This is a genomic window from Bacillota bacterium, from assembly GCA_012518215.1.
GTDB lineage: Bacteria > Bacillota > Dethiobacteria > DTU022 > PWGO01 > JAAYSV01.
Genome location: JAAYSV010000041.1, coordinates 1 through 57,671, shown reverse-complemented (window position 1 = coordinate 57,671; position 57,671 = coordinate 1). Strand labels below are relative to the sequence as shown.

General features: G+C 51.2%; 54 protein-coding genes, 1 tRNA gene and 1 pseudogene (1 of these 56 running past the window's edge). 30 read left to right on the top strand and 26 right to left on the bottom strand.

Annotation, left to right across the window (positions count from 1 at the left end; all coding sequences use genetic code 11):
* From spoIID to GX364_06265, 5 genes are all read left to right on the top strand, one after another.
* Positions 1-326 carry the end of a stage II sporulation protein D gene (gene spoIID / locus GX364_06285; GenBank protein NLI70450.1) on the top strand. 751 nt of this gene lie to the left of the window's left edge, so 326 of the gene's 1,077 nt are visible here — the last part of the coding sequence; the start codon falls outside the window, past its left edge; the stop codon is at positions 324-326.
* Positions 327-370: 44 nt separating this feature from the next.
* Entirely contained in the window at positions 371-1,165 is a 795-nt protein-coding gene (locus GX364_06280; GenBank protein ID NLI70449.1) for a M23 family metallopeptidase, read from the top strand.
* A gap of 77 nt (positions 1,166-1,242) precedes the next feature.
* Complete coding sequence (gene spoIIID / locus GX364_06275; protein ID NLI70448.1) at positions 1,243-1,491, top strand: sporulation transcriptional regulator SpoIIID; 249 nt, start codon at positions 1,243-1,245, stop codon at positions 1,489-1,491.
* A gap of 240 nt (positions 1,492-1,731) precedes the next feature.
* Positions 1,732-2,778, top strand: a complete 1,047-nt coding sequence (locus tag GX364_06270; protein ID NLI70447.1) for a CehA/McbA family metallohydrolase — start codon at positions 1,732-1,734, stop codon at positions 2,776-2,778.
* Positions 2,779-2,822: 44 nt separating this feature from the next.
* Positions 2,823-3,713, top strand: a complete 891-nt coding sequence (locus GX364_06265; protein ID NLI70446.1) for an LCP family protein — start codon at positions 2,823-2,825, stop codon at positions 3,711-3,713.
* A gap of 5 nt (positions 3,714-3,718) precedes the next feature.
* Here GX364_06265 and GX364_06260 read toward each other — a convergent pair whose 3' ends face one another.
* Complete coding sequence (locus GX364_06260) at positions 3,719-4,168, bottom strand: DMT family transporter (protein NLI70445.1); 450 nt, start codon at positions 4,166-4,168, stop codon at positions 3,719-3,721.
* A gap of 195 nt (positions 4,169-4,363) precedes the next feature.
* Here GX364_06260 and GX364_06255 point away from each other — a divergent pair, with 195 nt between their 5' ends.
* Positions 4,364-5,146 carry an alpha/beta fold hydrolase gene (locus GX364_06255; protein ID NLI70444.1) on the top strand — a complete coding sequence of 261 codons (783 nt, stop codon included), beginning with the start codon at positions 4,364-4,366 and terminating at the stop codon, positions 5,144-5,146.
* 298 nt (positions 5,147-5,444) lie between these two features.
* Here the strand turns inward: GX364_06255 and GX364_06250 are convergent, their stop codons facing one another.
* From GX364_06250 to GX364_06235, 4 genes are all read right to left on the bottom strand, one after another.
* Positions 5,445-6,179 (bottom strand): DUF3784 domain-containing protein, encoded by a 735-nt coding sequence (locus tag GX364_06250; GenBank protein ID NLI70443.1) that lies wholly within the window; start codon positions 6,177-6,179, stop codon positions 5,445-5,447.
* 133 nt (positions 6,180-6,312) lie between these two features.
* Positions 6,313-6,522, bottom strand: a complete 210-nt coding sequence (locus GX364_06245) for a glutaredoxin family protein (GenBank protein ID NLI70442.1) — start codon at positions 6,520-6,522, stop codon at positions 6,313-6,315.
* Between the two features lie 153 nt (positions 6,523-6,675).
* Complete coding sequence (locus tag GX364_06240; GenBank protein ID NLI70441.1) at positions 6,676-9,090, bottom strand: copper-translocating P-type ATPase; 2,415 nt, start codon at positions 9,088-9,090, stop codon at positions 6,676-6,678.
* A 39-nt stretch (positions 9,091-9,129) separates the two neighbouring features.
* Complete coding sequence (locus GX364_06235) at positions 9,130-9,450, bottom strand: metal-sensing transcriptional repressor (protein ID NLI70440.1); 321 nt, start codon at positions 9,448-9,450, stop codon at positions 9,130-9,132.
* Positions 9,451-9,817: 367 nt separating this feature from the next.
* On the opposite strand from GX364_06235, the gene GX364_06230 reads away from it, so the two are divergent.
* Positions 9,818-11,185 carry a hypothetical protein gene (locus GX364_06230; protein ID NLI70439.1) on the top strand — a complete coding sequence of 456 codons (1,368 nt, stop codon included), beginning with the start codon at positions 9,818-9,820 and terminating at the stop codon, positions 11,183-11,185.
* Between the two features lie 42 nt (positions 11,186-11,227).
* Here the strand turns inward: GX364_06230 and GX364_06225 are convergent, their stop codons facing one another.
* The 3 genes from GX364_06225 to GX364_06215 all read right to left on the bottom strand — a co-directional run bounded on the left by GX364_06225 (position 11,228) and on the right by GX364_06215 (position 13,604).
* Positions 11,228-12,310, bottom strand: a complete 1,083-nt coding sequence (locus GX364_06225; GenBank protein ID NLI70438.1) for an ABC transporter permease — start codon at positions 12,308-12,310, stop codon at positions 11,228-11,230.
* Positions 12,307-13,266, bottom strand: coding sequence for an ABC transporter ATP-binding protein (locus GX364_06220; GenBank protein ID NLI70437.1), 960 nt, complete (start codon positions 13,264-13,266; stop codon positions 12,307-12,309). Before GX364_06220 ends, GX364_06225 begins: the two co-directional genes overlap by 4 nt.
* Positions 13,267-13,466: 200 nt before the next feature.
* Positions 13,467-13,604 carry a hypothetical protein gene (locus tag GX364_06215; protein NLI70436.1) on the bottom strand — a complete coding sequence of 46 codons (138 nt, stop codon included), beginning with the start codon at positions 13,602-13,604 and terminating at the stop codon, positions 13,467-13,469.
* 251 nt (positions 13,605-13,855) lie between these two features.
* On the opposite strand from GX364_06215, the gene GX364_06210 reads away from it, so the two are divergent.
* From GX364_06210 to GX364_06150, 13 genes and pseudogenes are all read left to right on the top strand, one after another.
* Positions 13,856-15,316, top strand: a complete 1,461-nt coding sequence (locus GX364_06210; protein ID NLI70435.1) for an NAD(P)/FAD-dependent oxidoreductase — start codon at positions 13,856-13,858, stop codon at positions 15,314-15,316.
* Positions 15,313-16,584, top strand: coding sequence for an FAD-dependent oxidoreductase (locus GX364_06205; protein NLI70434.1), 1,272 nt, complete (start codon positions 15,313-15,315; stop codon positions 16,582-16,584). The genes GX364_06210 and GX364_06205 overlap by 4 nt, the downstream gene beginning before the upstream one ends.
* Complete coding sequence (locus GX364_06200) at positions 16,581-16,955, top strand: DUF1667 domain-containing protein (GenBank protein NLI70433.1); 375 nt, start codon at positions 16,581-16,583, stop codon at positions 16,953-16,955. Before GX364_06205 ends, GX364_06200 begins: the two co-directional genes overlap by 4 nt.
* Before the next feature lie 331 nt (positions 16,956-17,286).
* Entirely contained in the window at positions 17,287-18,669 is a 1,383-nt protein-coding gene (locus GX364_06195; protein ID NLI70432.1) for a glucose-6-phosphate isomerase, read from the top strand.
* 433 nt (positions 18,670-19,102) lie between these two features.
* Positions 19,103-20,542 carry an MFS transporter gene (locus GX364_06190; GenBank protein NLI70431.1) on the top strand — a complete coding sequence of 480 codons (1,440 nt, stop codon included), beginning with the start codon at positions 19,103-19,105 and terminating at the stop codon, positions 20,540-20,542.
* Positions 20,539-21,369, top strand: a complete 831-nt coding sequence (locus tag GX364_06185; protein NLI70430.1) for a glycerophosphodiester phosphodiesterase — start codon at positions 20,539-20,541, stop codon at positions 21,367-21,369. The genes GX364_06190 and GX364_06185 overlap by 4 nt, the downstream gene beginning before the upstream one ends.
* Positions 21,351-22,160, top strand: a complete 810-nt coding sequence (locus GX364_06180) for an HAD-IIA family hydrolase (protein ID NLI70429.1) — start codon at positions 21,351-21,353, stop codon at positions 22,158-22,160. Before GX364_06185 ends, GX364_06180 begins: the two co-directional genes overlap by 19 nt.
* A gap of 119 nt (positions 22,161-22,279) precedes the next feature.
* Positions 22,280-22,355 (top strand) — tRNA-Ala (locus tag GX364_06175).
* A 438-nt stretch (positions 22,356-22,793) separates the two neighbouring features.
* Positions 22,794-24,617 carry a DUF262 domain-containing protein gene (locus GX364_06170; protein ID NLI70428.1) on the top strand — a complete coding sequence of 608 codons (1,824 nt, stop codon included), beginning with the start codon at positions 22,794-22,796 and terminating at the stop codon, positions 24,615-24,617.
* 491 nt (positions 24,618-25,108) lie between these two features.
* Positions 25,109-25,420 carry a hypothetical protein gene (locus tag GX364_06165; GenBank protein ID NLI70427.1) on the top strand — a complete coding sequence of 104 codons (312 nt, stop codon included), beginning with the start codon at positions 25,109-25,111 and terminating at the stop codon, positions 25,418-25,420.
* A 340-nt stretch (positions 25,421-25,760) separates the two neighbouring features.
* Positions 25,761-26,681: pseudogene (locus GX364_06160) on the top strand (recombinase).
* Positions 26,682-26,921: 240 nt separating this feature from the next.
* Entirely contained in the window at positions 26,922-27,533 is a 612-nt protein-coding gene (locus GX364_06155) for a hypothetical protein (GenBank protein NLI70426.1), read from the top strand.
* 166 nt (positions 27,534-27,699) lie between these two features.
* Positions 27,700-28,776 (top strand): hypothetical protein, encoded by a 1,077-nt coding sequence (locus tag GX364_06150; protein NLI70425.1) that lies wholly within the window; start codon positions 27,700-27,702, stop codon positions 28,774-28,776.
* 714 nt (positions 28,777-29,490) lie between these two features.
* Here GX364_06150 and GX364_06145 read toward each other — a convergent pair.
* The 3 genes from GX364_06145 to GX364_06135 form a co-directional block, all read right to left on the bottom strand.
* Complete coding sequence (locus GX364_06145) at positions 29,491-30,942, bottom strand: hypothetical protein (protein ID NLI70424.1); 1,452 nt, start codon at positions 30,940-30,942, stop codon at positions 29,491-29,493.
* The gene (locus tag GX364_06140) at positions 30,935-31,543 is read right to left on the bottom strand and encodes a sigma-70 family RNA polymerase sigma factor (GenBank protein NLI70423.1); all 609 of its coding nucleotides are present in this window, start codon (positions 31,541-31,543) and stop codon (positions 30,935-30,937) included. The genes GX364_06145 and GX364_06140 overlap by 8 nt, the downstream gene beginning before the upstream one ends.
* Positions 31,544-31,872: 329 nt before the next feature.
* Positions 31,873-32,199 (bottom strand): hypothetical protein, encoded by a 327-nt coding sequence (locus tag GX364_06135; protein NLI70422.1) that lies wholly within the window; start codon positions 32,197-32,199, stop codon positions 31,873-31,875.
* A gap of 442 nt (positions 32,200-32,641) precedes the next feature.
* On the opposite strand from GX364_06135, the gene GX364_06130 reads away from it, so the two are divergent.
* The 3 genes from GX364_06130 (at position 32,642) to GX364_06120 (ending at position 35,324) form a co-directional block, all read left to right on the top strand.
* Positions 32,642-33,853, top strand: a complete 1,212-nt coding sequence (locus tag GX364_06130) for an iron-containing alcohol dehydrogenase (GenBank protein NLI70421.1) — start codon at positions 32,642-32,644, stop codon at positions 33,851-33,853.
* 404 nt (positions 33,854-34,257) lie between these two features.
* Positions 34,258-34,674 carry a gamma-glutamylcyclotransferase gene (locus tag GX364_06125; protein ID NLI70420.1) on the top strand — a complete coding sequence of 139 codons (417 nt, stop codon included), beginning with the start codon at positions 34,258-34,260 and terminating at the stop codon, positions 34,672-34,674.
* A gap of 68 nt (positions 34,675-34,742) precedes the next feature.
* On the top strand, positions 34,743-35,324 hold the full coding sequence (locus tag GX364_06120) for an MGMT family protein (protein NLI70419.1): 582 nt from the start codon (positions 34,743-34,745) through the stop codon (positions 35,322-35,324).
* A gap of 139 nt (positions 35,325-35,463) precedes the next feature.
* On the opposite strand, the gene GX364_06115 is transcribed toward GX364_06120, so the two are convergent.
* From GX364_06115 to GX364_06075, 9 genes are all read right to left on the bottom strand, one after another.
* A complete protein-coding gene (locus GX364_06115) occupies positions 35,464-35,664 on the bottom strand; it encodes a hypothetical protein (protein NLI70418.1) in 201 nt (66 codons plus the stop codon).
* A gap of 94 nt (positions 35,665-35,758) precedes the next feature.
* Positions 35,759-36,232: a hypothetical protein gene (locus GX364_06110; GenBank protein NLI70417.1), complete on the bottom strand. Its 474-nt coding sequence runs from the start codon at positions 36,230-36,232 to the stop codon at positions 35,759-35,761.
* 176 nt (positions 36,233-36,408) lie between these two features.
* Positions 36,409-37,161 (bottom strand): zinc ribbon domain-containing protein, encoded by a 753-nt coding sequence (locus GX364_06105; GenBank protein NLI70416.1) that lies wholly within the window; start codon positions 37,159-37,161, stop codon positions 36,409-36,411.
* Between the two features lie 53 nt (positions 37,162-37,214).
* Complete coding sequence (locus GX364_06100; GenBank protein NLI70415.1) at positions 37,215-37,781, bottom strand: RHS repeat protein; 567 nt, start codon at positions 37,779-37,781, stop codon at positions 37,215-37,217.
* Positions 37,782-37,811: 30 nt separating this feature from the next.
* Positions 37,812-41,831, bottom strand: coding sequence for a hypothetical protein (locus tag GX364_06095; GenBank protein NLI70414.1), 4,020 nt, complete (start codon positions 41,829-41,831; stop codon positions 37,812-37,814).
* Entirely contained in the window at positions 41,828-42,742 is a 915-nt protein-coding gene (locus GX364_06090; GenBank protein NLI70413.1) for a zinc ribbon domain-containing protein, read from the bottom strand. The genes GX364_06095 and GX364_06090 overlap by 4 nt, the downstream gene beginning before the upstream one ends.
* Before the next feature lie 176 nt (positions 42,743-42,918).
* Complete coding sequence (locus GX364_06085) at positions 42,919-43,602, bottom strand: zinc ribbon domain-containing protein (protein NLI70412.1); 684 nt, start codon at positions 43,600-43,602, stop codon at positions 42,919-42,921.
* Positions 43,603-43,966: 364 nt separating this feature from the next.
* Positions 43,967-44,509: a hypothetical protein gene (locus GX364_06080; GenBank protein NLI70411.1), complete on the bottom strand. Its 543-nt coding sequence runs from the start codon at positions 44,507-44,509 to the stop codon at positions 43,967-43,969.
* Positions 44,510-44,530: 21 nt separating this feature from the next.
* Positions 44,531-45,112, bottom strand: a complete 582-nt coding sequence (locus GX364_06075) for a zinc ribbon domain-containing protein (protein NLI70410.1) — start codon at positions 45,110-45,112, stop codon at positions 44,531-44,533.
* A 572-nt stretch (positions 45,113-45,684) separates the two neighbouring features.
* Between GX364_06075 and GX364_06070 the strand changes: the two genes are divergently transcribed.
* Complete coding sequence (locus GX364_06070) at positions 45,685-46,677, top strand: NAD-dependent epimerase/dehydratase family protein (protein NLI70409.1); 993 nt, start codon at positions 45,685-45,687, stop codon at positions 46,675-46,677.
* Positions 46,678-46,840: 163 nt separating this feature from the next.
* Here GX364_06070 and GX364_06065 read toward each other — a convergent pair whose 3' ends face one another.
* From GX364_06065 to GX364_06055, 3 genes are all read right to left on the bottom strand, one after another.
* Entirely contained in the window at positions 46,841-47,278 is a 438-nt protein-coding gene (locus GX364_06065; GenBank protein NLI70408.1) for a redoxin domain-containing protein, read from the bottom strand.
* Between the two features lie 18 nt (positions 47,279-47,296).
* A complete protein-coding gene (locus GX364_06060; GenBank protein NLI70407.1) occupies positions 47,297-47,434 on the bottom strand; it encodes a redoxin domain-containing protein in 138 nt (45 codons plus the stop codon).
* Positions 47,435-47,543: 109 nt separating this feature from the next.
* Complete coding sequence (locus tag GX364_06055; GenBank protein ID NLI70406.1) at positions 47,544-48,176, bottom strand: class I SAM-dependent methyltransferase; 633 nt, start codon at positions 48,174-48,176, stop codon at positions 47,544-47,546.
* Positions 48,177-48,355: 179 nt separating this feature from the next.
* Here GX364_06055 and GX364_06050 point away from each other — a divergent pair, with 179 nt between their 5' ends.
* From GX364_06050 to GX364_06030, 5 genes are all read left to right on the top strand, one after another.
* A complete protein-coding gene (locus GX364_06050; GenBank protein ID NLI70405.1) occupies positions 48,356-48,829 on the top strand; it encodes a methylated-DNA--[protein]-cysteine S-methyltransferase in 474 nt (157 codons plus the stop codon).
* A 167-nt stretch (positions 48,830-48,996) separates the two neighbouring features.
* Positions 48,997-49,194, top strand: coding sequence for a cold shock domain-containing protein (locus GX364_06045; protein NLI70404.1), 198 nt, complete (start codon positions 48,997-48,999; stop codon positions 49,192-49,194).
* Positions 49,195-49,413: 219 nt separating this feature from the next.
* Complete coding sequence (locus tag GX364_06040; GenBank protein ID NLI70403.1) at positions 49,414-49,995, top strand: lytic transglycosylase domain-containing protein; 582 nt, start codon at positions 49,414-49,416, stop codon at positions 49,993-49,995.
* Between the two features lie 164 nt (positions 49,996-50,159).
* Positions 50,160-50,621 (top strand): hypothetical protein, encoded by a 462-nt coding sequence (locus tag GX364_06035; protein NLI70402.1) that lies wholly within the window; start codon positions 50,160-50,162, stop codon positions 50,619-50,621.
* A gap of 173 nt (positions 50,622-50,794) precedes the next feature.
* Positions 50,795-52,555 carry a B12-binding domain-containing radical SAM protein gene (locus GX364_06030; GenBank protein ID NLI70401.1) on the top strand — a complete coding sequence of 587 codons (1,761 nt, stop codon included), beginning with the start codon at positions 50,795-50,797 and terminating at the stop codon, positions 52,553-52,555.
* 9 nt (positions 52,556-52,564) lie between these two features.
* Here the strand turns inward: GX364_06030 and GX364_06025 are convergent, their stop codons facing one another.
* The 3 genes from GX364_06025 to GX364_06015 are packed head-to-tail and all read right to left on the bottom strand — an operon-like array spanning position 52,565 to position 56,708.
* Entirely contained in the window at positions 52,565-54,358 is a 1,794-nt protein-coding gene (locus GX364_06025; GenBank protein ID NLI70400.1) for a 2Fe-2S iron-sulfur cluster binding domain-containing protein, read from the bottom strand.
* The gene (locus GX364_06020; protein NLI70399.1) at positions 54,355-56,193 is read right to left on the bottom strand and encodes an NADH-quinone oxidoreductase subunit NuoF; all 1,839 of its coding nucleotides are present in this window, start codon (positions 56,191-56,193) and stop codon (positions 54,355-54,357) included. The genes GX364_06025 and GX364_06020 overlap by 4 nt, the downstream gene beginning before the upstream one ends.
* A gap of 5 nt (positions 56,194-56,198) precedes the next feature.
* Positions 56,199-56,708 carry an NAD(P)H-dependent oxidoreductase subunit E gene (locus tag GX364_06015; GenBank protein ID NLI70398.1) on the bottom strand — a complete coding sequence of 170 codons (510 nt, stop codon included), beginning with the start codon at positions 56,706-56,708 and terminating at the stop codon, positions 56,199-56,201.
* A gap of 171 nt (positions 56,709-56,879) precedes the next feature.
* Between GX364_06015 and GX364_06010 the strand changes: the two genes are divergently transcribed.
* Positions 56,880-57,410, top strand: a complete 531-nt coding sequence (locus tag GX364_06010; GenBank protein NLI70397.1) for an ECF transporter S component — start codon at positions 56,880-56,882, stop codon at positions 57,408-57,410.
* Positions 57,411-57,671: the final 261 nt, after the last annotated feature.

Below are 57,671 nucleotides of genomic sequence, written 5' to 3'. Positions count from 1 at the left end.
CCGTGCAGGTGGAAGAACTTACCCGCGGAAACCGGGTTTCGATTTTACGTATCGGGGATTGCAGGCTCAGCGGGTCTGAAGCCCGTGAACTTTTCAGTCTTCCCTCCGCTGCTTTCGACGTACAGGTGCATGAAGAGGGCCTGTTGTTTGAAAACAGGGGTTTTGGCCATGGGGTCGGTCTTTGCCAGTACGGGGCCGATGGGATGGCCAGAACCGGGTTCGGTTACGAGCAGATCATCCTTCATTATTACCCGGGCATCAAGATCAAGACAGTGTATCCCGACGGGAAAAAGGAACTTCCCCTGGTGGTTCCGCCCGGGGAATAAATTGGATCCTGGCGGGAGATACTATCTTTTTGAGGTGATGTCCGGTGAAAGAAAAAGTAGACAGAATAATCAATAATATGACCACGGTGTGGAAAAAGAACACCGCGAAGTTGGCCAGAGTCTTGAAAAGGTGGGGGCAGAGGGTAAAAAAAGCACCCCTTTATTTCAAGATCGCTGCAGTTTATATCGTGGCAACACTGGTGTTGACCGGGATATTTTTGTGGAAGGCCAGGACCTACTATCCCGAGATCCAGCTGGGCAGGGAAGGGATCGTCAGGAATGCTGATCATGGGGATGAAAAGGAGAGGCATTCCGGTTCGGTAGGCAGTGGACCCGCTTCGGAAGCGGTAATCGACTTGCAACCCGATGAGGCAGGTGGTGCAACGGACATGACCGTGGCCGATGGCGAGAGAACGGTCAATCCGGGGTTGCTCTGGCCCGTTGAGGGTGGCGCAAAAAATGTGGAAGTAGGATTTGGAGAAACGATAAGTTTCACTTCCAGGGGCAGTACCAGCACGCGCATACACAGAGGTATTGACATCTGTGTTCCCGAAGGCTCTGCCGTCATAGCTTCGGCGGAAGGGGAGGTGGTCGAGGTCAAAGAATTCGATGCCCTGTACGGCTCTTCCATCCTCATAAAACATGTTGATGATATACATACGTTTTATGGCAATCTTGCGGAAATAAACGTTCAGGCCGGGGATGGCGTCGAAGGGGGACGGATTATCGGCAAGGTGGGACGGAAGGCTATTCTTGATAGCGGGCTGGAGCGACCCTACCTGCACTATGAAATCCGGTTGGGGCAGAAAAGCGTGGACCCCATAAAATATTTGCCCTGAATGAACGTGTATTGATTCATTAAATCACCCTGCTGAACATAATTATAGCTAAGGATAATGTTAAAGGGGGCCGCCCGGTGCGGGGTTACATCGAGCAAAGGGTAATGGAAATTTCTCATTATATTCTGGAAACTGGGGCGACCGTAAGAAAAGTAGCAGCCGAATTTGGCGTGAGCAAGAGCACGGTACACAAGGATATAACCGAAAGACTTTCGTACCTGGATCGTGATCTGGCCAGGGAAGTGAAAAAAATACTGGAGAACAACAAAGCCGAACGCCATATCAGGGGAGGGGAAGCCACGAGACGAAAATATCTGGGAATCTGAACTGCGGGGGGTGATGGGCGGCAGGCCATCGTGGATGGTATGGGCCGGGGGATTGATTGTTAATCTGTTACAATATAAATTTGAAGGCCACAGGGCAGGTACGTGTACCCGCATCGAACTGCAATTGTTATTTTATTTTAATTGCAGTTATTTTTTATATGTAGAAGGATTTGAGGACAAAGTATCATATCTAGGAAATGGATGCTCCTTTTCCACTATATCTATATCTCGAGGGCTAAAATGTACAATTATCTGGGCAACGTCCATATCCATTCTACCTATTCGGATGGAACAGGAACGATAGAAGAGATCATCGGTGCAGCAAACAGGGCGGGGCTGGATTTCATCATCATCACCGATCATCGTACCCGGGGAGGAGCTGCCGAGGAAGGCAAATACGGGCACCTGATGGTCATCGTGGGCGTGGAGCTGCACGAGAAAGCCAACCATCTGCTGGCCTTCGGTACCCGTGATCCGATCGATGATTATACGGATACCCCGCAAAAATCGATTGATGCCATCAATCGGCAGGGGGGGCTCAGCTTTCTTGCTCATCCGGCGGAAACGGGATCTCCGCTGGTAACCGATGGGGCTGCCTTTCCCTGGAAAGATTGGTCAGTGAAGGATTACACGGGAATAGAGCTGTGGAACTACTGCTCGCAGTGGAAGGCGGGGGCACTCTCAGTCCCGAAAATTTTGTTCTGGTATTTTTTTGACCGTGATGGCCCCATCAAGAAGGGCCCTCCCGGGGAATTGATCGAGAGGTGGGATAAACTGACCCGGGAACGGAAGGTTGTGGCCATAGGGGGTACCGATGCCCATGCCATCAATCTCCGCCTGGGGATTTTCAAGGTGGTCATCTTTCCCTATTTCGATCTTTTTCGCACGATCAACACCTATGTGATGCTCGAGGAGAAAATGAGCACCAATTTCGAGAGAGCCAGGGATCAGATTTTCGATGCCTTGCGTGAAGGGCGTTGCTACATCAGCATGGACCGTTACGGCCGGAGCCGCCTTTTTTATTTCGGAGCTTTCAACCCTGAAAAAAAAGCCCACATGGGGTCCGAACTTGAATTCAGGGAGGGTACCTCCTTGATGATCCGAGCCCCGGGGCGCAAGCCGTTGATAAAAATAATAAAGGATGGCGAACAGGTGGGCGATAGAATCGGAAACAATCTGATCTTCAAGGTGCTGGAAAGGGGCACCTATCGCGTGGAAGTGTATCATCGCCCCAGGTGGGGGAAACCCCGCCCCTGGATTTACAGCAATCCGATCTATATCGTATAAAATTCATTTGATTATTTCAATCGATACGAGGAAGGAGCGGAAAGATGGCTTCCCGAAAAAAACCAACTTCGCGGGCAACCAAAATCCTGTATTCTGTCTTTATCGTCTTGTTTATCATCGTCCTCATTGCCAGTTTTTATTTTTACTCCTTGATGCAGAACATATTCTGTTCCGCACAGGATGAAAAACATTACGTTTCGCCCCGGCCCCCGCAAAAAAACAAAAACATAAACGTGCTCCTGCTGGGGATAGATGCCGATATCACCGACGGAAGCCGTACAGACACGATCATGGTCGTCTCTTTCGATCCGGAGGGGGAAGGGGCATCGATGCTTTCCATTCCACGGGATACCTACGTGAACATAAAGGGCTACGGCTATGACAAGATCAACCACGCTCATTCATACGGGGGGATCCCGCTGACCCTGGAAACTGTGGAGAAATTGCTGGGCCTGGAAATGAACTATTATGCCCGCATCAACCTGCAGGGTTTTGAAGCGATCGTCGATCTGCTGGGAGGAGTCGTTATCGACGTGGAACCGGAAATCGCCCGGGTTGAACCTATCCTGCGCAGCGGATCTCAACGGTTGTCCGGCAGGGAGGCGCTTTCCTATGTGCGGGTAAGGAAAGTAGGATCCGATTTCGGAAGGATCCAGAGGCAGCAGGAGTTCCTTCTGGCCGTTGCCAGGCAATCATTGAATGCTTCGAATGTGACCAAGATGCCCCGGTTTGTAAATTTGCTGGGTGACAACCTCATCACCAATATCCCCCCGCTTAAAATGCCGCAGCTCGGCCAGAAGTTGCTGCGCATCAATCTGGATTCGGTAAAAAGCGGTTACCTCCCCGGGGAGGATGCCTATATAAACGGGGTTTATTACTATATATTGGATGAGGCGGGCAAACAGCAGATGCTCAAAGATCTTGACATGCGTTGACCGGACTATTTTCCCTGCCCCAACACCAGATAGCCTCCCAGGGCCAGCGACAGAAGCCCCACCAGCTTGTACCAGTTGAAAGGAATGGACTGCAGGCCGAACAGGCCAGAATGATCGATGAGCATGGCGGTGGAAACCTGGAAGATAATGATGGCGGTGGTGGCACTGGCAACCCCGATCCGGGGGATGGCCACGACTACCCCGTAGATGATGGCCACACCGAGAATACCGCCCAGAAAACTGTACCACGGGGCCCGGCCCACATCGAACAGATTTCCGTCATTGAGTTTCAGGGCAAAGAGGATGCCCAGGAAGGCCAGGCCGATGACGTGGACGAGCAGGGTAGCCTCCAGCAGGCCTGTCTCCTTGCTTAAAACGGAATTTAATGAACCCTGGAGTGCCATTGCTGCTCCGGCCAGGGCGGCGATCAACAGGGCTGACCAATATGAATTCATCATTGTCTCCATGTTTGTAGCGGCCGACAGCAGCAGAGCGGCCGTTTACTTCAAGAAAGTCGGATCTAAACTTATTGTGGCATAATATGTTTGAAATATGCGCGCTGCCGGGAGATGAAAGGGTCGGTATTTCCCGGGAAATATCCATGAGAGTCGGGATAGGCAAAAAAAAGTCGCAAATCGGGAGAAATAATTATGAACGAAACAGGCCGTTTTTTTACGCTCACGATCGACGGGGCAGAGATCAAGGGTCAGGCTTTTGTCCCGGCCGGGGGGATGGATCGAGGGGCCGGGCTGATCATCTGCCATGGTATACCCTCCGGCAGCACCCATCGGAGCCCCAAACGGCAGGGCTATGAGCATCTGGGACGCTTCTTCTCCCGTCGGGGCCTGGCCACGTTGATCTTCAATTTTCGCGGCACCGGGTCAAGCGGAGGCAACCTCGATCTGGTCGATTGGACTGCAGATCTCCGGGAAGTTATCGACTATTATTTCCGCACCTGCGGGCCTCACCCTGCAGGCCTGATCCTGCTGGGCTTCAGCGCCGGCGCCGCCGTCTCGGTGGAGGTTGCCGCTCATGATCGGCGGGTTGCGGCCCTCGCCCTAGGTGCTTGCCCGCAGGACTTCAGGTTTTTTACCGAGCGGCTACCGGGGGTGGATCTGTGGGGCTGGTTCAAAGCGGCGGGGATGTTCCGGCAACCAGAGAGCCTGTCTTCCCCCGAGAAATGGTTGAAGAGGTTCCTGAGCGTATGCCCGGCAGATAGAATAGAGCAGATTTCACCCCGCCGCCTCCTGATCATGCACGGCGATGAAGACGAGATGGTTCCCTGTATGCACGCGGAAGAACTCTATCGGCGGGCGGGCAAGGGGATGGACAAGAGAATGGTTATCTTCCCCGGGGCCGGGCATCAACTGCGCATCTTGCGGCGAGTGTGGCGCTACCTGGCCCACTGGCTGGATGAAACGGCCACGCTGTGATCAAACCCTGCTTCAAGGTGGAATGATACCAGGAGTGGAAAGAGGCAAACCGTGGGAAAAGGAAGTGTTGGGACAAAAGATGATAAGGTGGCTTGAGCAACGAAAGAAAATTCAAGGGGGAATTTACACCATAAAATGGATTTTACACACCCGAGAAGTGTCCGGTATACTGGTGTAAATTCAGGTGGCAGTTTTGTAGGGGGTAGCAGGAAAGGCCACCGTTCCTCTGGAAACTTGTTAGACCAGATGATCATGTCCGGGCTGTATCCGGTTACCGGGAGAAAAGATGCATTCTGCTTTACTGGATGCCCGTGGTTCCGGTCAGTGTGCGGTAGAGTTCCTCGGTCATCTGCCGATCATGGCAGTTGATGATCACGTAACCGTCAGCGTGGAAAATATAGAGAAAGGGACCCTGCCATGCTTGCAGGTAGAGCCTGCCCCTTCCCATGTCTTCCACCGCGAAATGGCCTTTTCTGAATGGGCCGGCATCGAATCCGTTCACCTTGCGGGTGATCGGCGGCATCGTCTCTTTCAGGGCAACGTCCTCGATGTCGGACAGGGGGAGGCTGACCCCGTAGATCCCCCCGATTTCCAGCGAATCACCTTCCACCTGGATGGGAGGCGGGAGGCTGCTGTAGATCATCGTTCCTGCAACGGCCAGCCCGAAGAGAGCCAGAACCCCCAGCACCAGCCCCAGAACGATCCGATCCCTTCTTGTTACGGGGTTATGGTCAAATCGCTGTGCTTTTATCAGTATGAAAAAGATGGCGGCGATGAAGAGGCTCCAGGAGATCAGGTCAAGATAGGGGATGGCAAGGTATCCGAGCAGCCCGGCGAGCAGAAACAGGGCACCCAGGGTGAAGAGCCAATTGCCCAAAAAGTTTCCCAATCCCTCGATGTCCACATTTTCTTTCCGCGCCCGGGACATCGTGTTGTAACCGGCAATCAGCCAGTAAAATTTGAAATGTTTTATCAGGATACCCGGTACGATCAGCAGCAGCGCTACGCCCAGGTATATGTATGGATGGCTCACCCAGGATTCCTCCTTCGGCGCCGACCGTTAAACAGGTACGGTTGCATCACGGCGCGGGTTTGCTGTCGGCCGCCTTCGGGATTTATTTTTATAGGGAAGATGTTGCCGCTCACGGCGGCATCTCTCAGATACCTCAACCCTTGCCCAGATAGCCGATCGATTGGACCGTTTCACCCTTCACGAGCACGGGCACCTTGTTGGCGTTGTAAATTTCTTTTACTTTTTTCAGGGCATCGTGGTCATGGGAAACATTGTGCAGCCGGTAGGAAAGACCTTCCTTTTCCAGCTGTTCGATCTGTCCGCGGCAATGGGGACAGCCATCCTTTATGTATAGATCCAGCATCGGCAGCACTCCTTTCTGTCCATTGAATGATATTATTTACCCTGGACCATGTCATGATCCAGGGACAAAGCCCCGGGGTCCGGTACTTCAGGTAGCCTTGAGTGTATCTGGCACCTCGTGCTCCTGCACCGCAGGAGTTTATCCACGGAATATTCATTTTTTGCCGATACTCTGCCCGGTCCGATCCGGATCGTAGCGTTTCAGAAACAGCGAATTGGTCACCACCGTCACCGAACTCAGGGCCATCGCCGCACCGCCAACAACGGGCGTGAAAATACCGAAGATGGCCAGGGGCACGGTGATCAGGTTGTAGAAAAAAGCCCAGAAAAGGTTCTGCCTGATCTTGCGCAGGGTGCGCCGCGAGAGGCGGATCGCGGAAGCGATTTTCCGCAGATCGCCTTTCACCAGGGTGATGGAGGCGCTTTCCATGGCTATATCCGTCCCGGTGCCGATGGCCATTCCCACATCGGCCGTGGCCAGGGCGGGTGCATCGTTGATCCCGTCGCCGACCATGGCCACCACGTGTCCGGCATCTTTTAGCTTCTGCACTTCCTCGGCTTTGTGCTGCGGTAATACTTCGGCAATGACATTGGTTATTCCTACCTGTCTGGCGATGGAGCGGGCCGTGTTTTTCTGGTCACCGGTGAGCATGTAAAGATCCAGGCCCATCTGCTGCAACTCGGCAATGGCCCCGGTGGCGCTCTCCTTGGCCGTGTCGGCCAGGGCCAGCATCCCGCAGAGGCAGTCTTTTCTCATGGCCATCATCACCGTTTTGCCCTCTCCTTCCCAGCGATTTTTCTCTTGAAGCAGCGGGGAGATATCGATGCCAGCTTCATCGGACAGCTTCTCGTTGCCGATCAGCCAGGAGTTGCCACCCAGATCGAACCTGATCCCCTTCCCGGGCAGAGCCTCGAAATTATCGACCTCTTCCGGCGGGATCCCCCTTCTTTCCGCTTCCATGACCACGGCCTGCCCCAGGGGGTGTTCCGATCTTTTTTCCCCGGAAGCGATGATGCCCAGAAGTTCTTCTTCAGTGAAGGGGGCCAGGGCGGCAATATCCGTTACCGCCGGGGAGCCCCGGGTGATGGTCCCCGTCTTGTCCAGGACGACGGTATCGATTTTCTCTGTCCGCTCCAGGTGTTCCCCGCCCCTGATGAGAATGCCCTTCCCCGCACCCACGCCCGTTCCCACCATGATGGCCGTGGGGGTGGCCAGCCCGAGTGCACAGGGGCAGGCCACGACCAGAACGGTGACCATGTGCATCAGGGAATTTTCGAAACCTGCCCCGCTGATGTACCAACCGACGAAGGTGATCAGGGCGATGGCTATTATGGCCGGAACAAAAACGTTGGAAACCCGGTCGGCCAGGCGCTGGATCGGGGCCTTGGTGCCCTGCGCTTCCTCCACCAGGCGGATGATCTGTGCCAGGACCGTGTCCTGCCCCACCTTGGTGGCCCGAAAAGTGAAGCTGCCGTAATTGTTGATGGAGGCGCCGACGACTTCATCGCCGGGATTCTTGCCTACCGGCATGCTCTCGCCGGTAAGGTGCGATTCATCGATGGTGGTGTTTCCTTCCTCGATAACCCCGTCCACGGGGACCCTCTCTCCCGGGCGTACCACGACCAGATCACCGGGCAAGACGCGATCCGCGGGTATATCTGTCTCCACACCGTCACGGAGCACGCGGGCTGTTTTGGCCTGCAGTTCTATCAACTTTTCGATGGCCTCCGAGGTTCTTCCCTTGGCCACGGTCTCCAGCAATTTGCCCAGCAGGATGATGGTGATGAGCATGGCTGCGGATTCGAAGTAAATGTGCCCCCAGCCGGCTATCAAAGAGGCCAGACTGTAGAAATAGGCCACCGATGTACCCAGCGACACCAGGACATCCATGTTTGCACCGCCGGTTTTGAGGGAGCGGTAGGCCCCGGAATAGAAGGTCCAACCGGCGAGGAATTGAACCGGTGTGGCCAGGGCCAGCTGCACCCAGGGGTCGATTTTGAAGGACAGTCCCAGATGCGAGGAGATCATCATCGCCGCCAGGGGGAGGGTGAGGATAACCGCCAGGATGAACCTGAACAGTTGTTGGTTTCTTTCCCTCTTCCTGGCTCCTGTTACCTCGCCGGAGGCAAGATCCTGGGGCAGATGGACGGTGAAGCCCAGTTCTTTCACCGCTCTTTCCATCTCTGCAGCGCTGGTCATCCCGGGAATATAGGCGACCCTGGTTCTGCCTGTGGCCAGATTGACAGCGGTCTCCTGCACACCGGGCAGGGAGTTCAGCCTGCCCTCGACCCGTGCAGAACATGCCGTGCATGACATCCCGGAAATCAGCAATTCCTGTTGTGCGGCCGGAACCCCGAAACCCAGTTCAGCGACTCGTTCCACCATCTTTCGGGGTTCAATTTTGCCTGGATCGTAGTTTATGGTGCCCTTTCCCGCCAGCGGATTGACGTTTGCAGAAGAAATTCCGGGCAACGAGAGCAATCCTTTTTCCACCCTGGCGGAACAGGCGGCACAATTCATTCCTGTGATGGGAATGGTTATGGTCGTCTGATTGTTTCTTTGGTCCATAACTTCAGTTGTCATCGCTTGCTTCCTCCTTCTCTCAACTTACCTTATCATCCGGGAGATCGTCTTCAGCAGCTCATCGAAAACACGTTCATCGCCTTCCATGAGTTGATCCCTGATACAGGACTTCATGTGCTTTTCCAGCAACAATCTGGCTACACCATCGATGGCGGATTTGGCCGAAGCGATCTGGTTCAAAATATCATCGCAGTATGCTTCATCTTCGATCATCTTTCTGATCCCCCGCACCTGCCCTTCAATGCGGTTGAGCCTTACAACGAGCTGCCGGACTGCCTTCTCGTCCTGCCAGCTTCTCTTTTTTTTCCCGTCATGACAGCTCTCTTCAATCTTCTCCACTACCATCACCTCAACTTGCAAATATACTATACCCCCCTACCCTATTCCCCATTATACAGCGGGCCCGGCCGGGGAACAATCCCGGCGGCGCAGGAAGGCAGGCCATGTACAGGGTAATATGCAGCAATATCGGCCTCTTATCCCCCGGAATTGGGTTTTTCGTGGTTTTACTTCTTGGCCGTCCCAATTGCCGGCCCTGAAATTCAAAATAAGTGGTCAGAACATAAATTTGTTGTGATTGACCCGTTTTCTGGATATTTGGTATAATTTTCTGGGGATACTATCCGGGAATGACACATCCAGGTGCCCGGTGGTGTCTACCATATCGATGGGAGCGGAGTTTGTTTCACCTCTCCCGGGCGGAGGAATGTAGATGAACATACCCTTTCCTTTCGAACTCCTGTTGTGTTTCGGGTGGCTCAGCATCATGTTGCTGGCGGGGACCTTGCTCCGCGCCACGGTCCCCTTCTTGCAGAGGTTTCTATTTCCCAGCTGTCTTATCGGCGGCGTGTTGGGGCTGGTCCTGATGCATTACAATGTTATCGATGTTCCGGTAAACATGCTGGAAGGTTTCGCTTACCATCTCTTCAATATTTCCTTCATTTCCCTGGGGCTCACTCCGGGGGAACAGGTTGCAGCGGCGCCGGGTGGAGGCAAGGATAGGGTCAGGGGGGCGGTCTGGATGGCGCTGGTTCAGGGAATCTCCTGGCCGCTGCAGGCGATCATCGGGGGTCTGGTGGTGCTTGTCCTGAATATTTTCCGTTACGACCTGTTTTCCACTTTCGGGTTTCTGGCAGCTCTCGGTTTCACGGAGGGGCCGGGGCAGGCGCTCTCCATCGGCAAGGTGTGGGAGGGGGCCGGGTTTCAGTTTGCGGCTACCATCGGCCTGACCTTCGCGGCTGCAGGATTCATGGTCTGTTTCTTCCTGGGCGTTCCCCTCGCCAATCGGGGTATCCGCAAGGGGCGGTCGCAGTATGTACCACAGGCGCTCTCCCGGGATTTTTTCAGGGGGCTGGTCAGCAAGGGGGAGAGGAAAGAACCGGCCGGTTTCCAGACAGCCCACGCCGGCAATGTGGATAGCCTGGCACTGCATTTTGCCCTGGTGGGGCTGGTTTATATCCTCGCTTATCATCTCATAAAATTTGTGGGGGGCCTGCTCGGCCCGGAAATGGCCGATATGCTCTGGGGTTTCTTCTTTTTCGCGGGTCTGCTGCTGGCCCTGCTTCTGAGGACATTGATGTCACCGCTCCAGGTTGATCATATCATCGATGAGGGAGTTCAGCGCCGCGTTACCGGTTGGGCGGTGGACTTTCTGATCGTGGCCACCACCATGGCGATACAGCTGGTGGTGGTCAGGGAGTTCATAGTGCCCATACTGATCACGGTTGCTCTGGTTACCGCGGCCACGATGGCGGTCATCTTCTATCTGGGCGGCCGCCTGCGCCGGAACAGCCTTGAGCGCACGATGGCCATATTCGGCACCTGCACGGGGACGGTCTCAACCGGCCTGCTGCTCCTGCGCATCGTCGATCCCGAGTTCAGGACCGGCACGGCATTGGAACTGGGGATCATGAATATTTTCAGTGCTCCGGTTATCCTCGTTTCCATGCTGCTGATCAACGCCCCCGTCCTCTGGGGTTGGTCCCTGGGGAAGACCCTGCTGGCATTTGCAGGCATTCTTGCCGTGGCCCTGGTGGGCATGATCATCCTGCGCTTCTGGAAAGAAAACACGGAAACATGATTTGTCCGGACAACACCTTCTGACCGGTATTTTCCGAAATTTTTATTCCCAACGGAAGAAACGGATGGCCACGAGCAGGGAGACGACCAGCCATCCCCCCAGGACGGCCAGATTGGTAGCCGGGGTATGCAGCGGAACCTGACCGGTGATCTGGTGGCGAAGAAGATCGGCCAGATAGGTAAGGGGTATTGCCTTCATGATCGGTTTGATGAAATCCGGCATCACCTCTATGGGGAAGAAGATGCCGGAGAGGAACATCATCGGAAACTGCACCAGCTGGATGACGCCGTTGCCGCTCTCCTCCGATTTGACGAAGCAGGTCAACATGTATCCGAAACTGACAAACACCGCTGCCCCCAGGATGACGATACCGATGAGTGCCGGCCAGTTGCCCACTATATTGACCTTGTAAAACAGGTGGCCTATGACCAGGATCAGCACGGTCTGGATCATGGCCAGAAAGAGACGCACGGTGATTTCACTGGCAATCAGAAGGCCCCTGGGCAAGGGGGTCACGTTGAGCTGGCGCAACACCTTGCGTTCACGGAGTCCCACGATATGCAGCGAACCAAAGAGTCCGAGCTGCATCAGGGCCATGGCCAGAACACCGGGAATCAGGAAATCGACCGCCCGCAGATTGTCGGCCTGGACAGCCTCGGTGCTGATGATGAATACCCGCGGCCTTCCGGTCATACCCCGTTCAATTTCCTGGAGTATCTCGCTGACCGAGGAAACGAGGACCCGGTTCACAGCCTGATTGTGTTCATCGTAGTAAAAAGTGATCTCGAGCTGTTCTCCCCGGGACAGGAGGGTATCGGGATCGGGAGGAAGCAGGATGACCAGTTGCCGGGATCCATCCTGCAATGCTTCCAGCTCGCCTTCCCTGGAGCCGACGTGGACGGTAAATGCATCCGTTTGATCGAGGGCCAGATACAGGGCGCGGCTGACCTCGCCATCATCCCCAACCAGGCCGATGGGAAAATCGGCGATAACGGTATCATCGGAGAAGATGGTACCGAAAAGCAAGATGAACAGGAGTGGGAAAGCCAGGAACCAGAATAGAACCATGCGATCCCTGAACATATTTTTGGCGGTGGCCCTGACCAGTTCAAGGTAGGTTTTCATTCCCTGATCCTCCTTCCGGTCAGTTTCAGAAAAAGATCTTCCAGGGTAGCCCGCCGCACGGTAAAGTTTTGCACGTCTATGCCCCTGGCGGCAGCCAGGGACAGAACAGCTTCCATGGTTCGGATTGCATCGGTGGTGTAAAGGGTGACGGTGTCTCCGTTGCTTTCGGCCCGCTTTACCCCGTCCAGTTGATGAAGTTCGTCCTCGCCGGAGAACCCGGGGGCGTCGAATTCAATGGCCTGTTCTTGAAATTGCGCGGCAATCAGTTCCGAGGGGCTGCCCAGGGCGATGATGCGGCCGAAATCGATGACCGCCACCCGGTCGCAAAGATATTCGGCCTCCTCCATGTAATGGGTGGTAAGCACCACCGTCTTGCCTTCTTGTTTCAGAGTGGCGATGACCTCCCAGAGGAGACGCCTGGCCTGCGGATCGAGCCCCGTGGTCGGCTCGTCAAGGAATAGCAGTTCCCCATCACCGATCATGGCGATGGCTATGGCGAGGCGTTGGGACTGACCGCCCGACAATGTATTGGTCAAGCTTGCGGCTTTGTCTACAAGATCAACTCGTTTGAGTACCTCGGCGGGGGACAGGGGATGGCGGTAGAAACTGGCAAACAACCGGAGAATCTCGGTCACCTTGAGTCGCGGATAAAGGGACACACTCTGGAGCTGCATGCCAATCCTGGATTTCAGCTTGCTACTGCCGGTACCCGGGTCCATGTCCAACACCGTTACCCTGCCGGCATCGCGCTGACGTAGGCCGGCGAGGATTTCCACGGTGGTGCTTTTTCCGGCGCCATTGGGACCCAGCATTCCGAAGATCTCGCCCCTTTTCACGGTAAAGTCAATTCCATTCACGGCTTTTACCGGGCCGTAGCTCTTCTGCAGACCGGAGACCACGATACAATTTGGTTGATCGAAGGTTTCAGCATTGTTGTGAACGACTTGCACAGCCATTACCTCGGTGTTATGTTATTAGCGCTATTGTTACAACATTGATAAATTCGGGAAAAGTGAGTAAAATCCCTTCATTTTTCCTTTCGATCGGGAAAAAACCATTTTCTTCAGTACCTGAAAGCTATCCAAGAGTGGAAGACTTGCATAAACAGGGCTTCCTCTGAATTTCCACGCGTTACCCGCACCACGGCAAACGGAAACTATTTCTTCTTGATACCGGAACAGGAACCAGAGTTTTTCAACAACAAACAGTAATTTTTCTGCCGGAGTTCATTTACTTCCATGGCAGGGATGATGATAGGCAAGTTGGTGGTCATGGCGGTGAAGACGTTTTTCAAGTTGGCCCCCCCACGGCTCCCCGGTAGGGGGTCTGCACCGCGTTGTATCAATTGACACTGGATTTGAGGGTTGTTATAATTATTTTTGAGAAACCTGTGTTGGATGTCGTTAAATTGGTCATAATTGTTGAAAAATTCCTCGATCTGTAGGATTGCTCCTTCATTCCCGAAGCCTTGAAGATGGGATCTCCCGGGAGATAAATATTCCGCTTTCTCCCCCCTGCATCGAGGCAGGAAAGGTGATTGCAGCCATGCTCTATGATGTAATTGTGATCGGCGCGGGTATATCGGGTGCCTCCGTGGCAAGAGAATTATCAAGATACAAGCTCAAGATCGCCATTCTGGAAAAAAACAATGATGTGGCCGAGGGGACGACCAAGGCGAACAGTGCCATAGTGCACTGCGGTTACGACCCCGTACCCGGAACATTGAAGGCCAGATTCAATGTTCTCGGCAACCCCCTGTTCGATCGGCTTTCCGAGGAACTGGATGTGCCTTTCAAGAGAACGGGATCCATGGTTGTTGCTTTCAATGATGAAGAATTGCAAGTTCTGCAGGACCTCTACGATCGCGGTATGGCCAACGGGGTCAAGCGGCTCCGCATCCTCGATGCGGAGGAGGTTGCAGAACTTGAGCCCAACCTCAATGACACGGTGGTCGGGGCGCTCCTGGCTCCGGACTGTGGCATAGTTTGCCCCTTTGAATTGACCGTGGCTCTCACCGAAAATGCCCTGGAGAACGGGGCTCAACTTTTCCTTAATCGGCAGGTTGAAGATATACAGAAAATTGGGGATGAATTCAAGGTTATCACCAACGATGGTGTTTTCAAGACTCGGTATATAATCAATTGTGCCGGGCTGCATGCCGATGAGATCTACGGGATGGTCACCGAGTCCGATTTCAGGATAACCCCACGCCGGGGGCAGTATTTTGTGCTGGACAAGACCGCGGGCAACCTGGTGAGCATGCCCATCTTTCAGTGCCCCGGTAAGATGGGCAAGGGGGTGCTCGTTCTGCCCACCGTGCATGGCAACCTCCTCGTGGGCCCGGATTCCGAGGATGTCGATGAGAAGACAAATTTCGCCACTACCCGTGCCCGGCTTGATTATGTCAGGGCGGAGGCGGCGAAAACATGTTCGCGCATTCCATTCAATCAATGTATCACACAATTCACGGGTTTGAGGGCTACCCCGGATGGCGGCGATTTTATCATCGGTGCCTCCGACCGGGTCAAAGGGTTCATCAATGTGGCCGGCATCGAATCCCCGGGGCTGACTTCGGCTCCGGCCATCGCCCTTCATATCGTGGAGATCATGAAAGAGATCACCGGCGGGCTGGAGGAGAAGGAGGACTTCAACCCCCGGCGCCGGAAGGTGATCAGGTTCAGCGCCCTGAGCCCCGAGGAGAAGGCGGCTCTGATAAAAAAGGATCCGCTCTACGGAAGGATCGTCTGCCGCTGTGAGCAGGTCACCGAGGGGGAGATCGTGGATGCGATCAGAAGAAAAGCGGGGGCCACTTCCCTGGATGGGATCAAACGGCGGGTCAGGCCGGGGATGGGCCGCTGCCAGGGAGGTTTCTGCAGTTCCCGGACCATGGAGATTCTCTCGCGCGAGCTGCAGATAAGCGTTCTGGATGTGGTCAAGAAGGGCAAGGATTCCCGGGTACTGACCGGAACCACAAAAAAGGGGATACCCGAGGAGGGAAGACGATGACCGATCACGAGATCATCGTTATTGGCGGTGGCCCCGCGGGGCTTGCGGCGGCAATAGAGGCCAGAAGGAGCGGTGTCGACGACATCCTCATCCTGGAGAGGGAGAGCGAGCTGGGGGGGATACTGCAACAGTGTATCCATTATGGTTTCGGACTGCACATCTTCAAGGAAGAATTGACCGGTCCGGAGTATGCCGAAAGATTCATTGACGAGGCAAAGGCGTTGGCCATACCTTGCAAGACGGACACGATGGTTCTGGATATCTCCCCGCAAAAAGAGGTTTCCTTTGTCAATCCCGTGGATGGGTTCAGGACAATCAAAGCCAGGGCGATCATCCTGGCGATGGGGTGCCGTGAAAATACAAGGGGGGCCATCGGCCTTCCGGGTTCAAGACCCGCGGGCATCTTCTCCGCGGGGGCCGCGCAGAAATTGATCAATATCGAGGGGTACATGGTCGGCAAGAAGGTGGTTATCATGGGTACCGGCGACATAGGGCTGATCATGGCCCGCCGGCTGGCGCTTGAAGGTGCCGAGGTGAAGGCGATCATGGCGCGCAAGCCGTACCCGGGCGGGCTGACCAGGAATGTGGTGCAGTGCCTCCACGATTACAATATCCCCCTGCTGTTGAAGCATACGATAACGAGCGTTTCCGGGGAAGAACGGGTCGAAGGGGTGACGGTGGTCAAGCTTGATGACAGGGAGAGGCCCCTGCCCGGTACGGAGGAATTCATGGAATGTGACACGCTTCTGCTTTCGGTGGGGCTCATACCGGAGAATGAACTTTCCCTGAAGGCGGGCGTGATGATGGATCGGGGGTCCAGGGGGCCGGTGGTGAGTGAGTCCCGGGAGACAAGCGTCGAGGGTATCTTTGCCTGCGGGAATGTTCTCCACGTTCATGACATCGTTGACTTTGTAACCGAGGAAAGCCGGATAGCGGGGCGGGCGGCAGCTGATTATGTTAGGGCCGGATCCGGAGAGCGGGAACCTGGCGGCCGGAAGATAACGGTCAGACCGGAACGCGGTATAAAATATATTGTGCCGCATACCATCGATGTGGCAAAGATCGGGGAGAGCATCGATCTCATGTTCAGGGTGGACAGAATGTACAAGAAGGCGAGGTTGATCCTGAAGGGAGACGGGAGGATATTGAAGACCAGGAAAGGTATCCGTATCTATCCCGGCGAGATGGAGATGATGCCCCTGCGGGCCGACATGCTGAAGGACGTTTCTGTTCTCTCCGTGGAGGTCGAGGAGGTGCCGGAAGAATGAGCAAGAAGGAGATCATCTGCATCGTCTGTCCGGTAGGATGCAAGTTGCTGGTCGAGGAGAACAGGGAGGCTGAAGGCGGTTACACCGTGGAAGGGCACACCTGCAAGCGGGGAATCAAATACGGGATCGAGGAGATGCGCGATCCGCGCAGGAATATATGTTCCACCGTGCCCATCACGGGGGCAGCTCTGGGGCTGCTTCCCGTCAGGACGAACCACCCCATCCCCAAGGATATGATTTTTGATTGTATGAAGGAGATAAACAAGGTCAGGGTAACTGCGCCTGTCAAGGTGGGGGATGTGATCATCAAGAACGTTCTGGGCACGGGGACGGACATCGTTGCCTCGAGAAGCATGGCAGAGGCCGGCTGAGAGTTGCGGCGGGGGCATTTTTATGGCAGGTAGAGGATGGAAACGGGGCCCCCTGCCGAAAAACAGGGGAAAGTCAGCAGGCGCGGGGGTTGCCATTGGTCAATTTTCATATATATTTTTTGATATGCGGCAGGGAGTTGTTTCTGCCATCTCATCATGCCATCCCTTTTTTCATGGGGTTCTTTTTTTTATTCCGGACATTTTTTCGCCACCCGTGCGGGCAGGTGTGGTTTGATGGAGGCGTGATCATTGCCCCTGGAGAAATGGTAATCGTGGTTGGCCGATTATTTTATTATAAAGAGGAAAAAGATAGTATATTATATATGAAGAGATGCTGTTTCTGGGCAGGGCCGCGGAGCATCTTCTGGACTACCACAGGGCAACGGAGGTCAAGGTAAAAGTGGAAAACAAAAACATCAGTTTTGATTACTCGATGGCGGAAGGCTTTTTAACCCCGGAACAGATGGAGAAGGCCAGGCCCCGGGTCGAGAAAGCGCATACGCTTCTTCACGGTCGCCGGGGGCCGGGCAACGAGTTCACGGGGTGGCTTGACCTGCCCGGGGATTACGATCGCCGGGAATTTGCCCGCATCAAGGATGTGGCTGCAAGGATCGGCCATATCGCCGAAGTTCTGATCGTAATCGGCATTGGCGGCTCGTACCTGGGTGCCCGTTCAGCTCTGGAGGCGCTAAAACATACATTTTATCATCATCTGCCCTCCCGGCAGAGAAAAACTCCGATGGTCTTTTTTGCCGGCCATCATGTCAGCGGTACGTATCTGACGCACCTGCTGGATCTGCTGCGGGACAGGGATATAGCTGTCAACGTGGTCTCCAAATCAGGGACGACGCTGGAGCCTGCACTGGCCTTCCGTGTTTTTCGCAAGGTAATCGAGGAGAGATATGGCCGGAGGGGAGTGCGCGAGCGCATTGTTGCCACTACCGACAGGGAAAAAGGTATCTTGCGGGAGATGGCTGCCGGGGAGGGATTCGAAACATTTGTGGTGCCCGATGATGTGGGGGGTAGGTTTTCGGTCCTGACCGCGGTGGGGTTGCTGCCCATGGCCGTGGGGGGGATCGACATCGACCGGGTCATGGAGGGGGCAGAGGATTGCCGTCGCCTGTGTGCCAATGTTGATCTGGATGCAAACCCCGCTTATCAGTATGCAGCCGCAAGAAACCTCCTTCATGAACAGGGCAAGACCACCGAAATACTGGTCAACTACGAGCCCTCTCTCTATTATTTTGGCGAGTGGTGGAAACAGCTGTTCGGTGAAAGCGAGGGGAAAGATGGCAAGGGAATCTTTCCTGCCACCTTGAATTTTTCCACGGATCTTCATTCCATGGGACAGTACCTTCAGGAAGGGCGGCGGGATCTCTTCGCAACCACGATATGGATGGGGGAGGCGGCCGCGGATATGGTCGTTCCGGAGGCCGACGAAGATAAAGACAGGCTGAATTATCTGGCCGGCCGTTCTTTCTCCGACATCAATGAGAAGATCCGCCTGGCCACGATGCAGGCCCACAGTGCCGGGGGTGTTCCCAATCTCATGGTCAAAATCGGCGGGATGACCCCGTATCATTACGGGCAGATGGTCTATTTCTTCGAGAAGGCCTGCGCGATAAGCGGGTATCTTCTGGGTGTCAATCCTTTCGACCAGCCGGGTGTGGAGGCTTACAAGAAGAGGATGTTTGCCCTTCTGGGCCGTCCCTGAGATATCCAAACCGGTTCTGAAAAATTCGCTGAAAACTGACCGGCGGCATGACTGCCTCCGGCTGCCTCCGGTTACCTTCGATTACCCCGACTACCTCCGGTGCCCATCCGGTTACAATTCAATTTGTTCGAGGGGCAAGAATAGGATTTTTGCAACAGTAACCATGGAAACATCCTTTCCACGGAGTTTTGTTTGCTGCCATGGCAATGACAGGAAGGTGGAGGAGACTGGCCCTTGAGGAGATCTTTATTCTCCCATGCAGGAAAACGGCATAAAATGTGCGAATCTAAATAGAGAAGCCTGATAATCTGTAGTCTGTGTCCATTCATATTTCAGAACTCTATAATTGAATTGCAACATTGGCATTTCTCCGGGCGCCTGTTCCCCGGATGCGGACAAAATAACAATTCAACCGGAAAAGAGGGATCGTTGAATGAAGAAACTGGCACCTTTTACTTTACCCAGGCAGATATTGTATTCGGTCGGCAGTCTTTCCTTCAATCTTACCGAGAGGATGATTCTTCTCTACGCGGCATTCTACTATCTACCGCCCAAGGAATATGGACTGCCCGAGCTTTTCCCCGGACAGACATTCTGGGGGATTCTGACCATCTTCGGTCTGGTCATGGTTGTGGGACGTGTCTTTGATGCCCTGGCCGACCCCGTTGTGGCTTCACTCAGTGACCGCAGCACTTCCAGGTTGGGGCGGCGCAAGGTGTTCAAATTGATCAGTGCCCTGCCGATGGCCCTGGCTGCGGCCCTGATATTCTTCCCCCCTTTCAACAGCAGCGAGAACATCATCAACGGGATCTGGTTTGGTATCGTGATGTCGATCTTCTACATCGCTTTCACGGCATATGCCAACCCTTTTCTGGCCCTCGTGTCCGAATTGGGCCAGGATGAATCCACGCGCATCAACATGAATACATTCATAGCCATACTGGGGTTGCTGGGTGTGGCGCTGGTTACCGTTGCCTTCACGCCCATCGTCACCTATCTGCAGAGCAGGGGAGTCGGGATCCGGGAATCTTACCAGTGGGCGGCACTGGGCTTTGCGGCCATTGCTTGCATTGCGGGATATATCTCACTTCTTTCTTACGATGAGAAAAAACACTGCTTGCCCGTTGAACCCGTGGACACGGGTATCATCGAGTCCCTGAAAAGGACTTTTGGCGTCAAGCACTTTGTGACCTTCCTGACCGGGGAACTATTTCTTATGTTCTGCGTCAATATTGTCACCCTGGGGATGATGTACTATGCCGTGGTCATCTTTAAGAAGGATCAGGATTTCATGACCTACATTGCCGGTGCGGCTTTGCTGGGTTCCATGATCAGCTTTCCTTTTGTCAGCTACCTCGGCAAGAAGATAGGGAAGAAAAAGGTGATCGTGTTTTCGGTTGCTTTCTTTTCAGCGGCCATGATGCTCTTTTTCATACTCAGTTTCATGATGAACGAAACGTTGGTCTATGTCTGCCTGGCCCTGTTTGTTCTCTGCGGGTTTCCCCTGGCGGCCCTCTCTTCCCTGGTTTACTCCACGACTTCCGACATCGCCAGGGAAGATGCCTTGCGGACGGGGGTCAGAAGGGAGGCCATGTTCTACGGGGCCCGGGCGCTTCCCCTGAAAATTGTCATAGCCCTCTCGGGCCTTACCTTCGGGTTCTTGATATCCAAGTACGGCAAGGATGTTGCGGAACCGCTGGGGGTACAGTTGAGCTTGCTCGTGGTCTCGATCTGTGCGCTTATCGGCCTTTTCTTCTTTGTCCGCTATCCGGAAGAGAAGGTGCTCTCCAGTCTGAAAGAGCACGAACAGAAAATCGCTGCGTTGTCCGGAGACACTTCCGGCAAGAGCGGGGAGAAGGGACCGGAATCTTGATGTTCAGGGAAAACAATCGCCCGGGGAAAATGATGATCCTCGGGCACCGCGGTTCACCGCGGGAAGCACCCGAGAATACCATCCCGTCATTTTTGACTGCACTGGAAAGGGGTGCTGACGGGATAGAACTGGATGTCACCCTGAGCCGTGACAAGGCTCTGATCATCATCCATGACTACACCCTGTCAAGAACCACGGACGGACGGGGGCTGGCGGCGAGGCGCACCCTGGAGCAGTTGAAGTCGCTGGATGCCGGCTCTTATTTTTCCCGGCAATTTGCGGGAACGCGCATCCCCACCCTTCAGGAAGTCATCGAGGCTCTGGGGCGGAAGGCTTTCATCATGATAGAAATCAAGACGAGCCTGGTAGGTGCAAACATGGAGACCGCCGATGCCGTCGCGGCTGTGGTGGCCCGCCATGACCTGTACAAACGTGTTGTGGTCTCCTCATTCAACCCTTTTGCCCTGGTCAGAACGAGGAAAACGGATCCCCACATTCCCGTCGGGCTGCTGCATTTTCCGCTAGTCCCTTCCTTGCTGCAAAGGGGAAGCTTTGCAGATATGGTCAGGCCCGCCGTATTGCATCCCCATCACCGTCTGGTGAACAGAAAATACATGGAGCAGGCCCGCATGCTCGGCTGCCGGGTTATTCCCTGGACGGTCAACGCGGAGGAGGATCTGAACAGGATGATGCAGATGGGAGTGGATGGAGTCATCACCGATTACCCCGGCAGGATCAGGAAAGTGCTTGCAAAGTCGAAACGGGGGCTGTTTTTGTTCAAGGATGCAGAGCGGGGTGAAAGAAAAGAATGCCCGCAATTGAATTGAAAGAGATCGAATTTTTTCTGCTGGACATGGATGGCACCATTTACCTGGGCGATCGCCTGATCGATGGTTCCCGGGATTTTTTGCATCTCCTCAAAGAGCAGGGCAAGAGATACTGTTTTCTGACCAACAACTCCTCCCGGGGATCGGAGGCCTACCTGAAAAAACTCGGTGGCCTGGGGATAGAGGCCACCGGGGAAGAGCTGGTAACCTCCACCGATCTGCTCATTTACCATCTGGGGAAGACCGATCCCGGAGCGGTTCTCTACCCCGTGGGCACGGAACAATTCGAACGGGAACTTTCCCGGGCCGGATTCAACCTCATTCATGATTACCGGGAGGGATCCCGCCCCGATTATGTGGTCATCGGCTTTGACACCACCCTGCATTACAACAAACTTTTTGACGTGTGCCGCCTTGTGAGGGATGGGGTGCCCTACATTGCCACCCATCCCGACCTGAACTGCCCCCTTGGTGATGGAATCTACATGCCCGATTGCGGTGCGATCATTGCCTTTGTCAGGGCGGCCACGGATATTCCGCCGGCGGAGGTAGTGGGCAAGCCGAACCCGCAGGTAATTGAATATTTCCGGCATACCCGGGGTGTTGATAGAGGCCGGATGGCGATCATCGGGGATCGGCTCTATACGGATATACGGCTGGGCAGGAAAGGCAACATAACTTCCATCCTGGTCCTCTCCGGGGAATCCACCCGTGAAGATGTTGCCGATGCAGTGGACAGGCCCGACTATGTATTTGACTCTGTCCGGCAGCTCTATCAGGCATTGCTTTGAGCTGAAATGGATTGGTGAAGGGGGCAGGGTGGCAAGGGCCGCCGTTGCCTGCCGGGGCAAACAACTTCTTGAAAAAGGCCACCCGGGGATGATATAATTGAAGAGTAAATCTGCCGTGTGGGCGTGTAGCTCAGCTGGGAGAGCGTTCGGTTCGCATCCGAAAGGTCAGGGGTTCGAATCCCCTCACGTCCACCATATCAAGTAACCGAGATTGATACAATTTTAGTTTGACGGATATGGCAGGTTTGCATTGTAGAAAGTGCTTAGAAACGCATAAAATAAGGGCTTTGGGGGTTATAAAGATGACCTTGAAAGCCCTTATTTTTCTTTTGGGGGAAGATTTGGTTGGGGTTTTATATGTGGAGGATATCGGTTGCAGGGAATATGCACACACCACTAGGGAGTAATTTAGGGTAATCGTTAAAAGTATAGGTATTGTTAAAAAGTGTAAAAAAGGTAACATCTTTATATTCCTTTTAATAGTTCTTCTAAAGTGGATGCCCATTTTAAGAACGAACAAAGCGTTTTTATATAAAGTTATAGCCCGTTAAGAAGGTAATAAAGGGAAATTTATAGAACTATTTCAAAAAGGAATGCTGGGAAGATAAGAGTATAGGAAAGGTGGTGACACATTTGGAAACATTCGATTCTACTAAAAGGAGTTTGTTTGAAATACTAAGAGATACCCATGAAGGGAAAATACAACTGCCCGATTTCCAAAGGGGCTGGATTTGGGACGATGAGCGTATTAAGGGGATTCTTGCTAGTGTTGCAAAATCATTTCCCATCGGTGCCGTTATGTTTCTGGAAACAGGGAATGAAAATTTGAGGTTTAAATCAAAACCTGTGGAAGGTGTAAACCTCAATAGCGATGTAGAGCCAGATTTGCTTATCCTTGATGGGCAACAGAGGATTACCTCACTTTATCAAACAATTGCAACCTATGAGGTGGTCACCACCCGGAATGAGAAAAACTACGAAATCAAGCGCTGGTATTATATTGATATGGCAAAGGCTATGGATGAAAATTATGATCTTGAAGAGGCGATTATTTCGCTTAATGAAAACAAACAAATCAGGGAAGATTTTGGGCGAACTATTGTCCTCGATTTATCAGAGAGAGATTTTGAGTATAAAAACCTTATGTATCCTGTTTGTATGATTAACGATTATAGTACTTGGAGACGGGGCTTCAATGAATACTGGCGGCATGATAGGGATAAATCCATATTCTGGGATAATTTTGAGAGTAAGGTTATTAACAGTTTCAATAAATATATGCTCCCGGTTATAGTAATGAAAAAGGATAACCCCAAGGAGGCAGTTTGCCAAGTTTTTGAGAAGGTCAACACCGGTGGGGTACCCTTAGATATTTTTGAATTATTAACAGCTACCTTTGCCGCTGATGATTTTGAGCTAAAAAAAGATTGGCAAAAAATCAAAAAGGAATTTGCGGAACATAAGTTACTTGCCAAGGTTAGTAATACGGACATTATTCAAGCCATTACATTGCTCACCACATATGAAAAAAGGTTGGCTTCTTTACGGGCAGATGTTCCAGTTGAGGGTTTGCCCGCTGTTAGATGTAAAAGAAAAGATATGCTTGACCTATCGATTAAAGATTATTTAGAACATAGGGATTCGATAGTGCAGGGTTTTATAAAGGCCGCAAAAATACTTTTTGAACATCATATATATACCGCACGTGATTTACCCTATAATGCCCAATTAGTACCGATGTCGGCAATCTTGGCTGTATTCGGGAACAGGATTGATAATATGGGCAATAAGAAGAAATTAATGCAATGGTTCTGGTGTGGGGTTTTAGGCGAACTTTATGGTTCAGCAAACGAAACCCGTTTTGCCCTTGATTTACACCAGGTAGTCGAGTGGATTGAGAAAGGAGGGGCCAGGCCGAAAACAATTTATGATGCAAATTTTTCCCCGTCTCGATTGCATACCTTAAGAACAAGAAACAGTGCTGCTTACAAAGGCATTTATGCTTTGCTCATGGATGACGAAACTAAAGACTGGCTTTCGGCTACAAAGATTGATATTAGCACCTATTTTTCTGAGTCTATCGATATTCATCACATTTTTCCCGTGGCTTGGTGCAGGAAAAACGGCATCAGTAAAGATGATTACAATTGCATTATTAACAAAACTCCCCTATCAAGCCGTACTAATCGTATAGTAAGTGGCGAAGCTCCGAGTAAATATTTAACAAGAATACAAAAACACGCCGGAGTAAATGATGAGGAGTTTCAAAATATATTAAGATCCCATGTTCTGGCACACGAATTTCTATATACTGACGACTTTAAAAGTTTTTTTACGGATCGCAAGGAAAAAATACTACAAAGAATCGAAAAAGCCATGGAAAAGCCTATCCCAAGGGGTGTAGAACAGATTGAAGAAGGTGTTTTTGTAGATTACGAGGATATCGAAGTGGAGTAGGAAACCAGGGGTGGTGTAACTGTGTCGTTCAGGTTAGCGAAGGGGTAGAAGGGTATCCCACCATTGTCTGACAAATAACCAGCAACCTAGAAGCAGGCCGGGTGGTTCAAAGCGAATTGCCCGGCTTGTTTGTATGATGGGCATGCCGTCAATCTGTGGTGAAAGTCCACAAGGGGCGTAGTTGCCGACGAACCCCAAAGCAACTGTTTCTGCTAATCAAAAAGTGCCCCAGGATAATAATTAAAAATTCCTTCACCATAAACTATGATTTCCTATGTATGACACAATGATGGAAAATCCCAGCGAACGCTCCACCGAGAAACTGGTATTTGTCGTAAGACCATCAGGAAGTACATCAAGGAATACGAAGCCAAGAGGGTGGCTCTATTTGGCAGCCAGAATTCATCGGGGGAGGAATTGATTCAAAGCATAGTAGAAAACCCCACTTATGACAGCAGTAACCGTAAAAAACAAAACTAACCCCGGAGATTATGGAAAAGGTTCTAGATTACTTAAAGGAAAATGAAATGAAACGGGCCACGGGCCGCTCAAAACAGCAAAAAAAGAAAATAGATATCCATGAAGCCTTGATCAGGGATGGATTTGACATCAGCTATCCAACCATTTGTAACTTCACCAGGGAGGCGGAAAGAAAGCGCAGGGAAGCCTTCATCAGGCAGCGTTACATGCTGGGGGAAGTTTGCGAATTTGATTGGGGGGAGGCAAAGTTAACCATTGGTGGCCAGGATATTACCTTGCAACTGACTGTTTTTACCGGTGGCAAAGGTAATTACCGATGCTAAACTTTTCTACAATCAAAAAACAGAAAGTTTCTTAGAAGCCCATACCTCATTTACTAAACTTGGCGTTTAGGTAATTTTAGTTGCGTTGAGCCGATGTTAGGAATGTGTATCCCAGTTTATGCGTAAAACGGAACCGGTAGTATCCGGATACCCTGTTAGTTGTAAAATGGAACTACCTGCTATCACAGGTGAATTGCCTTCATCAAAATTCTACACCACATTACGCATATTCTCAATGTCAACTTAATTTGTAATTATCTTTTTTCCTTGTTAGCAAAGGGCAGCCCAAAGAAAAAATATCTGGACACTGGATTCTAAAGGTGAACTTCTAATCACTATTATGTCCAGTCTTGCTCGAGAAGAAAGCCGCTCAATATCTGAGAATGTTACCTGGGGTCAGAGAAAAAGATTTGCTGATGGGAAGATTAGTTTACCTTACAGTCGCTTTCTGGGCTATGACAAGGGTGAAGATGGTCTGCCGGAGATCAATGAAGAAGAAGCTGTTATTGTAAGGTTAATATACAGGATGTTTCTTGAAGGCTCAACACCCCATACTATTGCCAAACACTTACCGCAGAGGGTGTTTTGTCACCTGGAGGAAAGGATAGATGGCTTCAAGGCACTGTGAAAAGTATTTTGCAAAACGAAAAATATGCCGGCAATGCCATACTGCAAAAGACATTTACAGTGGACTTTTTACTAAAAGGAAAAAGGTTAACGAGGGCGAGATTCCCCGATATTATGTAGAAAACTCCCATCCGGCTATTATCGAGCCGGAGGTTTTTATATGGTGCAAAAAGAATTTGAAAGAAGAAAGAAAAGCAAACAACGGTATAGTGGAAATGGTATATTTGCTAGCCGGATTATTTGCGGCGAGTGTGGTGGTTTTTACGGGGCCAAGGTTTGGCACAGCAATAGTAAATACCGCAGGGTTGTTTATCAGTGCAATAACAAGTTCAAAAATAAAGATAAGTGTAAAACGCCGCATCTGAGTGAGGAAACCATCAAGGGGCTGTTTGTGAAAGCGGTGAATGGGCTGCTTTCTGATAGGGATGAGATTATTGCCGGATTAAAAATTGTAGAACAATCGCTTTTTGACATCCCAGCTCTTGATAGGAAACATGAGGACCTTAAGGGTGAGTTGGCAGTGGTTGCAGAAACGATTCAAAAAACTGTTAATGAAAATGCTCATGTGGCGCAAAGCCAAAAGGAATACCGCCTGAAGTATGATGTGCGGCTCACGTTTAAAATGGGACGATAATAGTGGAAAGGGTTCGGAGCGTTTGTGGGCAATATACTTGGAAAGATGTTCTTGCGGTTGACAAGGGGGTTTAGAATAGTTAACCTTTTGGAAAGGGGGCAAATGATTCCAGCAAGGGGGAAATGTGGAAGAAGTGGAACCCAAAAGATGGTTTCAGCGAAGCAAACAACCCGCCCTGCAGAAATGCCACTATACCTGCAGTCTGAAGATTAATATTACCTAGAAATAAGGAGGCCAGTTATGAAAAACATAAATTGCATAATGAAATGGATTGTCGAAAAAATAGACAGGGATTCAGATAATGTTCAGATAAATTTTAATGATGAGTCATGGCGAAAAAACATTCCCACGGGAGCCGGTTGGTATCGAATCATTACAAACACCCCAATTTGTAAGTTGTGTTCCGTGGGTCCTCCAAAAACTGAGAATAAGAAACACATAAATATTCCGGAAACCATCAATTCTTCTTCAGAATTGCTTAAACATCGCATTGCCATAAGACAGCATGGGAAAGAGTGTTATGTAGTATACAATGGGGAGGCAAAAGATCTAAGGGCTAGGGCAAGGGAACATGAAAACGGATCTGGGGGAACCTCCTGCCTGGGCTTATCAAATTATGAAAGTCTTCATGACCATGGATGGGTATTTTCTTATTTGCCGGTGTCAGAATGTAAAAAAGTTTTAGACCAAGTACAGGATGACAAACTTTTAAGAGTGGCAGTTGAGCAAGATTTGCCGGTGTCAGAATGTAAAAAAGTTTTAGACCAAGTACAGGATGACAAACTTTTAAGAGTGGCAGTTGAGCAAGGGTGGAGGGTATTTAACGGTTGGCCTATATTATGCAGAAAATAGGGTTTTAACCTCTGATCAAAAATCATTGGTAATTAGGAGACAAAAACTAGTTTGAACCTAGGCTTATTTCAGTTTAACAATGATCGATATATGAGATAAGGAATTGATCTGTGGAATAATGATTTGCCCCATGGTTGTACTAAGGTGGATGCAAGGGGTGGTGCTAATGTTCCTCGATGAAAGAGATAAATACATTCAAAATGCAATCCACGAATTGATAAGTATCTTTGGTGTTTCAGAAAATGTTTCACTAAATATTCCTTTTTCATTTAAGAAATCCGATGTTGGAAAATACGTAAAGGCTGTTGCGATGAAGATGGGCATGTCAATTAAAGTCGACATTTCCTATGTTTCCAAGGGATATTCCTCAAGTAGCGGTACTGCTTTTAAAAGTAGTCAATTGGCTAGAACAGATGCAACTGGTCGGGGGATAGAGAGTATAACAGCCCAAGTTATAATTCCGGAAAACATGCCGCTGTACGGTAGCAAAGACTTTAACAACAATTTAATAAATATCCGTGTTAGTGAGAATTGTCTTGAAAAGCCAGAAACCTTTGTTACAATAATTGCCCATGAGCTTTCCCATGTTCTGTTAAAATCAGTGCGACATCCAAAAGCAAACGATGAAATATATGCCGATCTCATGCCAATAATTTTGGGGTTTGGAGAAATAGTAAAGGTTGGCCGTAAGGTAATATCTTACTCTTTTCAAGGTAATAGGGAAATTAAGCATACAGTCACTTATGGATATTTTACTGATTCAGAGTTTGATGTGGTTGTTTCCACGATTATGCAGATTGTTACAAAAAGAAAAAATGAAAAAGAACTAATACTATCGAAAATGTCCCGACTAAAGGAGCAATGTGTAGCTTTAAAAGATAATCTTCAAAAGTTAAAATCATTCATAGGTATTGTGGATATGCAGCACAGAAAGAGTATTAACAAACAGGACAATATAAGAATTGTACAGATGCATTCTCTGGATTATTTTCAAGATATTGAATTAGGCATTAGCAATTACCAAAAAGAGTTTGACAGTATTAAGATGCACATACAACAATTAATTTGCTATACAAACAGTTCAGTAAAGAAAATGCGGGAATATAGTGATAGCCTTACAAATATCGGGATTGCTCTTGATGAAAAATGCCAAGTTGTAAAAAAAGATTTAGAAATACTAAAACGGAATATGCGGTTTTTACAAAGAATAAAAATGGGCATTAAGGATTTAATTAACAAATAGCTTTGCGAAGAAAATGGATTTTTCCGTAAGTTGCTTTTATAATAACTCAAACTTAAGGGATGTTTGGCATGTGCCTAGATTAAAAAGTTGCACACCCCTGCGATACGAATAAATATGATATAGTTAAATTGTATCAATCCGGGTTGCTATAGACAGATCAAGTAAGCGAGATTGATACAAGAAGGCCTGCCGACAACGGCGGGTCTTTTGTTGTTGAAGGGGCTTGAAAGCACGTGGGATAAGAGCTTTTTAGGTTATGAGGGTAACCTTGAAAGCTCTTGTTTTTGTTTTGGGGACGGCTGCGTTTAGGGTTTTAATACGTTTAGGATGTCGGCTGATGGAAAAAATGCACACCCCCCTTAAGGGGTTTAAGGTAATCGTTAAAAGTAGGTATCGTTAAATGGTATGGCGGTATTTTTTTGATGGCAGGGTTCGGGAACATGATACAATTTGGGAGAATCGCAAATAAAAGGATGTACTCTTGCAAGTCAAAAGGATTTTACACCGAATTATCATGTTAATCGATATGTGTTGGGCTGATTTATATGGCTGATGTTTTTTCAAAAGAAAAAGGAAGCAAAATTATGTCGAAAATCGAAAGCAAAGACACTGCCACCAAAAAGCCCACCCCAAAACGGGGCGGGCTCCTATTACCTCTATCATTATCAGTTCAAAGTTAGCGATCACGGGGTTCGTCCCTCTGTGTTCCCCAGCTTAGCGCTGCACAGGTAAATCGAGGACCCAGGGGCCGATCACACTGTAGACCGGATCGGCCAAGGTAAGGGTAACCCGGGAGGGGTTCCCTTTCATGGGGATCTCCAGGTACCGCATCCGCCCGGTTTCCTGATCAAAGGTACATCCCCAGCTTTGATTACCGTCAAGGGTAAATTCCTCCAGGGTCTCCGTGCCGGCGGGACCCAGGTCTACGTAAATACGTAGATAGTCCTGATCACCGTAGCAGATTTTTTCTGCCCGGGTCAGTTTTAAATCAAATCGGCCAAGGGTCACCGCCAGATCCAGATCTTCCTGGGAGCTGCTCACGGGAACACCAACCTTAACTTTAGCCGAGGCCTTCTCCCTAATCTGCAAAAGCGGTACTGTTAGCTGCACCTGATTTTCCCCGTCTTCCAGCCCCTCAAAGAAGAGTTCAAAATAATTTTGGGTCATCCCGCCCTGCCCGCGTAGCTGGGGGCTGTACTGTCGGCCACCGGGCCCGGTCAGGGTCAGCGGTTGATCCGCCGGCAGACCCGGGAAATATCGGCCAAGTTCCACCACTCTCCCCTTCCGGTCATTCAGGTGCACGCTGATGGCGATCCAGATACTGGTATAATCAAAAGCGGCGGCTGATACGGTAATATCTTTTTCTGTGGAAGAAGTACCGCAGCTATTCCAATCGGCCTCATCTTCGAGGATGGTCAGGGGGACTTCTGCCCTCAATGTCTCCCCCCCCTCCAGGGGCACCACCAGGGTAACCTGGCGGGTGGCACGATCAAGGGGCGGAAACTGTAACCAGGCCTGGTTACCCGCACCGCTACCGCCTAGAAAGCGGGGAGCATCTGGTGGCAAATCATAGCGGGTGCCCGCATCATCAAGGAGGTAGAGATGAAGATAACTTTCCCAACGGGCGTCATGGTCTGCTTGCCGTTTCTTCTCCTCCACTTTCTTCTCTACCTGCGGTTCGGGATGGGAAACATACCCGGGCAGCCCCTCAATATAGAGCTGCAGGCCGGTGTAATGGGGGTTGGCCAGAAGACCGGATACCTCCACGAAACCGCCTTCCCCCTCTACTCTCACCTTTTGGCGGGCAAATAAAACCCATTCATCCTGCTCTTCCTTGTCGACCAGGCCAAACCCGGGAACCAGGGTTAATATCCTCTGCACACCGGCCCAGACCCGTTCCGGGCCCACCCAGGCCATGGCCAGGGTGGCTGTGAAGAGGAGAATCACCGCCGCCGTCAGGGCCGAAGGGGTTCTTTTAAACAGGGGCCGCCGACGGCGGTGGGGAGCCTGCGGCACCCGGGCCAAGGTTTGTTTTTTGATCCGTTGCAGTGTCTCCGCTGTGGGCTCCACTTCACGGGCTAGCACGGTCTCGGAAAAGTCATCAGGCAGACCGATTGCTTCTAGAAACTGATCCAGGACTCTATCTTCACTTCTAACCCTATTCATGGGGGGACACCACCTTGTTCTCATAATCATCCAGCAACCGCTGTTTTAAATGACGGCGGGCTCGCCAGAGCCGGCTATCAACCGCTCCGCGGGAGATGCCGCAGGAAATGGCAATGGCTTCAATGCTTTGTTCCAGATAATAGCGTCGGTAAAGTATCTCTCGTGCGGAGGGCGGGAGGGTGGCCAAGGCAGAGGCAATCTGCTCCCGTTTTTCCTGTTCCAACACGATCTTTTCCGGAGTTATCGAATCGGTGAGTCCGGGCTCACCGGTTATCAAGACATCATCTACCGCTACGTTCTCACCGGCCGGGTTGTTCTTGCGTTTAAAACGCCGTCTATAATCAAGGGCCCGATAACGGGCCAGCATCAGTATCCAGGTGCGCAGCCCGGAGCGGTTCGGGTTAAATTCCTCTCGTTTACGCAGCAACTCCAAGTAGGTATCGCTACAACATTCTTCAATATCGCGTTCGTCCCCGCAACCGGCTAAAATACGTGCCACCAAGCGGTAGACCAGTGAGCCATAAAGATCAATAATTCTTTCCAGGATTTGCGGATCGTTTTGGTCTTGGCGCAGGCGGCGTTCCAGCTCTTTCTCCGTCATCTTTAAAAACCTCCACTGTTACCGGATCTTTAAACCAGAGAGCCCTCTATCTATTACTACGTCGGCTGGAATGGATTTCTCACCGGCGGCATGAGGCCCCTGCAGAGTGTCCCAAGGTTAAACCATAATTTCAACCGGGTGAGGACAGGGCGATTCAAGAAAACTTGACTGTAAACGATGTTTACAGTTTATCATTAAAGTGAAACAAAGAGTAGGGAGGGCGCGGCGCTATGCCTATAAAGGAGATTGACAACCGCCTGGAATGGAGCGGACAAATATAGAGTTTTATGAACGCGAGGGTCTCATTTCATGCTATTATCCCTGTGATTCTAGTTGGGGAGCATACGGACCACCCTTTCCCGCCGGTGCACTTCTTGATTCAATCGCTCCAAAATGTTGGTGCTGCGCAGCCGCTGCCTGTATATTTCAGGCAAAGCCATTATCACAGTAGCATCGTCAAATCCGTTTTCAAGGCAAGCCATGGTCTTTGATGCTTTCTCGCTGAAATCAGCCAGGATGCTGTTCAACAGCTTCCGAGCGGTGACCGAATCCGATGCATCAAAAAGCAGCTTTGGCTTGGGCTTCGGTTCGCCCTGTAGCCGTTTGGGGCAGTTGTCCAGGATATTACGTTTAAAATGGGTCTGGCACCTTTTCAATTCCCCCTGTCCCTCTGTCTTTTAACCAAGACGGTGATCTTTCCTGTTCCCTGCCACCCCCTGCAAAACTGCCCCCTGAATTTACACCAGTATAGCGGACACTACTAAAACGGCATGGTGGTTTATAGATTATTCTGTAAAGCATAAAAACGAATAAAACTCGTCGGGGCAAACAATGCTTAAGAATTAATTTGGACGGGCAATCGTCCTTTTTTTATGCCCATTTCGGGAAGGTGAGTATCCCTGTAAGAAAATACTCGTACCGTCAAACTCGCCAGGCAAAAAAGTATGTTGATAATTACGGGGTTCTCTCTTTTTTCCCAAAGTAGGTTGACACCGTCTGTGGATGCGTCCTGTTGGCATATTAGGCACAAAATCGTTATAATAATTTCAGGGGTATACAATTTATATTCCCAAAATACCGCGTGGAGGTGGGGCGCCCATGATCTGGACATTCAAAAAATTGTGGTATCGTATTTTTCAGTTTGCCAGTGTTAATGCATCTAAATTATTAGGCTGGCGTGAGCCGGAGCTGTTGATCGGTGAAGGCAGTATCCGCAACCTGCCCAAGGTAATCAAAAAATATGATTTAGACAATGTGTTGGTGATCACCGACAAGGTGCTCATGGAGCTGAAACTGCCGCAGGGGCTGCTGGATGCTATCGGGGAAGAGGGAATCAAGTATACTATTTACGACGGGGTGGAGGAGAACCCCTCCATTGACAATATTGAGAAAGCCAGAGCGCTTTATATCAAGAAAGGTTGCCAGGGGCTCATCGGTTTTGGCGGCGGTTCATCCATGGATACGGCCAAGATGGTGGGGGCCCGCATCGTCAGGCCGAACAAATCGGTTGGAAGGATGGGCGGTTTCTTCAAAGTGCTCCGCAAGCTGCCGCCCCTGTTTGTAGTGCCTACCACCGCGGGTACGGGCTCCGAGGCTACCTTCGGCGCGGTGGTTATTGACCGCCGGACAAAGCACAAATATACGGTCAACGATCTAAACCTCATCCCCCTGGTGGCGGTTCTTGATCCTGAGCTGACGGTAAGTCTGCCGCCGGCGATAACTGCGGCTACGGCGATGGATGCGATGACCCATGCAGTGGAATCCTATATTGCCCGGGGGGCTTCAAAGAAGTGCCGGAAGATGTCCACGGATGCGGTCAAGCTGATCGCGGCTAATGTCGAAAAGGCCTACCACGATGGTCAGAATCTGGATGCCCGCCAGAATATGCTGCTGGCCTCGTACTATGCCGGCTATGCTCTTACCCGGAGCGGCCTGAACTATGCCCATTGCATCGCCCATACTCTGGGCGGTCTCTATAATGTGCCCCACGGGCTGGCCAATGCAGTGATACTACCCTATGTGCTGGAGCACAACGGTTCGGCGATCTATCCGCAGCTGGCGCGTCTGGCGGAGGCAGTCGGACTGGATCTGGACGGCAAGAGCGAGGCGGAAAAAGCGCAGGCGTTCATTGAAGAGATAAAAAGGCTCAACCGGGCCATGGATATACCGGAAAAATTTGATATGATCCGGCGTGAAGATATCCCGCAGATGGTTGCCTGGGCGCTTAAAGAGGGCAATCCCTGGTATCCCGTCCCGAAGATATTTAATGAGCAGGATATCAAGGATGTCATCAGCCAGATCATGGCCTGAGAAAACGGCAGCAAGCGATAGCCGCTGCCGGTTTTACGTACCCGTTGAACAGAACGGGGGCAGAAGACACCACCGGGAAGAGGTGCTTTTGCTCAAGGGGGCACCTTTTCGGGCGCGCAGGGAATCTCAACCACCGGGTTTTATTTTCCATACACGGAAATCGGGCGGGTTGTTTCCGGTTTGGTTGTTTTGGGTACAAGTTCTTGTTACCAGAGGGACGGTGGTCTTTCCTGCTATCCCCTACAAAACTGCAACCTGAATTTACACCAGTATACCGGACACTACTAGGGCCAGCTTGTTGTGTCGCAAGTCATAAGGTCTTGGGGCGGTTGTTTTAAGGTTTTTTTAAATCTTAAAAGTCGTAGTGGTTTACAAAACCCGGGTTAACTGAAGGGGGTTATTTTGTGTATTACTTTGCTTACGGCAGCAATCTCTATCGGGAGCAGATGAAAAATCGTTGTCCAGATTCTATACCGGTGACCAAGGCCAGGCTTGAAGGTTATCGGCTGAACTTCAATCGGGTGGCCGACGTCCTGGAAGACGAAGGTTCGGAAGTTTGGGGTGCGCTTTATTCCGTTTCTCAAAAGGACATTGAATCTCTTGATCTCTACGAAGGGTATCCCAACACCTACGACAGGTTGGATGTGGTGGTAGAAGATGACCTCGGTAAATCCCACCGGGCGTTTATTTATGTGATGACTACCAAGGGGTGTGGGGAACCGAGCACGGAATACTACCAGATTATAGAGAAGGGTTATCGGGATTGGGGGCTGAATTCCCAGCCGTTGCTCCAGGCTTTAAAGGAAAGCTGTAAAAGGTGATGCAGAACTTTGTTCCTCATGAACGCCTTCGTGTTAAGGTTTGTTTAAAGGGGGATAATAGGCATTGAATGTGGCTGTTACCTGCCGGGAAAGGAAGATTTCATGCGGCGATGAACTTGGAAGAAATGATCAATTTTCTGGAGACGGAAACTCTCTGTTTCACGGCTTCCACTATCGGTTTAAAAAGTCTATCTTTGAAAAGGAAACCTGGTTTTCATTGTATAGATTTGAAGGCTTTCGATGAAAAACAAGCTCGGGGCCATATTGAAAAATTAATTATAAAGGAAACCCGCAACTTTTTGATGACAGGCAAGCATGAGATGCCCCTTGACCTGACATCTTTTACAAAGTTCCAGCAAGACGTTTTTGAAATCGTTGGTAGTTTGGAGCCCGGGCAGATCACCACCTACAAAGGTATTGCCGACATGCTTGGAAAGCCCGGGGCAGCTCAGGCAGTGGGGAATGCCATTGCCCGGAACCCTGTTTCTTACTTTTTGCCTACCTACAGGGTCCTTCCACGAAGGGGCCTGGGGATATGCAGAAGCGGGGCGGGTTATTTGAGGGAAAAACTGTTGACCCGGGAAGGGCACGACCTATCCAGATTGCGGGGAAATTATGTTTGCTCCAGAAAAAAATGTTGCCAGGAATAAAGACCTGAATCACTGGACTGATATTTGTTGCCAGGCCGGGCAAGCCCCATTCTTTCAGCCGGTGTAAAGCCCGCTGGCGATACCGATGCGATAGCTATCCTGTTATGGAATGTTGCCATGGCGTAGCAGCACTCGTTGTTTATCTTCTCCATCTGGTTTTCATTTGATCGGTAACCGTAATTTCCAGTTTATCGGTTCGGGCTGCTTCGCCGATCCCGTATACCCGGTCTTCCGTCTTCTCGGCCCCCGGAATGTCGCCCTGCTCCCCGGGACTGCTCTGCTTTCCCTCCCTGTTGCAGCCTGCCAAGGCCAGTATGGCCACCAGTGAAAAACACAGCACTCAGACCCATATCAATCTGTTTTTTTGCCTTGCGAAATACATTTTGATCCCATCCATTTTCTTTTTTTCGATTGGCTCTGTCGTGCCCCTGTTGCTACCGTTGGTCGGATCGACGCTCAAATAATGCTTTTTCCCCGTTTCCAAGAATGAAAATAATCTTATCTTTATCGGCGGTAGAATTTATCATGGCAAAGGTGTCTTTACCATCATGGAGATAGAAAGCCTCACTTTCGTAATAAAACGTTTTCTCATTGCCCCTGATAAATACGTATCCGTAAATCTGATTGTTTTCTTTTCCTTCCAGAAGATACAGGTATTCATCTGACAGATTTACCAGAACTTTTTCGTCCGGGTAAAAATACAGGGTTCCGGCCGGGCCGGCAAACGAACCTAGCAATTCCTCCGGATATTCCGCAAAATATTCTTTGTTGCCCGGATCCTTGCAACCCGGCAGGAACACAGCCGGTACAAGAAAAAGTAGCAGCAGGTAGGCAATGGGTTTGCTGATGAGATATTCTTCCTTTCCTTTGTCCCGATGATGGGTAAATTTCTGCGGGCCTCTGCCCAATTTAGCTTTCATCACTTTACAGGATCACAGATTTCTTTATACAGTCATTCAGGGCGATATTCCAACATTTTGTTACAGGAAATTTCGCCTTCCTGCATCGGCGGCTATTCTGTCGAGGCGAGATATACTTTACAAAAAATGAATCGATCCTTGCCGAAACTACTATCAGTTCCCATTCAATCGGTTCTCAAATGTTTTGTCTTTTCCAGCACAAATTGCTCGACCATGGGGTAGTTGTCACGGGTGCAGAACAGAGCGATATTTTCCATCAGGCCGCTTCGCAGCAAGATGATATGACTGCGAGGATAGTATTTTATTTTTGTCAGGCGTTCCCACCTCAGAAGCACCCTTTGCCTGGCTGCTGCCAGCATCCCCGCGCCGGCCGTGGCAGGTTTGCCGGAAAGGAAGCCAAACAGAACCGCAAGTGTGTTGACAATCCGGTTTTTTTGGGCCTGTCCGGATTGTGTCTGGCAGAGTGCCCCTTTTCCATCAAGGACAAATTCAGCATCGTATCTGCCCCGGTAAACCAGCGTGATGAAGAGCCAGGTAAAGAAGAGAAGCGCGACGATAAGCCCCATGGCATAGAAGGTGTAGATATCCCGGCCTGTCAGAAAGAGCAGCAAAATCACCACCAGGGCCGCCGGAATCCCGATAGCCAATCCCAGCTGTTTCATGATAAGTGGATTGCGGAAGATCGGCACCGAGATGGTCCAATCGATTCTTCCCGGCAAATTATCATCTGTCGGGTTCACCTGCGCCTGCACTTCATACGCTGAAACCGATTCGTCAGATCGAGATGGCGGAGGAGGAACGGGGACGTCGGTTGGCCCCGTTTCCGGGTTGTCAAGCCGGGCCGCGGTTTCCTTGCCGCAGGCCGGGCAAAATTTGTATTCCGGCGGCAGTCTGGCACCACAATGACGACAGTACATGTTTTTCTCTCCTTGAAAGGTTTTTACATGAGCGGGGTCAGGCGCCCGCGGAACTATTCAGAGGTCGGTTCAGCCTTTACCCATGCCTTGCCATCCCATTTCAGCCAGGTGCCATCAGCATTCATCTGCCACCACGTTTCCCCGACATCCTGAAAGCGCAACTGATTTACTCCCTCCTGGAACTGTTCCAGGGATATTGAACCGGCCTGGGCCAGGAGGTTCAGGCGTTCGTATTCTTCTTCCATGGCCGCGAAGCGCATCTCCGGTGTGCCAGATGCCGGTTCTTTTTCCTTGCCGTTATCATTTTCCTTTCCGGCAAGGGTTTCCTTGTTCTTTTCTGACAATTCGGGAGAGATGGTGATCAGGTTGCCGGCCGGATCATAACCATAATGTTTACTCGTTTCTCCGTCGCGGGCGACGGCCTTGAGCCGGTTCAAAGGATCATACGTGTAGGTAATCTTGATTTCCTTTTTCATCATTCCCATGCTCCTTTTCAAAACCTGCGGGTTTTTATTTTCGCCGTCGATGCCGGTTTCGACCAACCTACCGTAGGCATCGGCGGTGGTAATGGCCCGGGGATTTTCACCCCCGAGCCTCTGTTTCCCCCTGTCTTCCCTCAAGGGGAACCCATCTAACAGGATATCACCACATCAGTAGTGCAATCGCGGTTCCTTGCGGACGATACCGGGGATGTGATTTCCGCAGGGATTGCGAGGATCACCGGGGTAGGGCCCCTCCTGTTTCTTGCTGGTGGCTTCATAGATCACGATGGGAAGATTCAGAGCATCCGGGGTTACCAGATTGACTCCGACATCAACGACCCCTTCAACCGTTCCCTTGGCGCCTTCGGTCATGCGGTTGTGATATTTTACAACCTCCTTGTAGGCCTGTTCATATTTCCAGTAAGCAATCTCTTTTTCTTTCAAGCCACCAAATTGTCCGTGTTTCTTGCAGACATCCTGGTATTCTTTGTAAAGTTTGTTTGCCTTGCTGACGGCATCCGATTCCTTGGAAAGGGAGGAACCGGATTTGTAAGCGTTATAGGCAGTTTTTGCTGCAGCTGCGGTCAGTGTTACCACCCCCACGATTGCCCCGACAGTCTTCCAGGCCAGCCAGGCTTCTGCCACCAGGGCCCCATCCGGATCAATATATGTCAGGGGATTGTTGGCAGCGTAGGCGTAGGAGTTGATTCCGCCTTCCAGGCCCAGCGGGTCCTTCTGCACGAAGCGGCCCCATGGCGCTGAATAGAAGCGTTTCTTCATGAAGTAAAGGCCTTCTTCCTCGTCGATTACCCCCGAGGCACCGCAGAAGGTGAAGGGATTGTCAATTATTTCACCACTCTTGATGCATCGACCGAAAGGCGAGTAGGCATAAGAGGTGGCAACGGTGCCGTCCTCTGCAGTCAGAGCAAGGGTATTACCGCCCTGGTCATAGTGATAGAAGAAATTTGCGCCCTCTTTATCCACCATCGCTACCGGGCGGCAATGGCAGTAGAGGTAAAAACGCGGGGCTTCGCCCTCACAGGCCTCGAACATCAGGTTGCCCACCGGGTCGTAGTAGCGGTGCAGCGTGCTGTCAGCGGTTACGGTCCGGACACGGTGACCGAGGCTATTGTAAAGGTAGCGCCGTTTGACATTGCCCCGGGTCAGTTCCACCAGCCGATTGCCGGCATCGTAATCAGCTGCCCATCCGGGGGCAGAGGTCAGGTTGCCGTCGGCATCGTACCCGAAGGAAGAGGGGGTTGCATCGGCGATCTGATCGGCGATATTGCAGGAGAAATTGAAATCATGGTCCTCGGGAGGCAGCAGGGGCTGGAATCCTTCTTCTTCCAGGATGGTGCCCCCGGCATCGCGGGCGTAATGCCGCTTGATGAAAGCTTCCTCCCCGGTACGCCCATGTTCCAACTTTACCAGGCGCCCATTCTCATCGTATTGATAGTTGCTTTCGGTTCCGTTGGAACGCATTTCCCGGACCAGGTTGCCGGCGGCGTCATAGGTGTATTTGATCCAGTTACTCCGCCAGCTGATTTCTGCCGGGCGCATGCGATTGTCATAGGTATAGCGCACTGCCAATTCTCCGGGGTAGATGACCGACTCAACCAGCCCGGCGGTATTGTAGGTGCACGAAAGTTCCATTCCTTCCGTATAGGCGATCCGCTTGATGCGACCTGCTTCGTCATGTTCAAAGGCCATCTTCCCGCTCTCATCTTCTGTTTCGATCAGCATCCCACCGGTGCCGTAGCGGTAGCTTCCCACCTCCTGCCGGTCATGGAAGACTTTTTCCAGGAGGCCATCGGGGTCATAGGCAAAGCTGACTTCCTTGCCGCGGGCGCTTTTCCTTACCGCTACCCGACCGAGAGCGTCCCGTTCAAACGATACGGTGGCTCCAAGGGGATCGGTCTCCGAAATACGGCGATGGCAGGGGTCGTATTGAAAGGTGGTCCGGCGTTCACCTTCCACTTGAAATGAGATCAGGTTCCCGGCCGGGTCATAGCCGTAGTTCTGGCTCTGTCCCAGGGCATTGATCGTCCCGATCAGGCGGCGTGCTGCATCATAGTTGAAAAGGGTAATCCGGCCACACCGATCCCGATGGGAAAGAAGGTTGTTGTTGCTGTCGTAGGCAAGTTCGGATGCCGCTGCTGCAGCATCGATTTCCTTGATTACATTGCCATTGGGATCACGTTCGTATCCCATACTGTGTCCCCGCTCATCGGTGGACAGAAGGTTGTAGCAGCAATCGAAGACCATGCGTTTCTCCGCACCATCAGGATGGCGGTAGTTTATCAGACGCCCATTGCCGTCATATTCAAAGGAGGCGGTATGGCCGAGTTCATTGGTCACGGAGGCAAGTGTGTAACCGTATTCATCGTAGCTGGAAGTGGCGGTGCCGCCACCCGGCAGGGTGACAGTTGCGATATTACCGTAGTTATCGTAGTCAAGCACGGTTTTTTCCCCATCAAAACCGATCAGGCCGATCAGCTGGCCGCGGTCATCGTAATCCATTGACAGGTTGCGTCCGGCAGGACTGGTGATCCGAACCAGGCTGTTTTTATCATCATAGAGATAAACCCAGCTTCCGCCCAAAGGATCGGTGATCCGAACCAGGTTGCCCCGTCGATCATAAGCAAAGGAGACCTCGCGCCCGTCGGGATTGATTTCTCCTGTCAGGCGGCCGGCTTCGCCATATTTCCAGCGGGTCTCCCCGCCATTGCGGTCCCGATATTTCACCGGAAGCCTGTTGTAATATTCCAGAATCGCGGCCTGTCCCAGAGGGTCGGTCGCCATTTCTGTCAAGCCGGCTCTGCTCTGGATGACATTTTTGTGTCCGTCAGGGCCGGTAATTTCCACCCGGAAAGGGAATGAGGAAAGCAGCTCATACCTGGTGGTGTTGCCGTTGGGGTCGGTGAAGGAATGCAGCAATTTCCTTTTGTTGGCCTCCCGGTAGGTGAAAGCAAGGGCCCGTTCGCTACTGGCAGTCACCATACGGGTCAGGGAGTGGGAGGCATCATATTGATAGTCAACGTCTATACCCATGAGGTCCACGGTACGGATCAGGCAGCCCCGTTCATCATAGGTGAAAGTGGCCTGTCTGCCATCGGGCAGGGCAAAGGCGGTGCAGCGGTTTTGTTCGTTGAAGGTGAAACCGATGCTGCGTCCGGCGGCATCGGTGATTGTTTCCATGTTGCCCCGTGGCCCGTAGTCCAGTTTAACCGTGTTCCCGTGGTAGTCGCTGATGGCGGTGAGCCTTCCGATGTTCATGCCGGGTACCCGGTCAAAGCGGTAAAAGACGGAACTGTCCTTTTCAATGTAAAGCCAGTAATCCCCGTAGGAAAGCAGCCGGTGGAAGATTCCGGCAGGCGGGGATGCTTCGGCGGGCCGGTCCGTGCTTCCGCTCGTTGCCAGGGTGAAGGGAATGCTCTGCCCGGAACCCTTGCGCACATTTATTTTTTCGTCAACCTGTTCCAGCAACCATTCGTACGAGAAAGTCCAGCCGTGGCCAAATATGCCGCCGGTAGTTGAAGCACTGTTGTAAGTCAGGGTCAGGTTGATCTCCGGTCCGAGGCCACTGCTTTGAAAAACCGTGTCCTGCACGACGAGGTTCAATGTAGCGGTATTAACAAAGTAACGGGGCAACCCATGGCGGACACAATCTCCCGGGCCCCTCCCGCCATGGAAGTTGGTAAAAGGATTGTCTTCAGGGCCGCCGAAGCCAACTTCCGGAGGCAGGGAAGTATCCGTGTCCTCCATTTCCCTTTCTTCCGGTGAGGGTTCCTCCGCCCCGGTGGCGTAATCCGGATAATCGGCCGTGCCTGTCCCGATGCCCGGGATACCCGGTGCCTCGGCAATAGAACTTGAAAATATTCCGCCCGCGGAGCCGCTTGCCCCGCCCAGGATGGCACCAAGAGCGGCAATGATCGAAATGATAACAGCGGCCACCGGTTCGGCGTGTTCCCCCTTGACGGGCTTATCCTCACAATCGCACTCGAAGTCCCAATCCCAATCATAATCGTAATCTTCAACATTATCGTTAGCCTCGACGCTCGAATTCTTTTTCCAGGAACCCTCAATTTCGTTGGCAGCAACGGGGTTTCCTTCCGCTCCGGCTGAAACCGGCAACAGAAACAGGAAAGCCAGAAAAACCGTCAGCATAACCAGAGTTTTCTTTTTCATGCTACCGGCACCGCCTTTCCAGATTTTGTGGTGATGCTCATGATCAATCCTGTGGCAAAAAGGATTGCCCCCAGGATATAGGGCAGATAGGACTGCCAGGAATGGGGCAGCAAGGATAAATAAAACAGACGGGAGGATGTAAAAGCGGAGAGGGCAACACCCAGAACACTTCCTGCAGCATAGCCGGCGGCTACCCGGTTGAAGGTTGCCGGCGACGGGGCCTTGCCGCGGCCAAGCCTGTTTGCTGCAAAAAATACAAGTGTTCGTAGCACCCCCCCTTTGTTCCAGAGTGCCTTGAGGGCCAGGACGAAACCGACGATGCCTGCCATGCTGTTGATCCAGCTGGCATTGCCGGTGAAGAAATTGAAAAGAATCAGTGCCAGGCCTGTACCCAGGATGAGATCGGCCACGGCAGCCGCACCCTGCAGGGTAAGCCCCGCAAAAACCCCCTTCGTTCCCATTTCTTTGAATGGATTTTTACCCCGGAAGAGGGGCATGATCAACACCGTGAAAAAATAGGCAAAGACAGCCTTGCCGATTATGCCGCCCAGCGCACCCCACACCCCGGCGTACATACCACCCTGTGCGAAGGTCAGAAAAGAGAGGAGACGCACCGGCCAGGAGTTTATCCCCAGCGCGGACAGCAGGGAGAGCAGAAGCCAGACAGCGCCGAGCACCAGTATGGGGATCAGCTGTTTGGGGTCCTTGATAAACTGTTTCAAAAAATCCAAAATGATCCGGAAAATATCTCCCCCGGCAGGCCCCGGCAGAGCGGTTGTTTCAGGGGTGGGGTTCTGACCCCCCGTGCCCGGTGCCGTTTCTGTTTTCAGCTGTGTTTTTGCCCCGCAGGAGGAACACATATTTTGACCGGGGTTGATGCGTGTACCACAGTTAACACAAAATTTAACCACTTGCAATACCTCCCTTGCAATATGATTCCGAGATTGTTATATTTTTCAGCCATCGCCATCTTCCTCGACAGAATGTATTCCGTGTCGTGAAGAATCCCCCATATTCCTGGTCTGTCCGCGATGACATTGTGAGAAGGTACCGGGTCAATTTTCCCCCTTTCTTGACCCCAACTTTGCTACTTCAGTAGCGGACATTTGCATCGGGAACAATAGTCATCATTGATATCGCAAAGGGTGCCACAAGCATTGCAAAAAATGATCAGGTCACCGGTCTTGTCATATTTTTCGTAGGAGTTGAGACCACCGTGATGCCTCACCCGGTCACCAATTTTGTAGTAGTTGTAACATACATCGCTATTCTCATGTCTGATCACATGTTTTTTCCCGCTGTCGCTGACGACAATCACCGAATACTCAAGATAATCTTCGTAACTGATATCATCTCCATACTGGACCCGCCTGGTTTTTTCCTTGATTTTCTTGTCCTTCACCGTTCCGTCCCAGGTCTTGCTTCTCCTGCGCCCCATGATCTGGAAAAAAGCTATGGCCAGGAACATTCCCCCGATCCCGAGGCCGATATACAGGGATTCGGGGTTATCCATCTCTGTACCGACTTCACCGGCAATATAGAATCCTATCACGGCTACCGCAGCCAGGACAATGGAGAAGATGCCTGACCAACGGTTGGCATTTTTGACATATCGGGCAAAGGCAGGGTCATTGATCCGGGATGAGAATCCGGGTTGCGGGGCGGGGGAGGATGTGTCCCGGGACTCGTTGCCCAGCTTGTTGCCACAGGCAGCACAGTAACTGGCTGTTTTTGATGTTTCAACTCCGCAATTTGGACAATGCATAACCATATATAATCACCCCATTTTGCATAAATCAATGCCGGATAATGGCCTATTTTACCCGGTCAATGTCATTTTACCTCTGTTAAACGCCTGTTTCCCCGCAATGCTTCGATTTGGGGCATAAATGATGGTGCAATCCCCGTTTCATGATGAAAATTTTCGGCGATCCTGGACAGCCCGGTCAAAAGAACTAACATGTAAGCCCTCTGCCTGATCGTTTTCAAATGAAAGCCCCCGGTTTTCAAAAAATTTCAACCCATCGACAGTAGCATAACATTGCTTGTACAAAAATAAATCACCCCAATCGGGTAATTTTCTTCCAAAAGGCCCCTACCCTTTTCGGGTAGGGGCCTAGGTATGGCAAGATATTTTACTGATTGCTTTCGTTCCCATCGGGGCCCAGGGTGATGTAGCTTTCGACGTGGAAAGTTTTTGTTTTCCTGTCATATGCGATCGTGAAGTTTCTCTGGACACTGTGGTCCGGGATCCATAACACGGCATGGGCCCGGCCGGGATAGCAGTGGGGTATTTGCATTTCCTCGTAGATGAGGTCCAACGGTTCCGTCTCGGCTGCGTTGGATGCCTTTACCGCCTGCAAAATCTGCTCATGGGTGGGCGTGGGTAGGTGCATATCAAGCAGAAACAGTACCGGTATCGGCAAAAAAACAACCATGACGGCGGCCATGATCAGGGCGGCCCGGGCAAAGTTTTTTTTGTTCGGATTGACCGATGAACCAAAACCCCATACAAACAAGACGATGATGTTCAGGAAAGGGACACACATCAACAAAAACATGCCGATGTACTGGCCTACACCCAGCGGTTCTTTTCCTTGCAGTACCCGCGTTTTTGGAAAGGCTCCGGGCGGATCGCCGGGTGGCGGCGCTCCACGATCATTGAAATGTTCTTCCATTTTTCACCTGTGCCCGGTTCTTTAGTAAAAGTCATACATGAGATCTGCCATCAAACTGCCGATAATACCCCAAAATATAACAACGAGTACGATCCCGATCGCGGCCATGATCAGGGAAGCCCGGGCAAAGTTTTTTTTGTTCGGATTGACCGATGAACCAAAACCCCACACAAACAACATGATGATGTTCACAAGAGGGATGCTCAACAATATAAACATGACGATGTACTGGCCCACGCTCAATGCACCGTCTGCCGAAACTACCCTCGTCCCCAGTGATGGTTGGGGTGGATAAGACCGTTGCGGCGAGGGTGAATGTGATTGGGGCGCCGATGCGAAATCTGGTGCCGGAGGAGGTGTCGCAGCCGGGGCAGTACGAAGCGGCGACGGAGACGGTGTCTGGTTCGGTGCGGCAGGAGGCGGAGGGGGAGGCGAAGTTGTCCGATCTGCCGCAGTATAGGCGGGTGGAGGCGGCGGGACAGGAGTGACAGGGGGCACCGCAGTTGTGGAGGGGGTTACTGATTGCCCATCGACATTTGCGCCACAGGAGGCACAGAACTTGGAGTTTGCGGGAAGTTTGGCCCCGCAATTTTCACAATACATGAGATATCACTCTCCGTTCAAATATATTTTTATTTCATGTCTATCTTTGGCCAATATTGGTTTTCGCCATCGCATTGCACAATCCTTTTTCGTGTCTGTTTTATTGAATGTTGGATGGTAGGAACATCGCAAGACATTTTCACAAAAATGATCGCCTGTCTGGTAAAATCATGTTTTTCGCCCTGGAACACCTCCCCGATCTTTCAATACCAGGCCCAGCGATTCCATGATACCCGGTATTGTTGCATCCGCCTTCCCGGATATATATTTTATGAAGCTGAAGATGGATTTCATGGCGGCGGTGACCATATGGTTTTCGGTTGATCATATCCGGCTGCATGGGCAAAATAATACCGGGAAATACGTACAAAGAGAATTGCGACTGCCTGAACGGGCGGGTCGTGGAAGATCTCGCAGCCTGGCCGGGGATGACCCGGGCCATGGCCAAATATTGACACATTATATTGATATGGGATATTCTTTTTGCCAGGATCAGGAGATCCCTGTCGGTCGATTGGAACAACCCGAAAAACATGCCGGGTATCGCCAAGTTTCGAATGGAGGTTATTTGAATGGATAAGCTGTATCTGGTCACCGGTTCGGCAGGCCATCTGGGAAGTGTGGTTACACGGTATCTGACCGAGGCGGGAAAAGCTGTCCGCGCCCTGGTGCTGCCCGGTGAGAAAGACATTCCCGAAAAGGCAGAAATATTTTCTGGCGATGTACTTGATAAAGATGGTATCAGGCCGTGTTTCAGGAACCTGGATGGCCGTGATCTGGTTGTCATTCACTGTGCCGGAATAGTGTCCATAGCCTCCAGGTTTATCCAGGCGGTGTATGATGTGAACGTGACCGGAACAAGGAATATTGTTGATCTTTGCCGGGATCATGACGTATCAAAGTTGGTCTATGTCAGCACGGTCCATGCCATCCCTGAAAAACCCGCCGGTACAGTGATAACGGAAATAACAGATTTTTCACCGGATGCAGTTGTGGGGCATTACGCTAAGACGAAGGCAGAAGCAACATCATATGTTCTGGATGCTGCCAGACAGGGGCTGAATGCCTGCGTTGTTTACCCGTCCGGGATTGCCGGGCCGTATGACCACGGGAGAGGGCATATCACCACCCTGGTCATCGATTATTACAAACGAAGATTGACCTCCGGTATCGATGGTGGGTATGATTTTGTTGATGTGCGTGACGTGGCAAACGGGATCATTGCAACTTGTGATAGAGGCAGGCGCGGCGAGGGTTACATACTGTCCAACAGATTCTTCAAAGTCAGGGAAATACTCACCATGTTGCATGAAATAACGGGCAAGAGCAAAATAAAAAGTTACCTGCCTCTCTGGTTTATAAATGCTGTGGCACCCCTGGCGGAACTGTATTACAGGATACTGCGCCAGCCACCATTGTTCACTCCATATTCCATCTATACCCTCAATTCAAATGCACTGTTTTCTCATCGGAAAGCTAGCGAGGAATTGGGTTACACAACCAGAGACATGAGGGAGACCCTGGCCGATACGGTCGATTGGCTGAAAGAGAAGGGCAGGATATAACCCGGCATCGCTGTCTGCTCCAACCGGACAACGATGCTCCGGGGACAGGTTTGTTCTACCTTACCGATATTTCCGGTCACGAGGCGAGATAAAAAAAGAGATGGCCGGAAACCCTGACAGGTCCAGGTTCCGGGCCATCTCATTGCAAATGGACAATCAACGGCTATTTTTTCGGAGGTTGCCAGACTTCCCACACCTTGCCGGCCAGCGCCGGTGAAGGTTTCAAGGTCTTGCCCCCTTCTGTCCACCCCGATGGCATGACTTCACCGGTTTCTTGATGATGCCTGTAAGCTTTGAGCTGGCGGATCAATTCTTCCGGGTTCCGTCCGACGGGGGGGCTCAATACCTCGGCGGCCTGTATGACTCCCTCGGGGTCGATCAGAAAGCGGCCGCGGATATTTACCCCTTCTTCTTCGTCATAAACACCATAGAGCCTGCCAATGGCACCCGTCTGATCGGAAGCCATGGGGAAAGGGATGTCTTTCCCGATCATCTTGCTAAGCTCCGTTTCATTCCAGATCTTGTGGGAGAAAACGCTGTCGGTACTGATAGAAAGGACATCTGCTCCCAGGGCAACAATGTCATCATAGCCCACGGCTATGTGCGAAATCTCGGTGGGTCAGACAAAGGTAAAATCCCCGGGATAAAAACAAAGAACGAGCCATTTACCTTTGTAATCCTCCAGCGAAATTTGCTTGATCTTGCCGTCGTGGTACGCTTTGGCCGTGAAGGAAGGAGCCTTTTTTGTTACCAGCATGGAATCACCCCTTTTCAAGTATTGTTGAACTTATTGAGAGTATATATTACAACCAATATTTTGTAAAGAAATATGATCCAGGTTCTGTCAGGAAATCCCGAAAAAGGGGTTATTTTTTCGATGTGATTTTCCGGGCCTTAAGAACGACGAAGACACCTTTTCCACTCCCGGGCAGGACAATCTGTTTTTTGTTTTCAAGTTCGTAGATGGTCTGGCAGGTGTGCAATATTTCAAAGCCCGCTTCCGCCAGTTCCTTTTTTATTTCTGCACTTGAATGAAGGTTGGCCGCGGCGTAGAATGGGTTGTTTTTTTTCCTGGTTTCATAGACCACGCCCAATGGTGATGATCGATCAAGAAAAGCGATGACCAGGTAGCCATCACTGGTCATGATCCGGTGTATTTCTTCAAAAGCTTGCCGGACATTCTTCAGAAAACAATCGACGGTGATCATCAGTACCAGGTCATGAACGGCATCTGCAATTGGCAGTTTTTCAGCGGACGCGTCGATGACCCGGATGCCCCTGGCTTCCGATTTTTTCCGCATTGCCGCTGACGGTTCAACTCCCTCGCGGACACCCAGTGCCTGGGCAAAAATACCCGTACCTGCACCTATTTCAATGCCTTTCCTGAAATCGGGCATGAGCTGCTTGATAGCTTCCAGTTCAGATTGGAAAAGAAGATCATTTTCGTGAAACCAGGATTCATACTCGTCGGCCCTCGTCTCGTAGGGGTTTTTATCCATCTGCCATTCATCTCCGGGATAATCGGTTTTGCTTCTTTTCGGTGTTGATATTATAACATATCAACAAGTGTGCATGTCGGTGTGCACGGCCATCATGCGTGACTTGCAGGATATGCCCTTCATGTATTATGGTATACTTGCAATGATTTGTGTATTTAAAATACGGACCGAGGTGGGTCATGAAAGCAAACAATATTTATTTTTACGATTCACCACTGGGTAGTATCATGATCGCGGAAGATGGCGCAGCTATCACGAAACTTTATTTTTCCGACGGGGCAGGTTGCCGCGATTTGCCTTCGAGGGAGACTGTCCTCTTGAAAGAAGCGGTAATTCAACTTGAAGAGTATTTTGCGGGGAAACGCAAGTTGTTTGACCTGCCTGTAGCGCCTGCGGGGACCGCTTTTCAGTTAAAAGTATGGGAGGCCTTGCGGGAAATACCTTACGGACAGACGAGAAGTTATGGTCAGGTAGCGCAATCGGTGGGCAACGGAAAAGCTGCCCGCGCCGTTGGCATGGCCAACAGCAAAAATCCCATTTCAATCATCATTCCCTGTCACAGGGTGATCGGTTCCGGCGGGAAACTGGTAGGCTATGGTGGGGGACTGGACCGAAAAGCTTTCCTTCTGGAATTGGAAAAAAGCCGCCGATGACCTGTAAACAGCGAGTTGTTTTTCCCATTTGCAATGCGTGATGAATTCATGTGGGATTTGACTATAAAAAAAACTTTAAATATTTTAATTTGCATTCTAATATTTTATGTGTTAGTATGATCCATGAAAAAGCCCCTTGCGGGGTATAATTAGGAGGTTCTTGTTTGATGGAAGGTAGTGTTAAGTGGTTCAATGCCCAGAAGGGCTACGGTTTTATCGAGGTTGAGGATGGGAAGGATGTTTTCGTGCACTATTCGGAGATTCAGGGTGACGGGTTCAAGGTTTTGGAGGAGGGCCAGAGGGTTGAATTCGAGATCGTTGAAGGAACTCGCGGGCCCCAAGCAGCAAACGTGGTAAAATTATAGATTCCGGAAACCCGAGAGTCATTATTTCTGCGTTTGAAACCAAAAGCCGGTGTTACACCGGCTTTTTTATATTTCAGCTGCTATGAAGGTGATATCCGGAAGAATCATTTCACGGTATTTGGCTTCTCTGTCAACTTGAATATATTCTTTGCTCCAGGTAACAAAATTTGTTATAATGCTGGTAGTGTTCCAGTCGATGCCCACGAGGAGGATCGATCCATGTTCAAGTCTTTGCTTAACATACTGTTCTACGATCTTATTTCCAGGTTATGGGCAGGAAATGACCGACTGCCACCCTCTGCCAGATCCGGCGAAGTTTCTTTCCGCGATGTCCTGCATAATGTCAGTTCCGGGATGACATCCAGCAACAATTCTTTCTCTACGGGGGTGCAGGTGCAGGAGAAAAACAGCCAGGGTAATCTTGATGCATTGATCTTGCAGGCGGCCGGCAAATACAATATCAATCCCAATTTGCTGCGGGCGGTGATCAAGGTTGAATCCAACTTCAGGCCGGATGCCGTATCCCGGGCAGGGGCGATGGGGCTGATGCAATTGATGCCGGCAACGGCAAGAGGCCTCGGGGTTAGCGATCCTTTCAACCCCGCCCAGAATATTGACGGGGGGGCCAGGTATCTGCGCCAGATGCTAGATAAATTTGGTGACACAAGGCTGGCTCTGGCTGCATACAACGCCGGGCCGGGCAATGTGCAGAAATATAACGGGATACCACCTTTTACGGAGACACAAAATTACGTGCCCAGGGTTTTAAACGAGATGAACAGGTTGGATTTCATGGTATGATATGTTGACCCCTGATGATCGGGTGTGATCTGTTGATGAAAGGTGCATTTTTTTTCCAAAAAAAAGTTTATATCCACTTTTTGATATTGATTCTTGCAATCTTTCTGTGTTGTGGATGTCCACTGTCCGAAGGGACTTCCAGAAATCACAGCGATGGTGAAAACGTGAAAAAGACCATTGAAATGCCAGAGGGCAGTTATACCGGTTTTGTAAAAAACGGCAAACCCCATGGCGAAGGCGTTCTTCTCTACAAGGATGGCGGCAAATACACGGGTGAGTTCAAATCAGGAAAGAGATCCGGCCACGGGGAGATGGTCGAAGCGGACGGCTCGGTTTATGTTGGAACCTACAAAAATGATCAAAAAAGTGGGGAAGGCACCTATTGTTTTCCCGATGGCAAGCAATACAAGGGCAGTTTCAGCCATGACCTTTTTGATGGTCGGGGGGAGATGTCCTGGCCCGATGGCGTAAGGTATGTAGGCGAATGGGACAAAGGTCAATTGGCGGGAAGCGAGACTTATGACTGGCCTTTCAAAAAAGCTCCCATTGTTGATGACGAACTATCCTCAGGCCATTCTACCCGGGGATTTTTCCTGGGCGAAGAGCCTTACCATCCGGTTTATTGAATCCTGTTTTCCCCGGGGATCCCGGCCAATCCCGCGAACAATCTGACAGCATGATATTTTTATCGAAAGATCTATCCGGTTTCCGCTGTACGGCCCGGAGGTGTGAAATTTGTGATCTTCCGGGGAAAGATATAATAGCAATAAAATACACACCTTGAGGGGGATAAAGGAATATGCGTATCAAAAACATTGTTCTTGTTGAACCAGAGGCACCTGGTGACCACGTTTACAAAACGGTGAAAATGCCCCGGCTGGGGCTTCCGCTCCTGGGAACGATCTTGAAGGAAAAGGGGTATGCTGTAAGGGTCCTGTTGGGTGGAAGGGATTCTATCTTCCCCCGTGACATCGACGTTGCGGATCTGGTGGGGGTCTCCACGACCACTTCCACCAGTGCGGAAGCTTATCGCATAGCACGTTATGCCCGAAGCAGAAAGATACCGGCGATCATCGGGGGAATACACGCTACTTTCTTGCCCGAGGAGGCCCTCGCTCATGCCGATTATGTTGTTCGTGGCGAAGCAGAAACTTCCTTTCCGGCATTGATCAGGTCCATCGAGGAGAAGCGGCTCCCCACCGATATTCGGGGTGTTTCCTACTGGGACGGAGCGGAGATGGTTCATAACCCGGATCGGGATACCTGGGAAGATGTGAACGCACATCCTATCCCCGATCTTTCCATGATTGGCAAGTTGTCCACATATCCGGTGATGACTTCACGCGGTTGTCCCTTTGACTGCAGTTTTTGCAGTGTTACGCCCATGTTTGGCAGGAAGTTTCGCTATCGAAGCACGGAACTGGTACTGCAGGAGCTAGAACGCTACAGGAAGGAAAAAGTATTTTTTGTCGATGATAATTTTACGGCCAAGCGCAGCAGAGCCAAGGAACTGTTGCGAAGTATGATTGATATGAATATCTTGCCCCGTTACTGGGGGGCCCAGGTACGGGTTGATGTGGCACATGACCCTGAATTGCTCGACTTGATGCGTCGTACCAACGGGAGAATGGCTTATATCGGGTTGGAATCGATCAGCCCGGAGACTCTGGCGAGTTACAACAAGCAGCAGGACATCGGAGATATCAAGGAGGCTATTCGGGCCCTCCACGAATATCGTATCGGTGTACACGGCATGTTCATGCTGGGCGGTGAGGGCGACACGGTGGAGAGTATACGTGAAACGGTGGACTTCGCCCTCGACATGCATATCGATACGGTACAATTTCTTGTTCTTACTCCGCTTCCGGGTACACCCCTTTTCGATCAGCTCGAGGCCGAAGGCCGCCTTCTGACCAGGAATTGGCACCTTTATGACGGGCAACACGTGGTTTACCGTCCCGCCAGGGTAGAACCGGAGGTATTGCAGCAAGAGATGGTCACCGCTTATAAAAAATTCTATTCTTTCCGGAACATGTTCAAAAATGTTTTCGTGACGGGATTGAATTCAACTCTATTCAGGGGTGTCGGCTGGTGGCTGTCACGCCATTTTGAAAAACAATCCCGCCCATATTACGGTGAGCTGGGGCGTTTCCTTGACCCGGTTCCGCTCAAGCAGCCCTTGTTCAAACGGAAATTGATGGCTTTCAATCGTTCCGGAACGGCCTCCTCCCTGAAAAGCAGCCAGTTGCAGATATATTTGTCCATGCGCAAGGATGTTCTTTACATGCGTATAAAGGGTTTGGCGAACAGGGCGACGTTGCAGGCATTGAAACAGGAATTCAAGCAGGTCATACCCGCCGAAATATCCGGGGTGGTGGTTAATCTGGAGGGTTTGAAATTTGTATCCGGCAACGTCGCGAAACAGTTCACTCACTTTCTTGGCAACGCGGGCAACAGGGTCCGCAAATTGGAAGTTTTCTGCAGGGTGGGAGATGGGCTGCGCCATATAATCGAAAAATACACGAAAAGCATGCCTTCTTTTGTAGTCATTGAATATTGATAACGGTAGCTAGCGCGGCTGGACTTTCTGTTTGGGTTCTTTCTTTGGCAGGGGATCGGGAGCATAAAGCTTTCTCGAGATATACCCGGTATGCAACAATCTTTTGGCAATATCGCTTCCGGGATATTCGAGAAATTCATCATAAAGTTTCTTGATCGATGGGTTGAGATGGGATTTGCGTATTTCCCGGGTGCGATCCAGTTCGTGTAGGCCCTTGGCGCGCATGGCACGGTGGCTGACCTGTTCGTTCCAGTCGTTGGTTTCAATATAGATGGGCTGGCCGCCTCCGCCGACGCAGCCGGCGGGGCAGGCCATCACCTCCACGAAATGATATTCTTTTTTCCCTTTGAGGATAGCTTCGATAAGCCGCCTGGCCGCCCCCGTGCCCCTGGCTACCGCTACCTTGATACGGTGTTCCCCCATCTGGATTTCTGCATCCTTGTATTCCTCGGAACGGACCTCGTTGAATTCGACTGTGGCCAATTCTTCGCCGGAGATCCATTCATGGGCGGTACGCAATGCCGCCTCCATGACCCCGCCGGTGGAACCGAAAATAATTCCGGCCCCGCTGGCCTCGCCCATGGGAGAATCAAAAGTTTCTTCCGGCAGTTTTTTCAGGTCGAGCCCGGCCTCGAAGATCATCTGGACCAGTTCCCTCGTGGTAAGCTCTGCATCAACATCACGAAAGCCGCTGCTGTTCATCTCGGGCCGCAACAGCTCGTATTTTTTGGAGACACAGGGCATGACCGAGACCACGAATATCCTGGCCGGATCAATTCCCTCCATCCTTGCATAATATGTTTTGGCCAGGGCTCCGAAGACCTGCTGTGGAGATTTGACGGAAGACAGGTTCGCGGTGAGTTCGGGGTAGAAACTTTCGCAGAATTTGACCCAGGAGGGGCAGCAGGAGGTGAACTGGGGAAAGGGACCACCCCGGGCCAATCTTTCAATCAATTCGGTCGCTTCTTCCATGACCGTTACATCGGCACCAAAGCAGTCGTCAAAAACCCGGTCGAAGCCCAGGCGCCTGAGGGCTGCTACCATCTGCCCCATCACCGGAGTCCCCACCGGATAGCCGAATTCTTCTCCGATAGTGGAACGGATCGAGGGGGCTGTCTGCACGATCACATGGAGATCGGGATCTTGCAACGCCTCCCAGACCCGGCCCGTGGAATCCTGTTCCCGCAGCGCACCCGTGGGGCAGACGGTTATACACTGGCCGCAGTAGATGCAGGGTGTTTCGGCCAGGGAACCGTTGTATGCAGGGCCGACAATGGCGTTGAAGCTCCTTTCCACCATGCTGTAGATGCTGACGGCCTGAAAATTTTTGCACACACTGATGCAGCGGCGGCAACGGATGCATTTGTCAGGTTCGCGTACAACCGATGGGGAGAGATCATCGATTGGAAAATGGTTGCGGCTGCCTTCCAGATGAAGGTCCCTGATTCCATAACGTTTGGCAAGCCTCTGCAGTTCACAGTTCAAGTTGCGTTCACAAGTAAGGCATTCGAAGGGATGGTCGGAAAGTAGAAGTTCGAGGATCTGTTTCCGGGCAGCAAGGATTTCCGGGGTATTGGTTCTTACGGACATCCCTTCCTCCACCGGGAGTACACAGGAAGCATCCATGGTTGGCCTTCCTTCGACCTGGACGATGCAGACCCGGCATGCGGCAGGAGCATTGAGATCTTTGAGGTAACAGAGCGTGGGGATATCTATACCGGCTTTCCGGGCAGCCTCCAGCACGGAAGAACCTTCTGCCACCTCTATCTCTTGCCCGTCAATCCTCAATTTCACCATCTTCATTTTCGCTTACCTTCTACAATAGCCTCAAAAGGGCATTCTGCAACGCATTCAAGGCAGTTGATACATTTCCGGGGGTCGATGCGGTAACCTTTCTTTCTTTCCCCGGTGATTGCTCCTACCGGGCAGACTTTGGCACAGATTCCGCATGCCTTGCATTTTTCGCTCAATATTTCCGGGCGGGTCAAGTTGGGGCAGACTCCGGCCGGGCAACGGTGGTCCCTGATATGGGCCATATATTCATCATAAAAAAGGTTGATGGTGCTGAGCACGGGGTTGGGTGCCGAACGGCCCAGTCCACAGAGAGAAGTATTTATCATGAGCGTGGATAGTTGTTTCAAGCGGTCAAGATCATTTTCTTCACCTTCGCCCCGGCTGATTCGGTGCAAGATTTCCAACATCCTCCTTGTGCCGATACGGCAAGGGGTACATTTACCGCAGGATTCATCCTTCATGAAATCAAGATAATAGCGTGCGATATCAACCATGCATGTATCCTCATCCATGATGATCAGCCCCCCGGAACCGATCATCGAACCGGCTTCCCTGAGGCTGTCATAATCCAGGGGCATGTCCAGATGTCGTTGGGTCAAGCAGCCACCCGAAGGTCCGCCGATCTGCGCGGCCTTGAATTCCTTTTTGTCCGGAATTCCGCCCCCGATTTCATAGATAATTGTTCGCAACGTGGTTCCCATGGGCACTTCGATCAACCCCGGATTTTTAATCTTGCCGGCCAGGGCAAAGACTTTTGTCCCGGGGCTGTCTTCCGTACCTATCTCCCGAAAGCGTTCTGCTCCATGGAGAACGATCAAGGGAATGTTGGCGAGTGTTTCAACATTGTTGATGGTTGTTGAGTGGCCCCACAAACCCTTCTGGACCGGAAACGGGGGGCGGGGGTTGGGGTCTCCGCGTGCTCCTTCGAGCGAGGAAATCAGGGCGGTTTCTTCCCCACAGACGAAAGCTCCGGCTCCCACCCTTATCTCTATATCGAATGAAAAACCATGTTCCAGTATGTTTTCCCCGAGAAAAAGTTCTCCCCGGGCCTGGGCCACGGCCTCCTCACATCTTTGCATGGCCAGGGGATATTCGGCCCGGACATAGATATAGCCGGAACTGGCACCGATGGCGTAACCGGCAATGATCATTCCTTCGATTACACTGTGGGGGTCTCCTTCCAGGATGCTCCGGTCCATGAAGGCACCCGGATCCCCCTCGTCGGCATTGCAGATGATATATTTCTCCTGCCCGTGCGTTGCCCGGGCAAGTTCCCATTTGAGGCCGGTGGGGAAACCGGCGCCGCCCCGTCCCCGCAAGCCCGACCGTTTGATGGTATCGATTACTTCTTCCGGGGTCATCTCCGTCAATGCCCTGGCCAGCGCCGCATAGCCCCTGTATTTCATATAGGCGACAATATCCGGTTTGATGATGCCACAGTTACGCAAGACCAGGGGGGTCTGTCCGCGATAAAATGGCATATCTTCCCGCCGCCGTCTGATTTTGTCCGAATCCGGGTCGCGGTAGAGCAGATCTTCCGCGACCTCTCCCTTTATGAGGTGTTCCCGCACCACCCTGCGGGCATCTTCCGGCGTCAGCTTGTGGTATACTATCCCCTCCGGTAGAACAATGATGGAAGGGCCCAGACTGCAATTACCGATGCACCCGACCTCCGTGATCTTGATGGGGCTGTCCGGTGCAAGAGATGAAAGTTCCTCGATTACAGCTGCTTTAACTTCACGGCAACCGGTCGAGACACAGGGTGCCCCCCCGCAGAGCAACAAACGGTGTACCGTAGATTCATATACCCTTTCCTCTACCAGTTCTTCCAGCAAAGAAACCATGGTGGCTACCCTCCTTCTTCTCCCCTTTCCGCCTCTTCTTTCAAGGCGGAAATAAGTGCGGCGGCCTTTTCCGGGGTAACATTTCCATGAAGGTCTTCCCCGACCTTGACGACCGGGGCAGAGCTGCATGCGCCCACGCAGCGGGATGTGGTCAGGCTGAAACGTCCATCCGGGGTCATTTCCCCGGGTTTGATTCCCAGATTGTCGGCGATCATTTCCAGCAATTCGGCCGCGCCCTTGACGTAACAGGCCGTTCCCATACAGATTTCGATTTTCTTCTGTCCCACCGGCCTGGTGGAAAAAAGAGAATAGAAGCTGACGACGCTGTACACTTCAGCCAGGGGAATATCCATTTCATGTGCTACCAGGATCATGACTTTGCGGGGCAGATATCCGAATATCTGCTGTGCCTCGCGGAGGGCGGGGATGAGTTGGCCTTTCTTGCCTTTGTATTTCTGGAGGGCTTCGGCCAGTTGGCCATAGAGCTCTCTCCTGGGTGGGGATTTTACAGTCATCTTTACCGCCTTATCAATCGGAAAGTGATTTTCGTAGATATAAAAAGGTTTACCATTTCGAAAATAATTATGCATTATCAACGTGGGTGGCAGTATATTTGAGCGACGATGTCATAGATTAATAACGGATGACCGGGTGGATTGGCATTTTCTGAGCGGAGAAGAATTGAGATGGCAGTGGAATCCGAAGAACGGAACAATGGGGTAAAATTTATAACCCGAACGGCGATTCTGTTGGCACTGACACTGGCAGTACAGTGGCTCAGGCTGCCGACGATGTTTACCGGCCCGCTGGTCAATTTTATGCTCATCATTTCCACATCATTGTTGGGGAACTGGGGGGGAGCATTGATCGGTCTTTTCACCCCCTGGATTGCACTCCTGGTAGGGATCATACCTGCACCTCTGGCACCGGCCATTCCTTTCATCATGCTTGGTAACACCGTCTATTGTCTGATTTTCGGGATCGGGTTCAGGTACATGAGGTGGGGCGGGTGGGCCGGCCTTGTTGTCGGCGCCCTGCTCAAGTTTTCGATTATTGCCGGTGCTGCTCGTTATCTTCTGGCTCTTCCGTCGCCCGTGACGGAGGTGCTCCTCTTTCCCCAACTTGTCAACGCCATCATAGGCGGCATTCCCGCTGTCATTTGCGCCCTTTATCTTCTGAATAAAATTGAAATCAAAGGGAGTCGCGGGCCAGAATAAACGTCTTTTTTCCCGATCTGATTTGCAGCCAGAATATTTTGCGGAGAAGCAAAATTTATCTGTCCCCGATTTTTGAAGGCTTCGGGTCGCGGAACGGGGAAATCAAACTTGCAATTCGCGATAAATGGCAATTGGGGAAATTGTAAAATGAATTGCCCGGGGGGTTAAAATAATAGCCCATCCACAGCCAACATCAGTTACACTGAAGTTGCTAAATAAAACAGAGCAACGGAGGTGACATTAGGATGGGCCAAGACAATC

Bases quoted from the DNA above. Each gene is read 5' to 3' on its own strand.
- GX364_06140 (NLI70423.1), bottom strand. From the start codon at position 31,543: ATGACGGAGAAAGAGCTGGAACGCCGCCTGCGCCAAGACCAAAACGAT.
- GX364_06085 (NLI70412.1), bottom strand. From the start codon at position 43,602: ATGGTTATGCATTGTCCAAATTGCGGAGTTGAAACATCAAAAACAGCC.
- GX364_06235 (NLI70440.1), bottom strand. From the start codon at position 9,450: ATGGTAGTGGAGAAGATTGAAGAGAGCTGTCATGACGGGAAAAAAAAG.
- GX364_06095 (NLI70414.1), bottom strand. From the start codon at position 41,831: ATGAAAAAGAAAACTCTGGTTATGCTGACGGTTTTTCTGGCTTTCCTG.
- GX364_06060 (NLI70407.1), bottom strand. From the start codon at position 47,434: ATGCTGGTAACAAAAAAGGCTCCTTCCTTCACGGCCAAAGCGTACCAC.
- GX364_06260 (NLI70445.1), bottom strand. From the start codon at position 4,168: ATGAATTCATATTGGTCAGCCCTGTTGATCGCCGCCCTGGCCGGAGCA.
- GX364_06230 (NLI70439.1), top strand. From the start codon at position 9,818: ATGAACATACCCTTTCCTTTCGAACTCCTGTTGTGTTTCGGGTGGCTC.
- GX364_06010 (NLI70397.1), top strand. From the start codon at position 56,880: ATGGCAGTGGAATCCGAAGAACGGAACAATGGGGTAAAATTTATAACC.
- GX364_06155 (NLI70426.1), top strand. From the start codon at position 26,922: ATGAAAAACATAAATTGCATAATGAAATGGATTGTCGAAAAAATAGAC.
- GX364_06030 (NLI70401.1), top strand. From the start codon at position 50,795: ATGCGTATCAAAAACATTGTTCTTGTTGAACCAGAGGCACCTGGTGAC.
- GX364_06105 (NLI70416.1), bottom strand. From the start codon at position 37,161: ATGTACTGTCGTCATTGTGGTGCCAGACTGCCGCCGGAATACAAATTT.
- GX364_06015 (NLI70398.1), bottom strand. From the start codon at position 56,708: ATGACTGTAAAATCCCCACCCAGGAGAGAGCTCTATGGCCAACTGGCC.
- GX364_06200 (NLI70433.1), top strand. From the start codon at position 16,581: ATGAGCAAGAAGGAGATCATCTGCATCGTCTGTCCGGTAGGATGCAAG.
- GX364_06070 (NLI70409.1), top strand. From the start codon at position 45,685: ATGGATAAGCTGTATCTGGTCACCGGTTCGGCAGGCCATCTGGGAAGT.
- GX364_06150 (NLI70425.1), top strand. From the start codon at position 27,700: ATGTTCCTCGATGAAAGAGATAAATACATTCAAAATGCAATCCACGAA.
- GX364_06195 (NLI70432.1), top strand. From the start codon at position 17,287: ATGCTGTTTCTGGGCAGGGCCGCGGAGCATCTTCTGGACTACCACAGG.
- GX364_06240 (NLI70441.1), bottom strand. From the start codon at position 9,090: ATGGACCAAAGAAACAATCAGACGACCATAACCATTCCCATCACAGGA.
- GX364_06025 (NLI70400.1), bottom strand. From the start codon at position 54,358: ATGAAGATGGTGAAATTGAGGATTGACGGGCAAGAGATAGAGGTGGCA.
- GX364_06055 (NLI70406.1), bottom strand. From the start codon at position 48,176: ATGGATAAAAACCCCTACGAGACGAGGGCCGACGAGTATGAATCCTGG.
- GX364_06165 (NLI70427.1), top strand. From the start codon at position 25,109: ATGGAAAAGGTTCTAGATTACTTAAAGGAAAATGAAATGAAACGGGCC.
- GX364_06220 (NLI70437.1), bottom strand. From the start codon at position 13,266: ATGGCTGTGCAAGTCGTTCACAACAATGCTGAAACCTTCGATCAACCA.
- GX364_06080 (NLI70411.1), bottom strand. From the start codon at position 44,509: ATGGAAGAACATTTCAATGATCGTGGAGCGCCGCCACCCGGCGATCCG.
- GX364_06255 (NLI70444.1), top strand. From the start codon at position 4,364: ATGAACGAAACAGGCCGTTTTTTTACGCTCACGATCGACGGGGCAGAG.
- GX364_06130 (NLI70421.1), top strand. From the start codon at position 32,642: ATGATCTGGACATTCAAAAAATTGTGGTATCGTATTTTTCAGTTTGCC.
- GX364_06265 (NLI70446.1), top strand. From the start codon at position 2,823: ATGGCTTCCCGAAAAAAACCAACTTCGCGGGCAACCAAAATCCTGTAT.
- GX364_06050 (NLI70405.1), top strand. From the start codon at position 48,356: ATGAAAGCAAACAATATTTATTTTTACGATTCACCACTGGGTAGTATC.
- GX364_06145 (NLI70424.1), bottom strand. From the start codon at position 30,942: ATGAATAGGGTTAGAAGTGAAGATAGAGTCCTGGATCAGTTTCTAGAA.
- GX364_06120 (NLI70419.1), top strand. From the start codon at position 34,743: ATGTGGCTGTTACCTGCCGGGAAAGGAAGATTTCATGCGGCGATGAAC.
- GX364_06210 (NLI70435.1), top strand. From the start codon at position 13,856: ATGCTCTATGATGTAATTGTGATCGGCGCGGGTATATCGGGTGCCTCC.
- GX364_06270 (NLI70447.1), top strand. From the start codon at position 1,732: ATGTACAATTATCTGGGCAACGTCCATATCCATTCTACCTATTCGGAT.
- GX364_06040 (NLI70403.1), top strand. From the start codon at position 49,414: ATGTTCAAGTCTTTGCTTAACATACTGTTCTACGATCTTATTTCCAGG.
- GX364_06190 (NLI70431.1), top strand. From the start codon at position 19,103: ATGAAGAAACTGGCACCTTTTACTTTACCCAGGCAGATATTGTATTCG.
- GX364_06075 (NLI70410.1), bottom strand. From the start codon at position 45,112: ATGTATTGTGAAAATTGCGGGGCCAAACTTCCCGCAAACTCCAAGTTC.
- GX364_06020 (NLI70399.1), bottom strand. From the start codon at position 56,193: ATGGTTTCTTTGCTGGAAGAACTGGTAGAGGAAAGGGTATATGAATCT.
- GX364_06180 (NLI70429.1), top strand. From the start codon at position 21,351: ATGCCCGCAATTGAATTGAAAGAGATCGAATTTTTTCTGCTGGACATG.
- GX364_06225 (NLI70438.1), bottom strand. From the start codon at position 12,310: ATGAAAACCTACCTTGAACTGGTCAGGGCCACCGCCAAAAATATGTTC.
- GX364_06045 (NLI70404.1), top strand. From the start codon at position 48,997: ATGGAAGGTAGTGTTAAGTGGTTCAATGCCCAGAAGGGCTACGGTTTT.
- GX364_06245 (NLI70442.1), bottom strand. From the start codon at position 6,522: ATGCTGGATCTATACATAAAGGATGGCTGTCCCCATTGCCGCGGACAG.
- GX364_06205 (NLI70434.1), top strand. From the start codon at position 15,313: ATGACCGATCACGAGATCATCGTTATTGGCGGTGGCCCCGCGGGGCTT.